This is a genomic window from Methylomonas lenta, assembly GCF_001644015.1.
Lineage (GTDB): Bacteria > Pseudomonadota > Gammaproteobacteria > Methylococcales > Methylomonadaceae > Methylomonas > Methylomonas lenta.
Map to the genome: position 1 here is coordinate 1 of NZ_LUUI01000028.1, position 44,990 is coordinate 44,990.

Annotated in this window: 35 protein-coding genes; 16 read left to right on the forward strand and 19 right to left on the reverse strand. The window is 45.0% G+C overall.

What is annotated here, in order from left to right; all coding sequences use genetic code 11:
* Positions 1 to 302: 302 nt before the first annotated feature.
* Positions 303 to 536, forward strand: a complete 234-nt coding sequence (locus A1359_RS02000) for a hypothetical protein (protein ID WP_066977249.1) — start codon at positions 303 to 305, stop codon at positions 534 to 536.
* Between the two features lie 219 nt (positions 537 to 755).
* Here the strand turns inward: A1359_RS02000 and A1359_RS02005 are convergent, their stop codons facing one another.
* From A1359_RS02005 to A1359_RS02035, 7 genes are all read right to left on the reverse strand, one after another.
* A complete protein-coding gene (locus tag A1359_RS02005) occupies positions 756 to 1,025 on the reverse strand; it encodes a hypothetical protein (protein ID WP_066977252.1) in 270 nt (89 codons plus the stop codon).
* A 226-nt stretch (positions 1,026 to 1,251) separates the two neighbouring features.
* Positions 1,252 to 3,048, reverse strand: a complete 1,797-nt coding sequence (locus tag A1359_RS02010; RefSeq protein WP_066977255.1) for a GmrSD restriction endonuclease domain-containing protein — start codon at positions 3,046 to 3,048, stop codon at positions 1,252 to 1,254.
* A 26-nt stretch (positions 3,049 to 3,074) separates the two neighbouring features.
* A complete protein-coding gene (locus tag A1359_RS02015) occupies positions 3,075 to 4,838 on the reverse strand; it encodes a restriction endonuclease subunit S (RefSeq protein WP_066977258.1) in 1,764 nt (587 codons plus the stop codon).
* Positions 4,839 to 6,311, reverse strand: coding sequence for a type I restriction-modification system subunit M (locus tag A1359_RS02020; protein ID WP_066977261.1), 1,473 nt, complete (start codon positions 6,309 to 6,311; stop codon positions 4,839 to 4,841). It lies immediately after the preceding gene.
* Positions 6,312 to 6,326: 15 nt separating this feature from the next.
* Positions 6,327 to 8,723: an EcoAI/FtnUII family type I restriction enzme subunit R gene (gene hsdR / locus A1359_RS02025; protein WP_066977263.1), complete on the reverse strand. Its 2,397-nt coding sequence runs from the start codon at positions 8,721 to 8,723 to the stop codon at positions 6,327 to 6,329.
* An 82-nt stretch (positions 8,724 to 8,805) separates the two neighbouring features.
* A complete protein-coding gene (locus A1359_RS02030; protein WP_066977265.1) occupies positions 8,806 to 9,567 on the reverse strand; it encodes a hypothetical protein in 762 nt (253 codons plus the stop codon).
* Between the two features lie 685 nt (positions 9,568 to 10,252).
* Positions 10,253 to 10,648, reverse strand: a complete 396-nt coding sequence (locus A1359_RS02035; protein ID WP_066977268.1) for a group I intron-associated PD-(D/E)XK endonuclease — start codon at positions 10,646 to 10,648, stop codon at positions 10,253 to 10,255.
* A gap of 704 nt (positions 10,649 to 11,352) precedes the next feature.
* Here A1359_RS02035 and A1359_RS02040 point away from each other — a divergent pair.
* From A1359_RS02040 to A1359_RS21745, 3 genes are all read left to right on the forward strand, one after another.
* Positions 11,353 to 12,675: a tyrosine-type recombinase/integrase gene (locus tag A1359_RS02040; protein ID WP_066977271.1), complete on the forward strand. Its 1,323-nt coding sequence runs from the start codon at positions 11,353 to 11,355 to the stop codon at positions 12,673 to 12,675.
* 627 nt (positions 12,676 to 13,302) lie between these two features.
* Positions 13,303 to 13,431 (forward strand): hypothetical protein, encoded by a 129-nt coding sequence (locus A1359_RS23400; RefSeq protein ID WP_269747867.1) that lies wholly within the window; start codon positions 13,303 to 13,305, stop codon positions 13,429 to 13,431.
* 245 nt (positions 13,432 to 13,676) lie between these two features.
* Positions 13,677 to 13,793 carry an SEC-C metal-binding domain-containing protein gene (locus A1359_RS21745; protein ID WP_232322078.1) on the forward strand — a complete coding sequence of 39 codons (117 nt, stop codon included), beginning with the start codon at positions 13,677 to 13,679 and terminating at the stop codon, positions 13,791 to 13,793.
* A 124-nt stretch (positions 13,794 to 13,917) separates the two neighbouring features.
* Here A1359_RS21745 and A1359_RS02045 read toward each other — a convergent pair whose 3' ends face one another.
* The 5 genes from A1359_RS02045 to A1359_RS02065 form a co-directional block, all read right to left on the reverse strand.
* Entirely contained in the window at positions 13,918 to 14,097 is a 180-nt protein-coding gene (locus tag A1359_RS02045; RefSeq protein ID WP_066977275.1) for a multicopper oxidase domain-containing protein, read from the reverse strand.
* On the reverse strand, positions 14,075 to 15,877 hold the full coding sequence (locus A1359_RS02050; RefSeq protein WP_066977278.1) for a hypothetical protein: 1,803 nt from the start codon (positions 15,875 to 15,877) through the stop codon (positions 14,075 to 14,077). The genes A1359_RS02045 and A1359_RS02050 overlap by 23 nt, the downstream gene beginning before the upstream one ends.
* A 295-nt stretch (positions 15,878 to 16,172) precedes the next feature.
* The gene (locus A1359_RS02055; protein ID WP_066977281.1) at positions 16,173 to 17,273 is read right to left on the reverse strand and encodes a S8 family serine peptidase; all 1,101 of its coding nucleotides are present in this window, start codon (positions 17,271 to 17,273) and stop codon (positions 16,173 to 16,175) included.
* A gap of 57 nt (positions 17,274 to 17,330) precedes the next feature.
* The gene (locus A1359_RS02060; protein ID WP_066977284.1) at positions 17,331 to 18,182 is read right to left on the reverse strand and encodes a hypothetical protein; all 852 of its coding nucleotides are present in this window, start codon (positions 18,180 to 18,182) and stop codon (positions 17,331 to 17,333) included.
* A 2-nt stretch (positions 18,183 to 18,184) separates the two neighbouring features.
* Positions 18,185 to 18,784, reverse strand: a complete 600-nt coding sequence (locus tag A1359_RS02065) for a hypothetical protein (protein WP_066977287.1) — start codon at positions 18,782 to 18,784, stop codon at positions 18,185 to 18,187.
* A gap of 506 nt (positions 18,785 to 19,290) precedes the next feature.
* Here A1359_RS02065 and A1359_RS02070 point away from each other — a divergent pair.
* The gene (locus A1359_RS02070) at positions 19,291 to 19,965 is read left to right on the forward strand and encodes a response regulator (RefSeq protein WP_066977290.1); all 675 of its coding nucleotides are present in this window, start codon (positions 19,291 to 19,293) and stop codon (positions 19,963 to 19,965) included.
* A 4-nt stretch (positions 19,966 to 19,969) separates the two neighbouring features.
* Here the strand turns inward: A1359_RS02070 and A1359_RS02075 are convergent, their stop codons facing one another.
* The 7 genes from A1359_RS02075 to A1359_RS02105 all read right to left on the reverse strand — a co-directional run bounded on the left by A1359_RS02075 (position 19,970) and on the right by A1359_RS02105 (position 30,388).
* Entirely contained in the window at positions 19,970 to 21,784 is a 1,815-nt protein-coding gene (locus A1359_RS02075) for an ATP-binding response regulator (protein WP_066977293.1), read from the reverse strand.
* A 368-nt stretch (positions 21,785 to 22,152) separates the two neighbouring features.
* The gene (locus A1359_RS02080) at positions 22,153 to 23,841 is read right to left on the reverse strand and encodes a hypothetical protein (protein ID WP_157200436.1); all 1,689 of its coding nucleotides are present in this window, start codon (positions 23,839 to 23,841) and stop codon (positions 22,153 to 22,155) included.
* Between the two features lie 171 nt (positions 23,842 to 24,012).
* Positions 24,013 to 24,885 (reverse strand): hypothetical protein, encoded by an 873-nt coding sequence (locus A1359_RS02085; RefSeq protein ID WP_066977300.1) that lies wholly within the window; start codon positions 24,883 to 24,885, stop codon positions 24,013 to 24,015.
* Positions 24,882 to 27,677 carry a hypothetical protein gene (locus A1359_RS02090; protein ID WP_083960449.1) on the reverse strand — a complete coding sequence of 932 codons (2,796 nt, stop codon included), beginning with the start codon at positions 27,675 to 27,677 and terminating at the stop codon, positions 24,882 to 24,884. Before A1359_RS02090 ends, A1359_RS02085 begins: the two co-directional genes overlap by 4 nt.
* A complete protein-coding gene (locus A1359_RS02095; protein WP_066977304.1) occupies positions 27,674 to 28,276 on the reverse strand; it encodes a condensin complex protein MksE in 603 nt (200 codons plus the stop codon). Before A1359_RS02095 ends, A1359_RS02090 begins: the two co-directional genes overlap by 4 nt.
* Complete coding sequence (locus A1359_RS02100) at positions 28,273 to 29,517, reverse strand: coiled-coil domain-containing protein (RefSeq protein WP_066977307.1); 1,245 nt, start codon at positions 29,515 to 29,517, stop codon at positions 28,273 to 28,275. Before A1359_RS02100 ends, A1359_RS02095 begins: the two co-directional genes overlap by 4 nt.
* The gene (locus A1359_RS02105) at positions 29,510 to 30,388 is read right to left on the reverse strand and encodes a WYL domain-containing protein (RefSeq protein WP_066977311.1); all 879 of its coding nucleotides are present in this window, start codon (positions 30,386 to 30,388) and stop codon (positions 29,510 to 29,512) included. Before A1359_RS02105 ends, A1359_RS02100 begins: the two co-directional genes overlap by 8 nt.
* A gap of 179 nt (positions 30,389 to 30,567) precedes the next feature.
* Between A1359_RS02105 and A1359_RS02110 the strand changes: the two genes are divergently transcribed.
* From A1359_RS02110 to A1359_RS02155, 11 genes are all read left to right on the forward strand, one after another.
* Positions 30,568 to 33,627: a BPTD_3080 family restriction endonuclease gene (locus tag A1359_RS02110; protein ID WP_066977314.1), complete on the forward strand. Its 3,060-nt coding sequence runs from the start codon at positions 30,568 to 30,570 to the stop codon at positions 33,625 to 33,627.
* Between the two features lie 111 nt (positions 33,628 to 33,738).
* Entirely contained in the window at positions 33,739 to 34,017 is a 279-nt protein-coding gene (locus A1359_RS02115; RefSeq protein ID WP_066977317.1) for a hypothetical protein, read from the forward strand.
* Positions 34,014 to 34,295 (forward strand): BrnT family toxin, encoded by a 282-nt coding sequence (locus A1359_RS02120; protein WP_066977320.1) that lies wholly within the window; start codon positions 34,014 to 34,016, stop codon positions 34,293 to 34,295. Before A1359_RS02115 ends, A1359_RS02120 begins: the two co-directional genes overlap by 4 nt.
* On the forward strand, positions 34,292 to 34,492 hold the full coding sequence (locus tag A1359_RS02125; RefSeq protein WP_066977323.1) for a hypothetical protein: 201 nt from the start codon (positions 34,292 to 34,294) through the stop codon (positions 34,490 to 34,492). Before A1359_RS02120 ends, A1359_RS02125 begins: the two co-directional genes overlap by 4 nt.
* A gap of 3 nt (positions 34,493 to 34,495) precedes the next feature.
* A complete protein-coding gene (locus tag A1359_RS22655) occupies positions 34,496 to 35,431 on the forward strand; it encodes a DNA methyltransferase (protein WP_198159239.1) in 936 nt (311 codons plus the stop codon).
* Positions 35,432 to 35,671: 240 nt separating this feature from the next.
* Positions 35,672 to 37,294, forward strand: coding sequence for a DNA methyltransferase (locus A1359_RS22660; RefSeq protein WP_198159240.1), 1,623 nt, complete (start codon positions 35,672 to 35,674; stop codon positions 37,292 to 37,294).
* A gap of 5 nt (positions 37,295 to 37,299) precedes the next feature.
* Positions 37,300 to 38,259, forward strand: a complete 960-nt coding sequence (locus A1359_RS02135; RefSeq protein ID WP_198159241.1) for an HNH endonuclease — start codon at positions 37,300 to 37,302, stop codon at positions 38,257 to 38,259.
* A 12-nt stretch (positions 38,260 to 38,271) separates the two neighbouring features.
* Entirely contained in the window at positions 38,272 to 40,350 is a 2,079-nt protein-coding gene (locus A1359_RS02140; protein ID WP_066977328.1) for a UvrD-helicase domain-containing protein, read from the forward strand.
* A 66-nt stretch (positions 40,351 to 40,416) separates the two neighbouring features.
* On the forward strand, positions 40,417 to 41,181 hold the full coding sequence (locus tag A1359_RS02145; protein ID WP_066977331.1) for a hypothetical protein: 765 nt from the start codon (positions 40,417 to 40,419) through the stop codon (positions 41,179 to 41,181).
* Positions 41,182 to 41,234: 53 nt separating this feature from the next.
* On the forward strand, positions 41,235 to 44,669 hold the full coding sequence (locus A1359_RS02150; RefSeq protein WP_198159242.1) for an STY4851/ECs_5259 family protein: 3,435 nt from the start codon (positions 41,235 to 41,237) through the stop codon (positions 44,667 to 44,669).
* A partial coding sequence (locus A1359_RS02155) for a hypothetical protein (RefSeq protein WP_157200438.1) occupies positions 44,662 to 44,990 on the forward strand: 329 nt, incomplete at its 3' end. The genes A1359_RS02150 and A1359_RS02155, both read left to right, overlap by 8 nt.

The window sequence follows — 44,990 nt, forward strand, 5'->3', positions numbered from 1 at the left end:
GGATTTAAGGGCGCTTACGTAAAAAGGTGGCTGTTCAAACCTCCAGCTATGAAGCCCTTATCAATTTATGTCGTTTCAATGACTTGAAACCTCGTTCGGTGATCGATGCCATGACCGACACTCTATTGTCTGACGACGCCTTCAGTGCAAAGATTATCGAACTGACAAAGCAAAAGGAATTGGACGAAAAAAGATAGCGTCAGATTACCTTTGCAGCCAACGACACACAATATTGACGGGGGTCAATACTCAGTGACGACCCTTGTGATTTACTGCATCCTAATACATATTCAGGAGGTCGGATGGACAACGACATTTTGATCAATCAAGCCCGTCAACTGTATGCTGACTTACAGACCAAGCAACTAAGCTCACTCAGATTAGATCGTTTGTCGATGGCCGCTTATCAACGTTATCAGCGACGCTTAAATCGGTGTGCCATTTGCTATCAAACCCGAAATTACGATTGCATTCGGGAACCCGGCGAAAAGCTCATTCCCTGTCCTCCTCGTCAACCGACTAAAGACGCGGCATAAAAGCCTTGCGAAAGTAGGCTCAGGATGGCCAAACGGACCGAACTTGTTTATTGGCCGTTGGTGTTGAAGCACAGGGGGTTTCGCGAAACTTTTGCCGCGCAAGGCGATGAAATTTATGAAAATCCTCTAGGCACTTGGGTGAGTGGAGGTTCGCCGACCCAAAGTTTTGCATGTCAACGTCTAAAACCTAAGTCACCCGAGAAACGTGTAGTGGTACGACTAAAGTTTTTCTATTAAAGATAACCCTAATTCATTGCAAATTGAGGTAACAAGAACTGCTCTTGGCTCGGTATCAGAGGCCCCAAAGCCTTCAATTGAACTCATAAGATATTCCATGTTTTTCCTGACATCACAACCTGCAACAATTGGATCACCACCATTTTCAATTTTATTTTTTGCTACCTTAATTAGCTCATTGAAGCGCTTATCTAATAAATCGTTTATTTTTTCATGATCTTCAATTTCGAAAAGCTCCCATTTATTACTCATTGTCGCCTCCTAAATATATTAAATATCCATCACCAACTTGCCCAAATCTGTGTGGCGGGAATGCTTACAATCTGATCTATATAAACAATTACCCCTAAAGTTTATCTTTATCCTGAATCCGTGCTCCTTTCGGTTTTGCTGAGTTTCTATGCAGTAAGCTGAAACTTGATCTTTCAGTTATCCGTTTGAATAAATTCAGAGCATCTTCTTAAATGCTTTCGATTTATTATAAAGCGTAATAATAAGCCTTAATCTTCTCGGCCATTGCTTTGCGTCTAGTCACTAAAAACTGTTCGTAATTATCCATTTCATAGTCTTCGATGGCGGTTGGCAAGCAGTTGCGCTTTAGGTTTTCTTTTAGCTGTTCGGTTGAGGTGATTACTCCATATACCGGCTCTTTTGTTTCGCATTGTTGAAATGCAATCTTCATGTATTCAACGGGCGCTTTATCACCAATTTTGATATTGACCTCTTGTTGAAGGTAAACAAAATTAGCGACTTGGTTGTATCGAGTTTGAGTGAGGCCTTGTTTCTTGAGAAAGTTACGCGGAAACACATGATGAATATCGCCATGATGGGTCAACATATCTCTGACCGTGATGTCTTTTGACAAAAAGCCTTGATCAGCCAAACGTGCCTGCGCCGCTAAAAATACTTTAAACACCGGTGAGTTCGTTGAAGAGGTATTAAGTGACTGAATCAGACCTGCTTCCCAAAAACCATCGCCTAAGTCAGCGGCTTCAACATCGGCCAAAAACTCAGCAAAAGGACGGTGAGCGACTTGTTTAATGTCGTAATCAAACCAAGACTCCGGTGAGCCTGAATATCGCCCAGTTAAAATGGACATCACAAACCAACGCCGCACCCATGACTCAATTTTGGCTTCGTTACCTAAGTCGCGTTTCAGCTTCAAATAAAGCGTATAAGCAAAGTTCAAAGCATTTTGTGAGCGAATCAAACCACTATCAACAAAGCCGGCAGATTTGATAATCATGGTGAAGCGCTTAAAGTGGGTTTCGTTGATAAACTCTTTAACACCGTCAGATAAGGTCTGATAGGACGCTTCTTCGATATCCTTTTCGTAAGTGCGTGTTTCAAAATTACGTCCTGAAAGCAAACCAACCAAATCAGCTAAACGACCACGATTAAAGTTGGACGTAAAGGCTACACGCAACAGATCGGAATAGCTGGGGTCATAGAGATCATCATTCTCATTTTTCAGCCAGCTCATTTTCTGGAAAAAATCGGTCTTGGCAAAGGTCGCATCATTCTCAGCCATGTGGGTATAAAACTCAGGCGCAATAGCCAAATGGCAGAAGTAATCGATAGCCTTACGCAGCGTGTTGCCACCAAACTCTTCATTTGCCGCGATCTTAGACATGGCGAAATCGGCTTGGCTCAGTACTACGCCTTTAGAGTTGATACGGATAAAGATTTCAGTCACCGTTTCAATATCTAAATCAGCATCGAGCTCGATCAAGCCAATCTGCTTTTTAATCACATCCGTCAATCGATCCAAGCGTTCAAAAATAAGGTCTTCATTGGTACTTGGATTACTTTCTAAATAGGCTCTGGCAACCCTATGGGTTTGGATGTCACCATTGATAATCGGCGCAATATCCGCTAACCAGGTCTTATCTTTTTCAATCGCGGGGTTAGTGACTTCAAATCGTTCAGTGATGGGATTAAACGCAATCCGAATTTTGACGGTTTTATAATCCTTATTCACCACACTCAAACCCAAGATAGCCGCACGAAGCGCAGTCACTCGTTGTTGGCCGTCAATTAGAATTTTTTTGCCTTCCGCTAACGACCCGTCTTTCAGTTTTACTGTCGGATTGCGCCAAGCGATGATATAGCCCACAGGGTAGCCTTGATAAAGACTATCCATCAAATCCCTGACTTTAGTGGCATCCCATACAAACGGACGTTGAATCTCAGGAATGGCAATATCCCCCGACTTGACCCAACTCAGCAATGTTGAAATTAAGTGTTGGTTTACAGCGTATTTTTGCGTACTCACGTGAGTTTCCTTGTATTAAATCCGGCTTACTGAATCGCTTGTTCAACCAGCGCATGGGCGAGCTGGTGTTGGGTGGTTTGGGCTTGATTGAGGCCTGCCTTGAGCTGGTCGCATAAGGCCATCAATTCATCGACTTTGGCGACGATGCGGTGTTGTTCGGCGAGTGGTGGCATTGGTATAGGACATCGGCTAAGTTGAGTCTTATTAATAGATGCAAGATTGGTCGTTTGTTTAGATGCCCCAGCAAAATAAACTCTTGCAATATATGAGTTTAGATATTTTTCTAACCAATGTTCATTCTGTTCAACCAAAATACAACGCGCTTTAAATATATGATTTTGATGTATACAAAGAGGGATCTCTAAATGCCAAATTGCTGTTCGCCCAACCTTATCCCAATCACCACCTTCTGTAATCAACAGGTCTCTTTCTTTCAATATAAACCTATCAATTTCGTCCTCAGTTATTTCAATATCCTTTATCACTTCTAAGTCAAGATAAGAACGCTGAACGTTTGCAACGCGGAGATAGGGCAAAAGAACAAGATTCTTTCCCGTTAATTTTCGACCTTTGGTGACACCACTGCTAATTTCAACAATGTTTTCAAACCGTGTCCATTCCCAGCCATCAGGCAACCTAAACGGCTTTTCATCTTCAGTAATTTCCGGCAATGGCTTTTGGTTTTTAATCTTGCCGTCTTTAATCAGTTGGGCTTTTTCAGCCGCGATTTTTTCCAGCAACACACTGGCGGGTTCGTCGTTGGGGTCTTGGGGGACGAGTTTGCCCATGACGGCGAGTTGCAGCAGGGTTTGTTTCAGCTGGTCGATGCTGGCTTCGGTGGTGAATAGGGTGTCGAAGTGTGCTGCGAGTTGTGACCAGATGGCTTGGAATTGGGCGTTATCCGTCGCTAGTCTTAAGCTATCGAGCAAGGTGGTGACTAGGGTGTGATGGGTATCGCTTTGCTGCAGCTGTTGTTGTTCCAACTGGTCGCATAAGGCCATCAATTCATCGACTTTGGCGACGATGCGGTGTTGTTCCGCTAATGGTGGCAATGGTAGTAAAAAAGATTTAACTTTGTCTGAATTTAGATTTTGAACTACGGCACCAGCCGCTGAAGCGGTGAAAGCCTGTTTAGCGTATGGCGACGTAAAAAGATTACATAAATATATCTTGTTCATTAGATGCTCAGGTATTCTTAATACTAACCAACCATCGTGGATACAACCACTAATTTTTAAAATATATGGATAACCAAAACTCATAGAGTTGGAAAGGATCAAGTCACCAGGAAATACCTCTCTTGTTTTGGTCAGACCTTCCGGTTTTATTTTTTGTTCTGTACTTATTATGAACCGTGAACCTCTAACTGAATCACCGATTTTGATCCAGTTCAAACCATCTTCATCTTCTGTAATAAAAGATTTTATCGGCCTTGGTGACCCACCTCTTGCTATTGCCGCAATCTCCCCCAAAACGCACCATTTCCAACCAACAGGTATTTCAAAATAAGGTGTCTCTTTGTTGTCAACAAGCTTGTATTCAGAGAACTTGCCATCTTTTGCAATTTTTTTTGTTAAGGGTTTAATCTTCTCTACTAATACGCTGGCCGGCTCATCATTCGGGTCTTGCGGCACTAATAAACCCCGCACGGCGAGCTCTAAAATCAGTTCGCGCAGTTTTTTGATGCCGGTGAGTTCGGTTTTACCATTGCTGCCACGACCGGCAGTGGAGCGGCTGGTTTCGGCACTGGTCCAGAGGTCGATATGGTCGATGATGAGTTGCTGCAACATTTAGTTTTTCTCTGCCGAGAAGGCTTCCGCCAAAATCGTTTTTAGCTGGTCGCGAATGGCTTGAATGGCTTGCTGCTGTTTGGCATAGATGGCCAATAATTCTGCCGGATCGTGAGTTTCCGTTTCAACCACATGCGGGTTTTTAATATCCAGGTTGTAGTTGCGGGCTTTGATGTCGGCGATGCTGACTTGCCAGGCTTGTGTGGTTTCTACCCGGCTGGCAAAGCCGTCGTTTTCGCTGCCCCACCAGTCGATTTCGGTTTGAAATTCGTCAAAGCGCATGGGTTTGGTTTTGTTGTAGCTTTTTATGCCTTCCGGATAGGGGTGTTCGTAAAACCAGATGTTTTCGGTCGGCGTGCCTTTGCTGAAGAACAACAGATTGGTTTTGATGCTGGTGTAGGGGTTAAACACGCCATTCGGCAGGCGCACGATGGTGTGCAGGTTGCATTCTTCTAAAAGCTTTTCTTTCAGGCGGGTTTTCATGCCTTCGCCAAACAGAAAGCCATCCGGCAACACCACCGCAGCGCGACCATTGGCTTTGAGCAGATGTATGATCAAGGTCATAAACAAGTCGGCGGTTTCGCGGGTGCGCAAGGCTTGCGGGAAATTGGTTTCGATGCCGTCTTCTTCCTGGCCGCCGAATGGTGGATTGGTGATGATGGTATCGACGCGTTCTTTAGGGCTCCAACTGATCAGCGGTCTGGCCAAGGTGTTGTCGTGGCGGATTTGGTTGGGCACTTCGATGCCATGCAAAATCATGTTGGTGGTGGCGAGCAGATGAGGTAGCGGTTTCTTTTCTACCCCGTGAATGCTGGCTTGCAAGATTTGTTCGTCGGCCGGTGTTTTAACGTAGTGTTTACGTTTGTGTTCTATGGCGCAGGTTAAAAAGCCACCGGTGCCGCAGGCTGGGTCGAGGGTTTTTTCTTCTAACTTGGGATCGACACGGTTGACCATAAATTCTGTCACCGCACGCGGGGTGTAGAACTCACCGGCATTACCGGCGCTTTGCAGGTCTTTAAGGATCTGTTCGTACATATCGCCAAATAGGTGGCGTTCTTGGGCTTTATTGAAATCGACGCCTTCCTGGATTTTGTTGATGACTTGGCGAATCAGTTGACCCGACTTCATGTAGTTGTAGGCGTCTTCAAACACGCCACGGATGACAAAGGCGCGTTGGTCTTCGTCTTGAATATCGAGGTTTTGCAGGGCGGGGAATAAGCGGTTGTCGATGAAGTCTTTCAGTTCCTCACCGGTGATGCCTTCGGCATTGGCCGCCCAGTGTCTCCAGCGATATTGTTCTGGGATTGGTGAGTGATAGTGGTCGTTAAAGAGTTCCCATTCTTGTTCGCGATCATCAAATATCTTCAAAAATAACATCCAGACTAATTGACCAATACGTTGGGCATCACCATCGACACCGACGTCTTTACGCATGATGTCTTGGATGGATTTTATGGTACTGCTGATGCTCATGCTGTTCCTTGTGTATTAGGCTGTTTGCGCTGTCTGATAGAGTGCATTTTCTAGTGCTTTGAGGGCTTGCTGGTAGCCCGGTTTGCCACCAAAGGCGTTGATGAGTTCTATGGGTGCGCCAATCTCGCTAAACGGGTCGAGGGTGAGTATCTTAACGTCTTCGATCGGCTCGATACCGGTGTCGGCATATTTTTCTAAAAGTGCTTCCAGCACTTGTTTGGCCGCGCCTTGATAGTGACTAAAGTAATCCCGTTTTTTGACATTATCGGCCCGTTCTTTTCGCGATAAGGGCGGTTGGTCATAGACGATGTGGGTAATCAGATCAAAGGCATCCATTTCGTAGCCGAGTTTTTTACACACGTTGTCTCGCAAGTCATCCCAAAATACGCCTTGCTCGCTGAGTTCTTCAATGATGGCGGTTTTGCGCTCGGCGTGTGTCCAGGATTTTAAGAAGTCTTTCAGGGTGGCGAATTGTTTTTTGACACATTGCTTGGTGTAGTCGGTGAGTGATTCGGTAATCAGTTTGCCATCTGCGCCCAGATATTGCACCCGCTCGGCTGCCACATTGACTTCAACGCCTTTAACCACATATTTAATGCGTGGTTCTTTAATTTCGTCACCACCTATACCGGTGTTTTCATCGCCATCAGCGGGCGTTGGATGCTCTTTACCAGCGACGGTTGCAGTATCCGTTTCTTCACCGTCTTCGGGCGGATCGATAGGGCCTTCGGGTTTGGGGATGTAGATTTGTACCGGGTCGCCATCAAAGTCTTTATCGGCAAATAACTCGGTTACCTTTTTGAAATCCATAATGGTGAACCAGTGCTTATCGTAGTCTTCATCTATACGCGTACCACGGCCAATGATTTGTTTGAATTCGGTCATGGATTGAATGCGTTGGTCGAGTACGATCAATTTGCAGGTTTTGGCATCGACACCGGTGGTCATGAGTTTGCTGGTGGTGGCAATCACGGGGTAGCGTGATTCAGGATTGATAAAGTTATCCAATTCCGCCTTGCCTTCGTTTTCATCGCCGGTAATACGCATCACGTATTTGCGATTTTCTTTCACGCGTTCCGGGTTGAGGTTAACCAAGGCTTGTCGCATACGTTCAGCGTGGTCGATGTCGTTACAGAACACGATGGTTTTTTGATATTCACCGGTGCGTTGTAGAAATTCTGTAATCTTCCAGGCGACAAGATAGGTGCGCTCATCAAAAACGATGTTTTTATCGATGTCTTTTTGATTGTAAATGCGATCTTCAATCAGGTTGCCGTATTTATCTTTTTGCCCCTTCGTCGGTCGCCAGCCTTGCAGGTCGATATCGAAATCAACCCGCACCACTTTATAGGGGGCCAGAAAGCCGTCTTCAATGCCTTGCTTGAGCGAATAGGTATAAAGCGGATCGCCAAAGTATTCGATGTTGGAGGTGTCTTTGGTTTCTTTAGGTGTGGCGGTGAGGCCGATATGGGTGGCACTATTGAAATAAGCCAATATTTCACGCCAGGCGGAATCCTCTTTGGCACTGCCGCGATGACACTCATCAATGACGATTAAATCAAAAAAGTCGGGTGAAAATTGTTTGTAGATATTTTGCGCGTCTTCGTTACCCGATACGGCTTGGTACAAGGAAAGATAGATTTCGTAGGATTTATTGATCTGGCGTTTGCTGATCTTAGTCATCGCCTGACCAAAGGGTTTGAAGTCATTGTTTTTGGTTTGATCGACCAAGATGTTGCGGTCTGCCAAAAACAAAATACGTTTCTTTTGCCGCGATTTCCATAAGCGCCAGATAATTTGAAATGCGGTGTAAGTCTTGCCTGTCCCCGTAGCCATCACCAGCAGAATGCGCTGTTGGCCTTTGGCAACCGCTTCAACGGTACGATTGATCGCCACAGTTTGGTAGTAACGGGGGCTGCGACCTGAACCATCATCGTAATAAGGGGCTTGCACAACCGTTTGCGTATGTTGCTCGGCAATGCCTTGATGTTGGCAATACCACTGCCAAAGCGTATCCGGCGAGGGGAAGTTGTCTAGCGATAATTCCGTTTCAACCTGTCCGCTTAGGCCTGTTTTGTCATGGAATAAAAAGCCATCACCATTGGACGAAAACACAAATAGCACGTCTAAGGCATCCGCATAAGCCAAGGCTTGTTGCATGCCGTCGCCTATGGCGTGGTGGTTGTCTTTGGCTTCGATGATTGCAATGGGCTGATTCTTTTGCCGATAAAGCACATAGTCTGCACGGCGTTTAACACCCCGCGTATGCAATCGGCCACGAACGATAATGCGCCCTGCAGTGAAAGTGACTTCTTGACGGATTTGCGAGTGAATATCCCAACCTGCTTGCTCAAGCGCTGGTGTGACGTATTTGGTGCAAATATCTTGTTCGCTGAGTGATTTCTTATTCAATGAGTATCCGTCCCTGATCGATACGATTTGGCAGAATATAGCATTATAAGGTTAAGCAGAGTTCTTATTCACCGTCCGGTTCTTATAATGCGGCGAGTGCAATGCGCATTTGGTTCATGCGCAACCGGCCCTCGGGGTGGGTTCCGTCGTCGGCCTCATCCCCCATGTAAGCATCGACTGCTGAGATCAACTTTTTCCGGTCGCCCGAGTTCAGACCCAGGAATGTCATGGAGAAAGAGTCCGCGTAGTACTCCCAGGAGGTGTGGTCATTCTTGCTCCAGCCAGAGTAGATAGCCTTGAGCACCTCGGGATGTTCGTCGCGAACTGAGAAGTCGGTCTGGTGGCCGAACTCGTGACCAAGTGCAAACATCGTGGGAATAGCACCGTTCTGAATGTCTTTGTAGGATATCCACATCTCAACGCCGCCCGCTGCGGTGTTGTCCTCGAAGTTTGGCACGACCGTAAGTTTGAGGTTGGTTGCCTTTTCGCGCCACACCTTCAACACGGCATCAAGTTTGGACCTTTCGATCGGTTGGAGGCAACGAGCTTTCAGCAGGCTTTCAGTGGTCAGCCGACTGAGCAGAAACTGCTTCCAGTTGTTTACGATATTCAACGCGGCACGAATCGATACGCCTTCGACAGCGTATTTGTTGCGCAACTCCCCTTCAATCTCCGCCTCGTCCATCATGACGATAAGTTCACACCACTCGTTGATCAACTCCTTCTTGCGCGCGCGCAAAACCTTCTCGGGCTCCTTCAGGGCCGGAAGACCGAACATGCTCTTCTTGGCCATGAACTGAAAGTAGAAAATCACGTCATCCCACTCGGTCTCTGTCAGTGCCATCGGAAACTCCAATACGGGGGTAAATATGTCAATATACGGTAGGAAGTCTAACCTACAAAGTCAATGCATTATTTAAATATTTCATAATATTCAGTCAATTAAATGTATTTATAAAGCTAGGTGTGGTGGTTCTGTATCATTCACCCCCCCAACAACAAGATACATCAGAAGTTTCTCACCCAACCCCAACACGTACCCTGCCAAGGTAGTTTTCGTGCTGAGGTGAATACTAAGCCCCTCACTCAAAAATCAAAATGTGCCGAAAGCCCTTGAGTTCCTTTAGCGCCAGCAGTATTGACCAATACAGTAAGCCAGCGAGGGCACTTACTACTGACAATTTCTTGTTGTGAATTTGTATATCAGAACGTTAAGAATTGTGCTTTACTTCCGAACAGGTTTTACGCCTACGAAAGAGACATTAAAGGTTTTTGCAAGGAAGATCCCTGGTATTTAGGACTTAAATATTGGGGATTGAACAACGCCAACCCTGCGACTATCGGAATGATGGTCACCCGACCAGTAACCCTATGATTTATTTCGTGGATTCGACCAATTTATACCGACCCGGAGACTACCATAGTCACCCGTTCAGGCAAAAAAAAAGGCCTTACATTTCTGTAAAGCCCTGTCGTTAGTCCTATCAGTTAAGCTGTTTGTACTCAGTTGAATAGCAACTATGATTGATCTAAATCTTCTTGAAAGCTTTTAAGAAGTTACTTGGATGAGCATGAAATCTAACGTGCCCATCCGCATTCAGTCTCTTATGATTTTCCTGAAAAGCAGGCAAGATGTAGCCCCATTCCCCGGCACGTGAAAAATAAATTACGTAATCGATTTTTGCACCTTTCCACTTATTCTCAACTTTGATGGATTCATCGTTGGATTCAACAGACTTAACTTGGATACGATAAAAGTTGGTGTCATCGGCGGCAACTAAATCAGTCTTTTTGCCATGATCAATAGCTGGAATTAGGACTTCCCAACCGTCACCAAGCAACCAAGCAGCTACAAGGTTTTCATATGAAAGCTGTTTGTGGGCAGCCAGAGTTTTTTCTTTGATGTTTGAATTTTTTACAGGCATAGCATCACCGTTTTTAATGGTTAATGCCGTATGACACCCGTTCTATGCGGTGGCCCTATATGTATACGGTCCGAAGAGGCCAAAAGCCATCCTCCCGGTTAACATCAATATACTGTCCAAAACAGTAATGAAGTAGCAGAGGTTGCCAAACCTTACAAATCAGGACCAAGCCTATCTTTGTATTAAGTCTACTCGCAGCTAGCGCTGACTGAAGATGTGAATGCCAATAGGATAAATGTCTAATGTATTGTTCGTCAAGAGTTTGTAGCAACTGCCCCATAACTGTCCCGCCAATACCAACCCGGTGACTATTGAAATTAGGGTCATTGGAAAACGGTCTGATGTAAGCCAATGAATTTATTGGATTTATATCCAACCAATACCGCCCCAGAGACATCCATAGTCACTCGTTCGGGCAAAAAAAAGGGCCTACATTGCTGTAAGCCCTTGATATATTTGGCTCCCCCGGACGGGCTCGAACCGCCGACCTAGTGATTAACAGTCACAAAACATATCGTATCATAAAGTCTCATATTGCATTATTTATATATATTTTTCAAATACTTAAAACATTTGTTCAACTCAGTTCGCCTCACTTAATATCATCAAATCGCAAGCACAAAGCGACATTAAAAGCGACATTTTATGCTATAGTTTTTTAAACACTTTCAATGCATATTGTTGTTTTGAGGAAGGCACTCATCATGATAAAAACGGGCTTAACTGACAGATTAATCAAAAACGCTAAGGCGGGTACAAACACAATCAGATTAAGGGATAATTCGTCCGATCCTGCTTTAAAAGGCTTTATGCTGCAAATTTTACCTAGCGGCCTTAAAACTTTTGTCATTTCATACACCAGCCCTGAATCAGGTAAAAGACGATTTATAAAGTTAGGGACCTACCCCGCCATATCTCTAAAAGAAGGCCGAGAAGCAGCTCGACAAACCCGTCAGATACTAGATAAAGGCTTAGACCCCATATCTTATGCCGAACAATTAAAATTTGACGCGTTAACTCAAAAAGAACGACTTGAAAAACTAGGCACTGTCGATGATTTATTTAAATTTTACTTGATTGACCTGGAAATGGATCTCAAGCGCTCTGCCAAACAGGTTAAATCAATTTATTTCAGAGACATTGAGCCTTGCATTGGTCATCTTAAATGCAGCGAAGTAACCACCGCTCACGTTATTGATATTATCGCCACCATCGAAAACAGAGGCGCACCAACACTTGCCAACCGGACGCGATCCTATCTTAGAGCGGCATTCACCTTTGGCCAGCACTGCAAATCATCACCTCGTTGGAATAAAAACAAGGAACGCCCAGATTTCAACATCAGCATCAATCCAGTTATTGATACTAAAAAGGCACCGGGTGAAAATCGAGTAGCCAATAATTATCTCAGTAAAGTGGACGTTAGCCGACTTTGGGGTGAAATCGGTGTAGATGCGATGAGTCCCGACATGGCACTGGCCATTAAACTGTTAATTTCAACAGGCCAACGAGTCGAGGAAGTGTTAAGTGCAACCTGGTCTGAATTTGATCGGCAAGAATTACTATGGACTATCCCAGCAGAACGACGAAAAAACAGGGGTAAAAATAAGAGCAAGGAACCCCACTTAGTCCCTATTACTGAGTTCCACCTGCGCATATTAGATGAAATCAGGCAATATTCTGGCAATAGTCGGTTTTTATTTCCTCATCATCTCGACAACTCCAAACCTCGCACGAGCGATTCATTATCGCAAGCTGTATACCGGTTCTGTTCGCCGCAGGGAAAAAGCAAGCGAGCGCCCTTTCCAAAATTTGCCCCTAGAGATTTACGTAGAACCTGGAAAACCTTATCAGGCAGCATCGGCATAGGACTAGAAGTTAGAAATAAAATCCAGGGTCATGCTTTTCAAGACATTGGTTCCATCCATTATGACCGTTATGACTATTTAAAAGAAAAACGACTAGGCATCAAACAGTGGACTGACTGGCTGGAAACCATCATTAACAATAAATCCGACGTACTTTGATTGAATACACCGTAACCTGGAGTAAACATCACCGCCGTCAATGTCACCGAATTACGCCAACACTTGCCAGAGTGTCTTAGTCAAGTGCAACTCGGCGAAGAGCTTGTCATCACCCCACATGGCAAAACAATCGCACTCATTGCGCATCACCATGATGAGACGAAACTTGAGGCAGCACTTAAACGTTTGTCCTCATGCAAATGACAATTAAAAATCAAAAGCAGCGTAATCAGCGTTAAGACAATATGCCACGTGGCAATATGCCGCATTTATAATATTAGTTAATACTGATATTCTATAGTCATTGCAGAGATTTTCAGCTCATTGCAATATCATCCTCCTTCAAATCCAGCTTCGTGCTGGATTTTTTTTGCTTGCTGCTCAGGTCTACAAGTGATCGTCATTGTGCTTTTGTTGCTGCTTAAAAAACCAAGAGTAATCACTGCAATCGGTTAAGTTTATCGAAAAACATCCGGCTATATTGTTTCTTTATTGACAACAAACAATACAACTTTCACATGATTGTAAATATTATTCAAAAGACTATAGTTAAGTCGTACTTAATCATGACTGGATACTTTGAAGACGACCACTATGAATACATCCAAAAATTTGCAGAGAGACGTTATGACTGGCTTGTTATTGTTGACCGGTATTCTAAGCTTTGTATCCGGTGAATTTGTGTTTTCATCGCTATTATTCGGTACTGCGTTGCTGACGAGTAAACTCTATTTTGCAAGACCCGCTCATGCTTAAGCTTTATGTGTGACCTCTCCGTTGTACTCGCGGCAACTCCTGGCCGCAACACTCTATAGCCTCTAGCGTTTCTGACGATAGAGGCTTTTTTTGTGCCTGACGAATTCCTACAGGGAACGACTACAAATCCTTGATGACCGGATAATCAAGTCTTGATGCATCTACCTTTTCCGCAACTCTAATCCGTTTTAAAATGAATTGAACGTCTTTCAGGAACGCTGACACACATTCAGTGCGTCAAAAAACTGGGACGTAACGATCCGTGTTCGTGCGGGAGTGGCAAAAAATACAAGAAGTGTTGTGGGGGCAGCGTCAGTTTTGCACTAAGCACATGGATTGAGTGTGTGATGCATTATTGCTAAACCCCCACCACGGCAGGAAATTTAATACACCGACATCATAAACAGCTGAACCAAACTGAAGTGGCCTGATGAGTCAATCAATATATCTGGCTGCGAGAGCGCAGCCAGATATTCCCAAGAATTGTCAGGATACGGAAAAATGCGACATCATGCCCATGTCTTCGTGTTCGACCAAGTGGCAATGATAAACATAATTCCCGGAATAACCAGGCGGAAAATAAACCAATAATTCGAGTAACTCGTTAGCATGCACCCGGATGAAATCGTGCCTGGCAGTGCCATCAAATATACTTTTGTTTTGCAATTCGAAGTGTCCACCCACTTTTTTGCCGCCAGCGCCGGGTAACGATGAAATTGACCAAGTGCACATGGAACGGATGCATATCCGGAACTGCTAATGGGTCGGCACTACCAAGCGGCTGATTAGTTATATTAGCCACATACCATCTTTCGTAGCTTCCGGCTTTGGCTCTAATGGTGGGTTGTGCTAAGGGCGGATAGTGGCCGGGCACGGGCGGCATTGGCATCATGCCTGGGTCGAAAAAGGTGCTTCTGGCAATCTTATATTGTTGACTGGCAACTGGCGAACCGGCGGTTGGATTCGATGAAGTAAGATCAACTGCAAAAGGAAAATCCCAATTACTAGACCCCACGCCATCCGCCATTTCCCACATTTGTACATGGCCCCAATTAATATCGGGCAATACAGGTGGGTCTTGCAAGGCGTTATTCATCAATAATACCAGTCGATTGCGCGCTACTGGCATGCAGGCTTGTAAGGTGTTTAAATTCCTGTTGTAGGTGAAACCATCGCCGCACGCATAGTTCGCCAATACTTCATCAACATCTTCGTATAAATCAGAATGTTTATGGCGATCAAACAGGAAAAGTAGCCTGAATTCCAATACATTGGCTTGAGATAACGCAAAATTTGCGGCAGTTCGTGAGTTTTTAGGCAACACCGAATTACTGCCATCGTCTGGAGAGCCATCACGCGGCAAAGAATAGGTAAAAATACCTTCGACTGAATCGTTTCTGAATAATGACGCAATAGCTAGATTGACCAATCTCAGCGTGGAAATGTTTTTCAAGCCAGTCAGATCTAACAAGATGTCTCGCCGCTCGCTAGGTGCTATTACCAAATAGCCATCTTTAGCCAAGTGCACGGATTTTGTCATGAGTCCGCCGTCGGTACCGATAACAGTTAGCCGATCGGTATGCCAGCTTGAGTCGTCGGGGTTTTGCAATGCCAAAGCATAAGTACGCGCATTAGAACCATTCAATAGGCGCAGTCGGTAAACCCGGCGCTCTAAATGGCAATGCGGATGCACGCGGCCGTTTACAAATATCTTGTCGCCAAGAAATTCGGGGCGTTTAGTTGTCTGATCGGCAGGATCTGAGGCTGGTAAGCCGGCATCATAGTCGAATGCAGTTGCATCGGCTGTCAGAACGTGGTCTTGCAACACCAGTGGGATTTCATACTTGCCCCCCAACAGATCGAAAATATCCGTATCCGATTCGTCTCGGATAAAATATAGCCCGGCCAATCCGGCATGTACGTTCGGCGATGTGTTATCCATTGCATGGTCGTGATACCACAGCATGGTTGCGCGCTGATCGTTGGGGTAAGGTAATTGCCGGTTTTCCGGATAGCCATGCGGATTATTGACAAACCCAATAGGGTCTAAAGGCCAACCATCGGAAAAATGTTTTATCCTGGCGCCATGTAAATGCGTAACCACACCAACCGGCGCATTCATCATCATCCCTTCCATCCCAGGGCGTGATGAAGGACCGTTAATAGGTGGCAATTCCTGCTTATCGCCACTCATGTCGGCAGATAAGGTATTAACCCAATTTATTTTACAGGGTTGCCCTTGTTGTACATTGAGGATAGGTCCCAAGTAATTATTAAGAACCGCGGTTGTTGCCGGGTAGGTACGATAACACCATACATTGGGTTGAGCAGGATCGACTCCCGATTTTAAGCGTGCTCTACATTTTTGAATTTCGATGGTGATGTCTTGATTGTTGGAAAGTTTGATTTTTTTCAAACTTGTTAGAGGCAATTCATCTTCGTACATGAGATTTTCTCCAGCGATTTATTTATTGTCACGACGTTTGACTGATTCCTAAAGGCCGTGTAATTCGTAGGACGTCAATAGGGGATAGCCGTATTGCGCAGTATATTTTCGTTTTCATTCGGCGTATTACGCTGTCGCTAATACGCCCTACGCGGGCTAATCAAATAGTTTTGCAAGTCCCTCAGAAGGCTATTTCATCAATTTACGGTCGAAAATTGCTTTGATTGCAGGTTTGCGCGTTGTCGGTTGCAAGCCACTACATATAGGTGTTGTCTTAGCGTTAGCTCTTGGTTTGTCAATCAGCATTGCCAAGTTGAATTGCTCTATGTAAGGCTAAGAGAGATTCATAGGCATTAACTCGCTGAAATCTTCGCCCAGTGTGCGCAACATTATCGTCTTCATCGTCACCATCAGTTATCCATGCCGATGTTGCTAGTAGCGCATTACGAATCACGGATATAGGTGGGCGAACACCTTTTAGTCGACTGTAATATTGTTGCAGTAGTAATATTACACCCGTGATCGTAGGCGCGGCTTGACTTGTTCCATCTTGTATGGATGTCGCATTATCGTCTGCTGCGCCAGCTGCAGTTGCTAAACCGCCTGGTCCAAATATAACTGTATGGCAGTTTGTTCCGGTGTCTTTTGATAATCGCTGCGAATAAGGCGCGACCTGATCAGAATGCGTAGATCTTGCACTGGCGCCGTTTTTGTAAGAACGCGAACCAATATTTGAATCATATACGGAGCCTACCGAGATCACTTGACGGAATATTGCAGGAATACTCATACCCTCTGTCTGAAAACTGTAATAATCATTGCCAGATGACGCTATTACAGCAACTCGTTTAGAAACAAGCATATTGATGACTTCCATAAGTTCTGGATAGTCATTTTCCGCAGAAACATCGCTGGTTAAATTTACATTTGGAATTCCGAACGAAAAATTCACTGCGGAGATATTAAGGCGATCGGTATTTTCGTAGACCCACAACAAAGCGTTAAAAATCGCATTAACATCGCGACTTGGAATAACTTTTAATGGAACTATATTTGCACCAGGTGCTATTCCACTTCGCTCATCTCCACTAGCGCCTGCAATTATTCCAGCAACGTTAGTTCCGTGACCATTGTTATCGGTAACATCAAGAGAAGTACCATTGTCATTGTCTAAAAAGTTATGCGCTTCAACCACACGCCCTCTAAAACATTGATGTGTAACGCGTAGCCCAGTATCCAAAATAGCTACACACTGGCCTTGTCCATCAACTTTGAAACTTTCTCTCGCTAAAGGGGCACCTATGAGTTGATCAATCTGAATATCAAAAGGGGCAAATAAACCCGGAGCGAGTAACTGAGGTGAATTAGGCTCAGGAAACATGTAAAGTGACTCCATTTAAGTCTCCTTTTGGTTCAAATTAGGTTGGACTACGCGTATTAAACAAGGGATTATTTATGGGTATATAATTTGCCCGCCGGAGAGCCCCTTGCTGGATTCAGAATATTCCATAGGAACTAATTCAACAGTAGGGCCTAATTTGTCAACACTTTGACGAACAGACAGGAACGCTGGGGTATGCACAGGTTTAACCTGTGAATTAGCGGCAGTTGTAACAACTAAGGTAGAGCTAGGTATAAAACCAGCGTTTGCCTCAAGTTTAGCTTTATCATAAGCAGACTCTGTTTCTAGCACTTTTTTTTCCGCCGCCTTAATGTCTTCATTAGTAACAGAATTATCACCGTTTGTTCTTCGATCTTTCAGCTTCGCCAATTCCAATTTGGCGAAATTAATGTCAACTTGCTTTTTACGTAGCGCGTTTTGAATTTGCTCCTGCTTCGTTTTTTCATCATCTGCCTTTTTAACATTAGCAAGGCGAATTTGGTCTATTTGTCCAAGCAAAGCATTCCCTGTTTTATCTGCCGCTGATGTGAATGCCTTCATTGCATCCTCTGGCACTTGATTATTAAGATTCACTGACTGCAACAAACAACTACCCTCGTTGTTAGATGAGATTTCGGTATTACTGCTAGTTACTCCACGATGTGAGACCTCAAAGTCATAATCGGCGAGGAATGTTTCCGCCCGCACTACATATGAGCGTTGCTCATCTGGTATATCATCGATAACCGAGAATTTAACTTCTCCATCTTTGGAATATTCGAAGGTTATTGCCTGAGCTGGCAAACAATACGGAATCCCTTCTGCTCCGGGCGAAGACTTTTCGCTTGTAACAATAGTAGTACAGCCTGAAAGAATTGATAAAATTGCAAACTTAGTAGTGAATGCATTTATTAGGTGGCGCATAATTATTTTCCTCCCGCCTGCTGATTATTCTGAGTAGGCGTAACTGTCGCTGTTGTTAAGTCGACAATTATGTCGTTTCCATTGTACTTTCCTCGCGCGACAAGCACATTTTGATCATTAACAAACACTCTGAATAGCGCTGGAGTAGTCAAATCAAACTGAGTCTGCACAGGTGCATTAATTTCGGTACTTAGAGGCATAAATGCCTTAGTGGCTTTTTCAGCCAACGCAGCTAATATTTGCATAGCTACAGTTGGTAACTTTGTTTCATCGATAACGCTTTTGCTATATTCCATCACTCCCTTAGAGAAATATAGTTTTGTATTATTAGCTGCAATAAAGGCGTACGGACGTGTAGAATAGAGTTTTGTGGTGTCTGGAAGATAAATGAGTGCACTATCGACTCCGCCATCGGTTCTCGGAGTTAGCAATATAAAAGGTACTTTATAACCATAGTGCCTAATCCCACAGGGCTGATCAGACCATATCCCGCAGACATCATTACCTGTAGTAATAGCTTTAGTAGTAACGCCTGCGCATCCAGTCAAAACAAGTGAAATGCCCCCGCAATACAACGTGTAGATAATATTATTGAATTTCATTAATTAAAGCCTCCAAACTTTATCTAAAATCAAATACTTTGAGTAAGCCAATAAAATATCGACCATCTACCATAAAAGTTATCTGCACTAATGTATTTGAAGTATCTATTTTTTCTCTAATTCAAATAGACACTAGAGTCTTACTTCTGCTGTTCACCCTAAAAAATACGAAAACTCCTGAATTTATTTGAACTTTCGTAGAATTTTGAAACGTAATGATACCCAGTACGTCCATGTTAGGATTTATTTATATTTAACTCAACTTCGTATCGATTAAGAGCCAGGATACGGTGAGGAACGAACCGCATCCATCGAGATCGATGAGGTCCACCTTCTACGGGCTATGATGTTCAGTCAACTCTAACGCATTTAGCTTTGGTCGAATTCTCCCGCAACTAACGGCTGTTATCCAGTGACCATTTGTACTGGTACAAACGTACTGGATAATGACTTCGATGTTTAGAGTTACAATTCCGAATCACGTTATCTCGATAGGCTATCTATAGATGAACGTCCTCCTCATCGACGACCATTTCTGCGCCCGCGAAGGCGTGGCGTGTTTGTTGAAACAAATCATCCCTGAGCTACAGGTATTCGAAGCAGATAACTTCGATGATGGCCTGCTGTTGGCTCGTGATACGCCGCTGAATCTGGTGTTGCTGGATGTGCAGTTGCCGGGTAAGGATGGGTTGGCTGGTTTAGCGGAATTGAAAGAAGCCTTTCCGGATTTATGCGTGGTGATGTTTTCCGGGCTGGACGATCGGGAGTTGGTTTTTGAGGCTTTGCGCTTGGGCGCGATGGGTTTTATTGTTAAGACCGTGTCGCGGCAGGCGTTTGTCGAGGCCTTGCGGGATGTGCTGTCAGGTAAGGTGTATCTACCGGCCTCGGCAGTTGGGCCTCAGTCAGTATTGTCACCTGTAAAGGCTGTAAGCGCTGAAATTCGCCCCATCTCTGACCCTGCCAGCCTGGGTTTGACGCCGCGCGAGTTCGAAGTATTGGGTTGGCTGGTGCAGGGTAAATGCAATAAGGTTATTGCGCGAGAACTTGGTATAGAGGAACAAACTGTACGCAATCATCTGCGACCTATATTTCAGAAATTCGGCGTGGCACGACGGGCGGAGTTGCTGGTCAAGGTATTCGAGCAGGGTATTGTGTTTGGCAAGCCGGGGGTAGGAAATTGACGGCTTATTTCGCCATTGCAAGCGCCATGGTCTCCATCAACTTGGCCGCGCTAACCGGTTTGCGTAGTAGCCGCGTATTGGCCGGCAGCTTGGTTTTGTCCTGCTCCGGAATGGCGCGGGCCGAAAGGATTAAACTCGGCACCGGGCCGCAGTCTGCATAGACGACTTCGATAATGTCATAAGCAGTTTCCTGATGCTGTAAGAAAAAATCAGTAATCAAGATATCCGGTGCGCGTATATTCTCCGCCAATGCCACCAACGTTTCCGCTTTGGAAGATGCCGATTGAACCAGACAGCCCCACGCTGTCAGTTGTTTGGTCATCGCATCCAGTACTTCAAAATCGTCATCTATCAGCATGACAAAACTACCGGCAAGACCGTATCCCAAAGGCATGACAGTGCCGATTTTCGGCATGCTAGCGGCAATCGGCAAATAGAGTTGAAAATCGCTACCGTGATCTAATTTGGAATACAGTTGCAAGCTATGCTGCGGCAGGCATTTGGTCGCTGCTGAAACATAGGCCAAGCCTATACCCAAACCTTGAGAATGATGATCAGAATGGCGGCGGTTACTACGGAAAAATTCCTTGAAAATGTCGTCGCGCATGGTTTCGATAATACCGGATCCGCTGTCGACAATATGCAGCTTTAATCGCTCAGGGTCGATTTTGACGGCTGCGACCAAAATCCAGCCTCTATCGGTGTATTTGATGGCGTTATCGATCAAGTTGCCGATGATTTGACTAAGCATACAGGCATCGCTGTAGACGTTGTAAGGCGGCGATTGACGCAAGCAGACTTTTAGTTTTAGTCCGCGTAAGGCGGCTTGGGCGGTGAATTGATTTTCCAATCGCGCTAACAATAGGTTGATATCGACATTCGTCAACAACGGAATTTGCTTGCCGGACTCCAAATTGGCGATATCCAGCACATGATTGACCGCTACGTTGAGTTCGTCTATCACCAGGCCCATTCGACCGACAATGTGTTGTATAGGATGATTGTCTTGCTGGCTGCAAGCGGTATCTAACACAGAGGAATAGCAACTGAGCGCTTGCAACGGTTGGCGTAGATTATGGCTGAGCTGATACAGAAAGCGGGTTTTGTCTTCGGTGCTATTTTCCGCATTGCGTTTTTCGCGGAAGGATCTACGCGAGTAGACTTCCAGCTGGCAACGGGTACATAAGCCAAAAATATTGACGATCAGCAGATTCAATATTGAAGGGATCAGGGCGACGGTTTCAACGCCAATATACGCACCGCTTAACGGCATAGCCACTGCGGTACACCAGCCAAAACCCACGGTGGCTCGCAACGACATGAACATTTGTCCGTAGCTGAAAAAATACATTGGCAGCAACCCGGGCCAGGTGTCCACATAATATCTGGGGTCACCATCGAACAACATCACAACCAATAAATGCGAGGCGGACAGGCCGGCGCCGAGTTTGGCGATGGTATTGATGCGACTTACGGCATGTGGGCTGACCTGTAAATATCTGAAAAAACCCAGTAGCACAAATACAATGGGCAGCCTCAACAAAGCTTCGACAGGCGTAATATTGCCGGTGTAAAGGTCCAAAAGAATGTAAGCCAGGAAAGCGATCGCGCCCAAAACTAATGCGAATTTTAATGGCGTAAGTAAGACTAGATAACGCTCCTGCCAAAATAAATATTCAGTCTCTGTGTCGAAATACGGGATAGCGAATAGATTGCGTAAATTTATGTTGAATAAACCGCGGCCTAGGTCATCTGCAATAGATTGCCGAAAAAACGCTTTAGTAGCGAGGTTATCGAATAAGGGTTTTGGTATACGCATGCCGCTGATCCTTGGCTTTGATGCAGAGTAGTGACAATGCTGTCGCATAATCCGCACCGATAGCCGGAAATTATTATTTTTATAGCATCTATCGCATTCTCGCTGTTATTGAACACTTGAGCAATGTTTGTTCGATAACGCCACGTTATTAGCTATAGCATCTAACATCCGGATTGCAGAATCACTTCGGGGCGCCCCCTTTTTTAGCGTTATATTCATCGGCCGCTGTAAGGCTTTTACCTGCCATTGGCTTGAGCGGCGCGACAGGTGGCCATTGCACAGAAGGGTAATTATTTGCTGTTCAATAAACTACCATGACAAAGACTACTTACCGAGTTACCGAGCAGTTGTGTCGATTATAAATACAATTAGTTTTTTTTGTGTTTAGGCTTGTATTGTTTTAACCAATTAAATCGTATCGGGTCTTTTGCCAGTAAATGAGCAATGATTATTACACACTCTTTTTCACTTTTTTTGTTCAAAATGCTCCTAATTTCAGCATCTTGATCATTCGGTTTAGCGCCGCGCTTAATAGCTTTTTCAAACCATTTATCACCTTCGTCATATTTTCCAAAGTCGTAGCATAGCGCCCCCATCAGCGTATAGGGATTATGGCTGCTTGGAAAAATATCAATTGCTTCCAACGCACACATTTCAGCATCTGCCAACTTATCCAAATCACGTAAAGCTCCTCCACGAGTTGTAAACAACGCAGCTTTTAACTTTGCTTCTTTGATTGAACGTATAGCAGCAAGATTATTGGTCAATTTTAATGCTAGTTTTGGCTCACGGGCTTTGCGCCAATGTGCGCTTGCATTCACCAAATTCCAGTAACCTTTTGTGCGTTTAAATTCATCCTCACAATAGGTAGCTTCGATACGATGATGGGTAATAAATATCTTGGAACGTGAATAAAATAGCTTTTCAGTATTAAGCCACACCACATCATCATCTGATAGCCGCTGATTTGATTGAAGTTTGACCAATATTCCGAACAACGAGGAATCCATTGGATGCTTAGAATCGTAGATTTCAAACTCGTTTTTTAACGATAAAAAAATGATTTCTGGGTAGCCATATCTTGTACACCACTCAATATCATCCGTATTTAAACCCAGCCCTTGCTCAACTTTTTCAATAAGAAGATCTGCTTCTGGTTTGAATGAAATCTTTAATGTGTTGTGTAGTTTGCGCTTCTTTAAATAGTTAACATCGGGATCAGGTAGTGAGGCTCCAATACTAATTTTTTTTAACACTTTAAACAAATGGCTAGATGGCTCTTCATCTGTAATTTCTGTTGCTTGATACTTTTTCTTTAGCTGTATAAACTCCGTTTTCTGTGCAACTGCAAGTGCGAAATCTAGGCCTTTTGTCTTCAAAAATGATTGTTCATCGGCATCAAGAACAATTTCCTCATCTAACTTTTTTAGAATTAAACATAGCAAAAGTTGATGCTGTGGATCTATTTCTATTTTATTAATCTGAAAATTTGTTAGTAATTCTGATAATTGACCAAGCAGAATGTCGCTAATTGAAAATATTTTGTTTTTAAACAACCATTGATATTCTTGGCTTGATAAAACATGTCCTAGCGCAATATTGGAAAATATTCTTGTAGACTCTGTGGAATAAGATACAGTCTCAATGACTCCAATCTTGTTTTTGATCTTATTAAGGCGTATTTGTCGATGATAACTGTCATCAACAAACTTTGCCTCATCTGCGTTAATCTCTTCATGGTTGTGAACCTTATAAAAAACAAAAGCCCGTTCTGAATCAGTTTTTGGTATGGTTAGAATAGAAGAATGCACATAACTGTTACTTGCCAGCTTTCGTATTTCATCCCTAAGTTCATCATTTAATTTATTCTTATAATCCACTTGATAGTTTATAAAATCCAAGGTTTCATTTAGATGTTGATCTATTAACCATTGTCGTTCTGAACTCCCAAGCGCATAACCAAGTTCATCTTTTCTCAAGATAAAGTACAAAGTACCAAGTTGCTCACGTTTCCAGTGACTAGGAATTTTATATTTTTCAAATATTAGATCAATCATCATTTTTGAATAAATCGGTAGAATTTTGCAATTTTTTGCTAGCTTAGCACCCCCAACTCTCATACTTCAAAGGCGCCTGGTTCAACTCATCTATTGGAGAGCTCAATCTATAAGAGCCATAAACCGATCATTGTGATGGCGAAGTCAAAAAGTTTAAATTTAAAAGATTATTTAAAGCCAAATTGACTCCTGCTCCAATGCTTTACCATTAAGCTGAGATAATCTTGCCAATTCGATTAAATTTTCATCTATAACCCCCAAATTATTGAGTTTTTCAAAGGCATTTTCAAATTGAATCCGCGTTTTAAGCCAAATATCCGCGTCACCGTATTGAACCAATTTGCTTTTCCAATTTGGTAACCAGTAAAAACTCAATTTCGTATCGGGATGAACAGCATCAGCTAATCGAGCGTAATTAGACAGCCCTACCCCATCGTAATCCGGAAACAGAATGATTTCTTGGCTCCGTTTGCGTTCGGCAATCCATACCAATAGTAGATCGGGTATTTGACCAGCATAATAGATAAGACAACCATCAAAATCTGCTTCCACCCAATCGCATTGATCAAACAGGGCTTGGTTTTCAACAAATAGTAATGCCCTATTGCATCGCCACTCCTGCCCCTTATTTACCTGTAATACGGCAGCACCAAATTGTTCTGTCGTGAAAGTCACTTGTAAAACGTTTTGTTCATCCTGCCAAATCACCCCGTCAGCCCAAGCTTTCATCAGCAAATAAAACGACTCATGACTGGATTTTCCTTTTTTGCTATTGCGATTGATACCAACATTTCGACTGCGTGCTGGCAAATCCATCGGAAGATCGGTTTCTGACAAAGGATGCAACTGCTGGAAATAACCCAATAATCCTTGTGGATTAAGTACTCGATAAAAAGTAGTCCGGCCAGACTTAACGATTTCTAGTAGCCTTGTACTGCTTGCAAACGCTTCCAATTCTTTACGTTGCAGCGGGGAAAAATCAGATTGTTTGTGTGACTCTGGACTTTCCAGCAAACGTTTGATTGCATCGGATAAAACACTCACGGTATAACCTCTTCAATCGGCTTGATGATTTGCCAATTGAGGCGACTGATAAAATTTTTGCCATTGCTCGTGCCGATGGGGACGCAATATCGGGCGGTAATTTGTGGTTCGGGGGAGGCAAAAATAAGCGAGAAGCCAAATTCTGCGGCCGTTTCAATCAAGCTGCGCTGGTTCAGTTGATCCAATGAAGCAGCTTCATCCAGATAACACGCTGTTTTTATGCTTTTGCGTGGGTCTTGCATTTGATTGAGCATAGCCAAACCGGTAATCAACTTGGCCATCAATACCGTGCCGTTCGATGCAGCACTATCAAGATCTTCAAATTCAGCGGGACTCTGATTTTGTTTACCAATTACAAAGACCAAACGAAATAAATGCTCGACTTTGAGACTACCTAATTTTTCGCCTTGATCGATCAATAAGTCCTTGGCTTTATTCAACTCCTTATCGTCAAGAACTGCATTATGGTCAAACAGATCAAACGAGCTGCCTGAGTCAACTTGCTCGGAGGTTGAAATAAGCGTCCGGATCGCATTGACGATTGCTTCTTCTTCGCGCGGCTCGATTTTGAAAACTTTAAGGTCGGATAACTGGCGTTTATTGATCTTGTTATTAAAGTCTGACATACGTCGCTTCAATGTTTCTAGGCTATTACGCAAATCGCGCAGAATCGCCGCTACCTGAACCACTGCAGAGCGTGCCTTGCGCTCAATTGCTGCTTGTTCCTGTTTCAATTGCGCAGTGTAGTTAAACAATACCTGTAGCTCTTGTTCCTGATCATCCTGTACTTGAAATTTGCTGATGCCATCATGATGCAAATGGATCAGCCCTTCGGCAATAGTTTTGTCCAAATCCCGTAAGTCTTGACAATCCTGGTTATATATTTCGATTTGATCAGCCAATAGGTCAATTTCAAGGAGAGCCGAGTCCATACAGAGCAGATGTGGCAGTTGCTCTAAAAAGTTAAACGGCGCCTCATAATCTTTGCGTTGTTGCCTAGCGATATGAATGCGTTTGTGCCGACTTTTTAAGCGCTCACTTTCGTCTTTCAAATGCTGTTGATCAACTTCAATCCTAGACCTCTTTACTGATAATGTGGCTTCTTCATCCTTAAATGCCTGTAGCCTGTTTTTTGAATCTGTAATCGATTGTTGCCGTTCGGCAGCCATTGTTCGCAAAGTCAGAAGCTCTTCATACAGCTTTATATCCTCCCTCTGTTGCTTGAGTTGGTTATCAAGTTCGGCCTTTCTGGCTTTTTCTAGTTCCAACTTTTCTAGCGTGGCCAGCAATTCTTCCCAGTAATAAAGTTGCTGTTGGGATTCTTCGATTTCGATTCGCAGCTCCGCAGCCGTCTTAATTTGAAGATTGGGTTCTAATGCGGAAAGGTCAATCGACAATCCGGCCGCATCGAAATTAGATCCATTAATACAATCGGCCAGGTCTTGCCCGAAAACACGCAAACGGTTTTCATTCAACAGCTGCACCTTACCATCAGATACTACGGGTAAACTCAATACCTGCACGGCCAATAAGCGGGTAAGTGCGTCGAAACTTTCCGATGACAGGGTTTGCTGCAATTGGAGATATAAATTGTTGTCGAGCGATGCTAATTGTTGTTGTAAAAGGATGATTTCTTTATTACATTTTTCGATATTACGGCGAATAGTGTTGGGATTTTGCTGTGTCTCGGCATTATTTAATCGGGTTACTAAAGCATCGCGTTCTGCTTGAATGGCGTCAAGCTGCTTTGTCAGCTGGTCTATATCTTTAACGAAATGGAATTGAACCGTTAAATCCTCGTAACGTTTTTCCAGTGTCTGGTGTTGTTTGAGTTCAAAATCGGTTTGCGCTTGATCTTTGTAAATGGTCTTTTGCCGCGCTTCGACTTCATCCCATTCTACCTTTTGCTTGACCATATCGGCCTCAATGCTTTGGCTCTTCTGCCTGTAATATGCTTCCCATTTTTCCAAGCTTTGCTCAATCAATGGTCGCCATAGAATGATTTTACCTCGTAACGTTTTCCGATCTTGCTGTTGTTGCTCCATACCGATGATCCGCGCATGATTGCGTGACACTGAATCATATTGCGACTTATCGTAATTCACGTCGGCAAAGGACTTATCCCATTCCTCTTTAAAATTGACGCTGCGGTCATGCAATTCATTCTTGTAGATTTCCAGCAAATACTCTTTCACTTGCCGACTGTCCAAACTATCCAGACGTAAAGTTCGGGTCAAAATACGTTGATAGGTTGACGCCTGTGAAGTGAATTCGAGCGGGAAAATCGTCAAGTCGGGATCATCTGAGCGTTGCTTTTGCCGATTGCCATATAACAGCGCGCGTAAATCGCTCGATTGATAAATTTTCGCTAGTTTCCCCTGCTCCAATAGTCTGTCTATTAATTTGGGCTGGGTGACAAGCTTTGCGTTGTCCAGACGATAATCCTCGACGTCAAGGCTACCCTGATAGGCAAAATATTCGTAATCATGGCTCAAGCCTTTGCCGACGCAACCGATCACCGCCATGCCAGTCGGTAACAGTACTTCTAACAAGATATAGGCGCTGTTGTCTGGAAAATAAAACTTCCGCGAATTGTCGACCGTGTGTGCACCAAAGTCCATCAACCGCCTATCGATGATCAGCAAAAACTGCAAAGCATTGATCAAACTGGTTTTACCGGTATTGTTCGGTGCAATAATCGAGACCGAATCGTCCAATGGCAATTCGGCACGGCTGTAGCCTGCACTATTCAGCAGCACCAATTTCTGAAATCCGTATTGCGCCAAACTCACACTATTTCCTCTTGAATCTCTTCTGCAGCGTCATCGTTTGTTTCTGCAGATACGGGCACTAATTGATCCAGCTCGGGTTTATCGGCTTGTGCCAGTTCCTCGAACAAATCCAAATAACGATGTACCGCAGGTAAAAGCCAAAAACTGCCATCGTCGAATAAAGCAAAACCCACTCGCGCCGCACGCTCTAAGGTTTCTTTCAATGCTTGGGGGTTAGCCATTTCCTCCGCTTCCAGCATAGCGTGATAGTGTTGGCAAAGTTTCTCCAATAAAGGGCCATCAATCCGCCATTGTTGAAACTGAAACAAATGCAAACCCTGATCCGCTTGGTATTCAAACAACAGCATCAGCAGCAAGGCCAGTCGACGTGTCAATTTACCGGTATAGGCACTGGCTTGTTCGGTTTTGAAATAAGCAAATCCACGACCATCCAACACCAATGCAAAACCCAAAGCCGAAAATAAGCTTTCATAGCTCACATAGTGTTTTTCCAGATCAAGCCAAAGTTCGGTCTCTTGTAGCCGGTTGATATGCGCACCGGAACTTAACACCTTAAACAAGGCTTGTAATTGCGATAATTGTTTCAGTTCGATGGTCACACGGACTCCACGACATGGCTATGCAGTTGAATAACAATTTGCTTGAGCGTGACCCGAACCGACTCTTGATTGGGTATGGCGTTAACTTCCGGTAAGCGCATCAACTTGTGATACAGCTTCAGCAGCGTAGCATCTTGGAATGTACCGTAATGCTCGACCAACCAATGCATCAAGTCTGGGACCGGTAAGCATCGGAACAAATGCCCCTGGATAACGTCTTCATCGACCTGTTCCAATGCAACCAACAGCTGCTCATCGGTAGATTCCGGAAAGTCAACGGATTTGGCTTGATAGCCACGCACTTGTTCCATCAGGCTCAATAATTCAGGGCCAACAGCGACAGTCAAAGAACGCTCCTTACGCCAAACCGGTAAACACTGACCGGGAAAGGTACGATCCAGTCCTTTTTTTCGTACTGCCCCCAACAACTGCCCAATCGCAGCACTCAAATGATTATGACGACGTACTTCTTCGCGGAGCGGCATTAAGGTATTGGTGCATTGTTTCAATGACTTTAACCCATAGGCGCGTAAATCTTTTACCCGAAATCCGACCTGACGTAACATCTGTTGATGACTATACAATCCTCCTTGAATAGTTAACACTCGATCAAGAGATTCCAGGACAGTCTGGGCCCGTTCCAGAAGAGGATAGAAATTCCCACCAGCGCCGGTATCCATTAATTCTTCCATTGGTTGAACATATTGGTCGTAAGCATCCAACACCTCCCGATACCGATAGTCCAAAGGCATTCGTTCATCGCTGGATTTAGCGCGTTCCGCAATGGCTTGAATCGCGTGACTATCTTGCTCGAGCTGCTGCAGAATTTGCCGCAGCTGTTTATCGATACGAATAGCACCGTTTTGTAAAGCAGCCATATCTCGACTCTCCATGGCCTGCTGCAACTGTTCCAAGCCAGCTTGAATGTCGACTATCCTCGCTTTCAAAATGTCCGATAAGCCCAGTTCATGCTCATGCAATAATCCACTAATAAACTGACTGACATTTTCGTTGAGTTGCAAACTATCGCTGTGGGACATGGCAATCAACAATTCGTTGTTAACCAATTGCTGCAAACGTTCCAGTCGCTGTTCATCGCTTTCTTGCGGATAGACTTTATTAAGCACACCAAGCAATTCGTCCCGCTCAAATGCAATGTGCTCTCGCCCTAAAGCCACCAGGTATTCGATAATATCCCAATGTTTATCAAGCGCCCGAACCAGGCTACGCGGATTAATCATTGATTATTACAGGTGCTTCAATGTCTACTTGCTCACGATTCAGCCAGACGATTTGCTGAATCTTAGGCACTAAAGAGGATTCATCGAGATGCAGCATGCGCAACACATAGAGACGCATTGCACGGCGCACAGTCAGATGTAATTTGCCATCCGTCATACCAAAATCATCGGCGATGACTACTTGTTGTTCCGGACTTAGCTCAGGATGTGGCGCGATCACTAGTGTTTCCACACAATTCCAATCCGCATCGTGTTCGACGAAATACGTCGCGTTTTCCGCTAACTCAGGCTGGGCAATGAATCGAGCTAACACAAAATCCCGGTAATCATTATGTTCGTGGCTATAGGCTCTGATATGCCAGCGAAACCCGTTGAACACTAATGTATGCGGTTCGAGCGTTAACCATTTGGGCTCGCTCGAAAGGGATTGATAATGAACTTTGATTTGGCGCTTTTCCCTGATTGCCTGATGAATCACGCGCAGAACTTGGAAATCCAGTTTGCGCGCTGGTGGATAAAACAGCTCAACACCGACTCCGGTTGGAATGATCGGTAAAACCACGGATTGCCCCAAGCAACTGCCTGCTTCAATCAAACGCAGATATTCTTCCGCAGTACCGCGCATAAAGATCGGAACAAAATGTTCACTTGGGAAATAAGCCTTTTGATTTAAGTCGTACAGTAGATTGCCTTCCGCTAACTGGTGATACAGCGAAAAATCCTTAGAAGCCTGACCGCGAGAGATGCCAAATAATTGAATCAGACTGCCCGTCGTCACCCGTCCTTCCCACATAACGGTAGCCTCCAACAAGGCTAAGCGTTGTCGGATATCCCACTTCAATTGGATGTCTGGATGATTGAATGAAATCATGCTATCGATTATATGTCATTTTTTTTGACATACCATAGCGCACACTTTATAGTTTTGCCATTAGTCTGCGCGTTAAACTTTTGGCGCTTGCAATGAAGCTTAGAATGACACTTGAAGATCGAACAATTTCAAGCCCAAATCCGAGCCTTCCAAACCAGTGATTGGAAAAAAATTACAACATGGAAAACGAATTTTTCAGCAAGCCCATCCTCAATTCGCCTTATGAATATCCTGTGAAGCACTGGGAATTGGATGACAAAGGCCAGCCAACACAAAAAATCCTCGAGCAACGCCGGCGGGCTGAATTTATTACCCCCATTCCAAAACCCAAGAAGCGTAAAGATATCCCTGAACAGGCTCAACTATTTGACTTTGAAGAGACTGATGCTATTTCCTCCAGCGATCAGCGTTACGATCCGACCCCGATCATCAACGAATTGCGCAAATGTGTCGACGATTGGCGCAAGCTTCCAGACCCAAAGGATTGGCTAGTCACCCCCGAAACTGCACGTTTACTACAGCATTGGCGTCATCATCCCTTCAATGGTGTTAGGCCTTTTTTCTGTCAGGTAGAAGCGGCTGAAACTGCGATATGGCTAACTGAAGTGGCCCCTAAGCGCGGCACACAAGGTAAAAGATTCATCCAGCATTTGGAAACAGCCAATCAAAACGCTAACCCAGATCTGATGCGTTTGGCCTTAAAATTGGCTACGGGTGCAGGCAAAACCACTGTGATGGCTATGATCATCGCTTGGCAATCGGTCAACGCCGTTCGCCGACCTAAAAGCAAAAACTTCTCTCGTGGCTTTCTTATCGTCACTCCAGGCTTAACCATTCGCGATCGCCTGCGGGTACTACAACCCAACGACCCTGACAGCTATTACCAAAGCCGGGAAATAGTTCCGAGCGACATGCTAGGCGACATCGAACGCGCAAAAATCGTTATCACCAATTACCACGCTTTTAAATTACGTGAGCGCCTGGAGTTATCCAAGGGTGGTCGTTTGTTATTACAAGGTCGTGGCGGTGATGCGCTAAGTACCCTGGAAACCGAAGGGCAAATGTTGCAGCGGGTTATGCCGGAATTGATGGGTATGAAAAATATCATGGTACTCAACGACGAGGCGCATCACTGCTATCGTGAGAAACCGTCTCAAGATAACGAAGACCTTAAAGGCGACGAAAAAAAAGAAGCTGAAAAAAACCGCGAAGCGGCTAGGCTTTGGATCACCGGCCTGGAAACGGCCAATCGTAAATTGGGCGTACAGCGCGTAATAGACTTATCCGCGACCCCATTCTTTCTCAGCGGATCGGGTTATGTTGAAGGAACCTTGTTCCCTTGGGCAATGAGCGATTTTTCTTTGATGGACGCCATTGAATGCGGCATCGTCAAACTCCCGCGTGTGCCTGTCGCAGATAATATTCCTGGCGAAGTGATGCCCAAGTTCCGCAATCTTTGGGAACACATTGGTAAAAAGATGCCGAAAAAAGGTCGTGGCCAAGGCAAAGCACTCGATCCTTTAAGCATTCCAGTCGAGTTGCAAACCGCTTTGGAAGCCCTCTACGGACATTACGAAAAAACTTACGCACTTTGGCAAGAAAATGGCATCAAAGTACCACCGTGTTTTATCGTGGTCTGTAACAACACCAGCACATCTAAACTGGTATACGACTATATTTCTGGTTTTCAACGTGAAAATGAAGACGGTTCCAGCGCACTGGAAAATGGCCGTCTACCGCTGTTCCGCAATTTCGATGACTTCGGTAATCAGCTGGCACGTCCAAACACCCTGTTAATCGATAGCGAACAACTCGAATCCGGCGAAGCGCTCGACAGTAATTTTCGCAACATGGCAAGCGACGAAATCGAACGCTTCCGACGCGAAATCATCGAGCGTACCGGAGATCTGCGCCAAGCCGACAACTTGACCGACCAAGAACTACTACGCGAAGTCATGAACACCGTTGGCAAAGAAGGCCGTCTGGGCGAATCGATCCGTTGCGTGGTATCGGTCTCCATGTTGACCGAAGGCTGGGATACCAACACCGTTACCCACGTCCTTGGCGTACGGGCTTTCGGCACCCAATTGCTCTGCGAGCAAGTCATTGGCCGCGCCCTTCGGCGTCAATCCTACGAACTTAACGAAGACAATTTGTTTAACGTCGAATATGCCGACGTACTGGGCATACCGTTTGATTTCACCGCCAAGCCTGTCATCGCTCCACCGCAACCGCCTCGGCAAACCGTTCACGTCAAAGCCGTCAGGCCTGAACGCGATCACTTGGAAATTCAGTTCCCCCGAGTGCAAGGCTATCGGGTCGAACTACCAGAAGAACGCCTCACCGCAGAATTCAATACCGATTCCATCCTGGAATTGACACCGGATTTAGTCGGCCCGTCAGTCACTCAAAACGCCGGTATCATTGGTGAATCTGTGGACCTTAACTTGGTGCATACCGGCGACATGCGACTATCGACGCTGTTGTTTCACCTGACCCAACGCTTGCTGTACACCAAATGGCGCGATCCTGGTGACGAAGCCAAACTGCACCTATTTGGTCAACTCAAACGGATTACCAAACAATGGCTGGATACCTGTTTGGTTTGCAAAGGCGGTACCTATCCCGCGCAATTGATGTATCAAGAATTGGCGGACATGGCCTGCGAACGCATCACCGCCGCCATCACCCGTTCTTTGGTCGGTACTCGCCCCATCAAAGCGGTTCTCGACCCTTACAACCCCACCAGCTCAACCAGTCAGGTCAGTTTTAACACCTCCAAAACCGATCGCTGGGAAACCGCCGCCGACCGTTGCCACATCAATTGGGTGGTACTCGATAGTGATTGGGAAGCAGAATTTTGCCGCGTCGCGGAAAAACACCCCAAAGTCAAAGCCTATGTCAAAAACCACAGCCTCGGTTTGGAAGTGCCTTATCGCTATGGCTCGGAAACCCGCAAATACCTGCCGGATTTTATTGTCCGCATTGACGATGGCCAAGGCGAGGATGACTTGCTAAACCTGGTCGTTGAAATCAAGGGCTATCGCCGCGAGGATGCCAAAGACAAAAAAGCCACCATGGATACCTACTGGGTACCTGGTGTCAATAATTTAAAAACCTATGGCCGTTGGGCCTTTGCGGAATTCACCGAGGTTTATCAAATCGAGACCGACTTTGAGGAAAAGGTAGAAGCCGAATTTGCCAAGCTGCTGGACGTAGTTAGTCAGGGTCAAAATTGATATGTATAGATTTTGCTACTTTGCTATACATGTCCCGGTCGATAGACATAGAAATCAGCGCTTTTTTAAGTGTTCAGGATTGGTTCTCAACTCAAATTTCAAGCAAAGATCATGAAAAGCGATTTAGTTCACAGCCTCACCGAAAACTTTGAAGCCCACGCGCAACAAGCCGACAACGGCGTAGAGTTTTGGTTGGCTCGAGATTTACAGTTTCTGCTGGGCTATACAAAATGGGATAACTTTGTAAAAGTTATATCGAAAGCAAAAACCGCCTGCGAGATTTCGGATCATCAAGTCAGCGACCATTTTGCCGACGTCGGGAAAATGGTCGACCTCGGCTCTGGCAGCAAACGGAAAATCACTGACATTCAACATCGGGAAGCTCAATGAAATTTGAATGGGATGACAACAAAAACAAGGCTAATATCCAAAAACACGGCATCGATTTCCGCGATGCCGTTTATGTGTTCTCCGATCATTTGGCATTAAGCATGCCCGATGAGTTTGCCGAAAACGAAGAACGTTGGCTGCTGTTGGGTATGAATCTAAAACAACAGGTGCTGATGGTGGTTCATACCTTTCGCACGGATGATGTGATCCGCATCATCTCCGCCAGAAAAGCTACGCAAAGAGAAAAATCGACCTACCTACAGAGGGCAACACGATGAAAGATGAATACGACTTTACCAATGCCGAACAAGGTAAATTTTACGTGCCTATCGAAGAAATTCAGATGCCGATTTACTTGGATCAAGACGTATTGCAGTACGTCAATCAGAAATGCGATTTTGACGCCGACCGTATTCGGAACTTGATCAATGACTGGTTGCGTAAAGATATCGAAATAGCGAAGCGGATTAGTTAGGACATGGCAAAAAACTCGGACAAACTCAGCGTCGAAACCCTGACTCACGACGACGCCACCCGCAAAAACATTCCTACCGCCGAATACCAATCGGTGATGGCCAAGGACGAGCAAAACCCCATTCGCTTGGCCTATGAGCGCCGTAACCGCGACCTCGATCCGCAGCTGGTTTGGCGCGGTAAAGACGAACAGGACTGGTCGGATTTGGTCGTGCATGCGCCGCCGCTGTATATCCAGGAAAAAGTCCATCCCAAGGTGTTGATCGACGATTTGTTGCGCCGCACCGAAGCGGATAAACCTGCCGAGCCGGATCAAATTGACCTGTTCAACGACTTTAATGGCCTACCGGACAACAACGCCAAAACCGAGTTTTACCGCCACGATGCTCACTGGACCAACCGCATGATCCTGGGTGACAGCCTGCAAGTGATGGCCAGCTTGGCGGAACGCGAAGGCTTGCGCGGCAAGGTGCAGTGTATTTATTTCGATCCACCGTATGGGATCAAATTTAATTCCAACTTTCAGTGGTCCACCACCAGCCGCGATGTCAAAGACGGCAACACCGACCACATCACCCGTGAGCCGGAACAGGTCAAAGCCTTTCGCGACACCTGGCGCGACGGCATTCATTCCTATCTGACCTATTTACGCGATCGGCTGACGGTGGCAAGGGATTTGTTGACTGATTCGGGATCGATTTTTTTACAGATTAGTGATGAGAACCTCCATCACGTGAGAGAGATTCTGGACGAAGTGTTTGGCTCCGAGAATTTTGTGAGCCAAATTACTTTTTCTAAAACAGCAGCTCAATCTTCAAATTTGCTTCCTGGGGTTTGTGATTACATTTTATGGTTTGCAAAAAATAAGGGAACAATTAAATTTCGCCAACCATACAAAGCCAAAATGGACATGGCTACAGCACGTGACGCATATTCATAGCTTTTATTTCCAGATGGTTTATCGAGGAAAGCAACAGATGCGGAAATAGATTCGCCTCCTCAAGGTTCTAAGCTGTTTCGGTTCAGTCCGCTTGTCTCCCAGAATCCCGGTTCAAGGTATGGCGTCAGTGTATTTGGAAAAGTATTCAGACCTGAGCCAGGATATTGGAAAACAGATGAAGCACGAATGAAAAATCTTGTCAGGGCAAACAAGGTTCATCCATCAGGAAAAACATTGTTCATGCGTCTCTTTTTGGATGATTTTCCCTGTGTGACTTACAGCAATATTTGGACTGATACCCAAGCAAGCTTTGGAAACAAAGTTTATGTTGTCCAAACGAATGAAAAAGTTGTTCAGCGCTGCCTACTCATGGCCTCAGATCCCGGCGACTTAGTCCTTGACCCCACTTGCGGTTCTGGCACCACCGCTTATGTCGCCGAACAATGGGGTCGCCGCTGGATTACACTAGACACCTCCAGAGTCGCGTTAGCCCTTGCTCGTGCCCGCATCATGGGTGCTCGCTATCCGTATTATTTATTGGCTGATAGCCCGGAAGGTCAACGCAAAGAAGCCGAAGTCACCCGCAGCATACCATCCAGCCAACGCACCAGTGGCAATATCCGCCATGGCTTTGTCTATGAGCGCGTACCGCATATCACGCTGAAAGCCGTCGCCAACAACGCCGAAATCGACGTCATTTGGGACAAGTTTCAGCAAAAACTGGAGCCGCTACGCGAACAACTCAATCAAGCCTTGGACAAACACTGGCAAGAATGGGAAATCCCCCGCGACGCCGATGCCAACTGGTCGGATGCCGTCAAGAAACTACATGCCGATTGGTGGCAACAACGCATCGCCCGCCAGCAGGAAATCGACGCCTCGATTGCCGCCAAAGCCGATTCCGAATTCTTGTACGACAAGCCCTACGAAGACAAGAAAAAAGTCCGCGTCGCCGGGCCTTTCACCGTTGAAAGCTTATCGCCGCATCGGGTACTGACCGTCGATGAAAACGACGATTTGATCGATGGCGTGAGCGAGTCCAATGCCGAATATCGCGAAGAACGCGACTTCGTGCAAATGATTCTGGAAAACTTGAAAACCGCCGGCGTGCAGCAAGCGCATAAAACCGACAAAATTGACTTCACCTCGCTATCGCCCTGGCCCGGTGAATTGATCTGCGCCGAAGGCCGCTATATGACTCCCTCGCCCCTTGGGGGAGAGGGCTGGGGTGAGGGGGAAATAGAAAAGCGTGCAGCTATTTTCATCGGCCCGGAATTTGGCACGGTATCACGCCCTGATTTAGTCGCAGCTGCGCGCGAAGCCGGCGATGCCGGTTTCGACGTACTGATCGCCTGCGCCTTTAACTACGACGCCCATTCTTCGGAATTCGACAAACTCGGTCGCATCCCGGTGTTAAAAGCCCGCATGAACGCCGACCTGCACATGGCCGACGACCTGAAAAACACCGGCAAAGGCAATTTGTTCGTCATTTTCGGCGAACCGGACATCGACATCCTGGATGCCGCAGACGGCAAAATTCAAGTCAAAGTCAACGGTGTGGATGTGTTCCACCCCAACACCGGCGAAGTCCGCAGCGACGGCGCCGAAGGCATCGCCTGCTGGTTCATCGACACCGACTACAACGAAGAAAGCTTCTTCGTCCGCCACGCCTACTTCCTCGGCGCCAACGATCCCTACAAAGCCCTGAAAACCACCCTCAAAGCCGAAATCAACGAAGAAGCCTGGGCAACCTTGAACAGCGATACCTCAAGACCCTTCGATAAGCCCAAATCCGGGCGGATTGCGGTGAAGGTGATTAATCATCTCGGGGACGAGGTGATGAAGGTGTTTAGGGTGGGATGATTAGAATGGAGGATAAAGATTTACTGGAATCGCTTCGACCAACCAGTCATGATCGTATAATCGATTTGGTCGAACGATCTGGAATTAACGTTTCTGATTGGGGCATCACTAAAAATGGAAAGAAAGTAAAGGAACCAGCTTCTAACCCAGCATATTGTTCGGAGTGGTCGTTTGGAGGAGATAAGGAACCCATTTTGTTATGTGTTTGGCACAAAAACCTTCAAGTTATTCGCGGACAAGTAATATTTGAAGATAATTTGAGGCAAAGGGCATTAGACATCCAGCAAGCGGCGGAGAATAAGGATTCAAGTACCAAAGCGACCGCAACACTCCAGGCTGGCAGAGCTGCTAACTTTAATAAATTAATATTAGCTGCCTTTAATAAAACTGAGCCTGTTAGAGTTGTATTGCTTCGGGCAAACTCTGAAATTGAGAGCAACGATGAACCTCCAAAATATCGAGAATTAGATTCCGAGAATTGGTATGTGCACGATTATCAATTTGCAACAGGGGTATTTCGACTAGTCCGTTCCGTTCCACCCAAATCTAAAGATCATTCAGTAACCAACGATTCCCCACTAGAAAAATTCGTCGATCAATTTTCAATTCCTGATCTCCCTGAGAAACGAACAGCTACTGGAACTGTTTATATTCGTAGCCCAGAAGTACGCAAATCTGTGCTTATACGAGCATCAGGAGTTTGCGAATTTTGTGGTCAACCAGGTTTTAAAACCGCTGCAGGTACGATTTATCTGGAAACCCATCATGTCATTGCACTGGCAGAGGATGGACCAGATGTTGAGTGGAATGTCGTTGCGATTTGCCCCAACGATCATCGTCGAGCACATCATGCAGAAAATCGTGAGGAAGTCAGAACACAGCTCCTAGCCATCCTTGCAAAGCAGTATCCCAATCAGCCCTTTTGCAAGGCTGATTTTTCAGATAGTGCGCAATCAAGTAGCTAAGGATTTCAAGATATGGACTTTCGAATTGCCGACACCTTCACCGATAGCCTCGCCAAACTCACCGGCGAAGAACAAAAAGCCATTAAAACCACCGCGTTCGATCTGCAACTGAATCCGGAAAATCCCGGATTCAGTTTTCACAAATTGGATAGGGCCAAGGATAAGAACTTCTGGTCAGTCCGGGTTAGTACTGACATTCGTATCATCGTCCATAAAACGCAAAGCAGTTTGTTGCTGTGTTACGTCGACCATCACGATAAAGCCTATCACTGGGCGGAACGCCGTAAGCTGGAAACTCACCCGCGAACGGGTGCTGCGCAAATCGTGGAAATTCGGGAACGTGTCGAAGAGGTCATCGTACCGAAATACATTGAGTCTACGATAATCAAACCAGCCAAGCCGCCACTGTTCGCGAAATACACGGATGAGCAACTAATGAGTTATGGCGTCCCGGAAGAATGGCTGGTTGATGTCCGTGCTGCTGATGAAGATTCGATTTTGGAATTGGCGGACCACCTACCTGCCGAAGCCGCTGAAGCTGTTTTGGATCTTGCGGTCGGCAAAATACCATCGATTGTCGAGCATACCGAAGCCGTTACCGATCCATTTCAGCATCCGGATGCTTTACGACGATTCCGGATCATGGCTAATGTCGAAGAATTAGCACAGGCGCTGGATTACCCCTGGGATAAATGGACGGTATTTCTGCATCCTGCGCAACGCCAGTGGGTTGAACGCAGTTATAACGGACCGGCCCGTATTTCAGGTTCGGCTGGCACCGGTAAAACCATTGTCGCGCTACATCGCGCTGTTTTTTTTGCGCGGAATCATTCTGAATCGCGCGTTTTACTCACTACGTTTTCGCCAACATTGGCCAACGCCTTACGCAATAAATTGAAGCGTCTGATTAGTCATGAGCCTCGCTTAGCCGAACGCTTGGAAGTACATGCTTTGGATGTCATTGGCCAACGTTTGTATGAATCCAATTTTGGTAAATGCCAAATTGCGACTTTAGAGCTGATTCGTGAGTTGTTGAACACCGCTTCTAAGCAACTTCAAGGACATAAGTTTAGCTTGCAGTTTTTGGTTTCCGAGTGGGAGCAAGTAGTTGATGCCTGGCAATTATCGTCTTGGGAGGCTTATCGGGATGTGAAACGACTGGGTCGAAAAACCCGTTTGCCCGAGGCTCAGCGGCAGCTGCTGTGGTCGATATTTGCACAGGTTCAATCGGGTTTGGTTGAACGTAGAGTATTAACTTATGCCGCCATTTTTACCCGCTTAGCCGAACATTTTGCGCAACAGTCTCGCTACCCTTTTGATTTTGCTGTGGTGGATGAAGCACAAGATATTGGTATAGCGCAATTGCGCTTCCTGGCTGCGATTGGGGCTGAGCGTCCCAATGCTTTATTTTTTGCCGGCGATCTTGGACAACGAATTTTTCAAATGGCGTTTTCGTGGAAATCGTTAGGCGTGGACATTCGTGGCCGCTCTCGTAGTTTGCATATCAACTATCGCACCTCCCATCAAATTAGGGCGCAAGCTGATCAATTGCTTGGGCCGGATATTTCTGATGTGGATGGTAATGTCGAGGACAGAAACGGCACGATCTCGGTATTTAATGGGCCAGCGCCGTCCATATTAATGTTGGATTCTCCCAACCTGGAAATACGCGCCGTCGCCGATTGGCTATCTCAATTGTCGACTGATGGCATCAAGCCTCATGAAATGGGTGTGTTTGTACGGTCGGAAGCGGAATTGGATAGAGCGATTTCCGTCGTGAAGTTGGCATCGCTGCCTTACATTGTATTAGATGAGCAGGTCGAGACAACGACAGGCTTTATTTCGCTATGCACCATGCATTTGGCCAAGGGATTGGAATTTAGAGCCGTTGTAGTCATGGCTTGTGATGACGAAATCATTCCCTCCCAATCTCGAATTGAATCGGTTGCTGATAACGCCGATTTGGAAGAAGTTTATGAAACAGAGCGTCATTTACTTTATGTCGCCTGTACACGTGCCAGAGATCATTTGTTAGTGACCAGCGGGGATGTGCCCTCTGAGTTTGTTGAGGATTTGATGCTGACCGGGTGAAACTCCCAATTTACTATTTTGATAATCGTTTTTAGCAAAACAACTGGAAATAATTAAAAGGATAAGATGGACTCTTTATTAAACAAATACCGTAATGTTATTCAAAATCTGCCTGATAACTGCATCGATGAGAAACTCATCATGGATAGAGATGGCAAGTTATCTATTTATTATGCTCCATTTGAATATATCAATCCGAATGCAAAAGTCGTCATTGTAGGTATTACGCCTGGTCGAACTCAAATGACCAATGCGTTACGAGAGGCACAAAATCAGTTAAAAGCTGGCGCAGATAGTCATACAGTTCTTCGTCAAGCAAAGTTGACGGGTGCATTCAGCGGCACATTACGCAATAACCTTATCAATTTGTTAGATCACATTGGCATCAACCAATGGTTGAACATTGAGACTACCGGGCTTTTATTTGGAAGCATGGCGCATCTAGCCCAAACGGCTTCAGTCTTGTCATATCCTGTATTTGTTGACGGTAAGGATTACAACGGCACGCCAAATATGCTCAAACAACCATTGCTAAAGCGATATTTGCACGATCACTTTGGAAATCAAGCGCGCGAATTAAATAAAGCCGTTTTCATTCCGTTAGGCGATAAGACTAAAGAAGCATTAAGTTTTTTATCTGCCGAAGGCTTTATCGATAAAGATAGAATTCTTGGCGACTTGCCGCATCCATCAGGCGCAAACGCAGAGCGTATCGCGTACTTTCTTGGCAGGAAGAATAAAGATTCTCTTTCCGCAAAAACTAATCCAGAAAAAATAGATATGGCCAAAAATACGCTTATTAAGCAATTATCCATTATCAAGGGTAACTAAATAGGATTTAAGTCCTATTTGATATTCACAAGAATAATATGAGAGGGATGACAGTGGGCGAGAGTAATTGGTTGACTCAGTTTATTTTTACACGTACTCGAAATACGGCCCCAGATGGCCGGCCACTTTATGCTTATAAGTGTGAAGATAAAAAGTATGAAGAACTCAAAGAACAATTAATTCAACAATTACAAATTGTTGATTACCGAAAGGCTTTTGTAACGAATTTTTCTTATTATTTCTGTCTATACGCCGCTGAAACTTTCTGCCGTGAACATGAGACCGGCTTTTGGACATGGGAGACCGTTTTTAAACCACTTGGTATCAACCAACCCGAACATCAACAAATTAGGGAATGGATCAAACAGGGCTTGGCTTGGTGGAAGCGTCCGCTCATAGAACAGAATGGTCAACGGAGATTTTTAACTACAATCGCATGTGAAGGAGGCTTGCCTCTGAAACTCTTGCAAAAAAACAATGCTGCTATCAATCAATTTTTCAAAGCCACATTAGAGGACTATCACAGCCAAGGATATGGCGGAATTGAAATAGCGGAAAGGATCGGTCGCATACAAGCTCATAGGTTGCCACCTAGTTTACGCCAAGATGTTGTCTTTCATTTGGGTGGCGAATTGATCGCGTCTATTGTCGAGCTACAGGAAGAGATCGGTTATAGCAATAATCCAATCATAACTTTGGATAATAAGGTCCCTGATTGGCGTAAAAGGCTACCTCTGAGGCTTGAGGATCAAACCGCGGAATCGTTATTTAATGGTTTAGTCATACGAACCAATGAACTGACGAAGCTTGCGCAATCCCGCTTACGCTGGATAGGAAAGCTGAAAGAAACGACTCAGGGCTGGCAAGTTCAAAAGTACCTCGAATGTCCCGATGTTATTGCCACTGAACAATTATGTCATTGGGTAGGCAGTGAAACTCACCTACCCCCTAGATTACGAATTTTACTGAAAACGTCGGCATCAACCGAAGTCATTGCCTTGTTAACGTTGGCTCAAGGTAGTGGTAAATCAGCCTCATACCGACGTGAGTGGACTCGACGCAATGGTGCAGTAATTTCAGCCAACCTCGTTCAGGATCAACACTTGTTATTTTTGCATGTTGGTGATTTTGAATATCCATTGGCCGTTGAAAATCAGGAGCCATGGGGAGATTTACCGTGGTTTTTCGTAAACAAAGGAAACAATGGCGATTTGTATTTTATCGGCGAAGGATCACGACAGACACGTGCCGAAAACGCTTATGTTCTATCGCCAAATGGACTTTCAGCTCATCCATTAGTAGGTGAATACCAGAAGATTACCGAGATTCCTCAGCTTAGCAGAAGCCTTTACAAGGTCAGTGGTACGGTCGATTTTTTAACGGAAGAGGATGATCGTTATCGGATAACTTGTCAGGCTGAAATAGATTTTGAAGAAAGCTACTGTATTAACGGACATACGTTATCCGATGCTTTGAATTCGTATCCACTTTATTTGGGCGTCCCTCGAATCGGTAACAAAAGTGGGATTAAATCGGCTAACCTGAAAACACAATGGAAACAATTGAATACTGGTGCCGTATGGAATGACCACACTATCGAATGTGTTGGTCGGATCTGGCTGCGTCTATTCGATACCTATGGAAATATAGAAATTTTTAGGCGCCAAGTCGTAGTGTTACCTAAGTCCTTTTGCATTGAGCGAACCATTGGTCAAGGGGAAGAGGCAGGTAGTTATCGGCTACATGGATTGATGGGGGCTTTGATATCGGATAGTAACAGTGACAAGATTGAACGTACGGAAGATGAAATCGAGATCAGCTATCCGGTTCTTCACACCACAAATTTACCTCCGATAACGCTCAATCTTTCTTGGGGGATGGGTAAAGAAGTTTCGATCAATTTGCCGTATCCTCAACGGGGTGCTGTTTTTCAATTGGCCGGGCAAACATTGTCACGAGATGAAACGGTTTCACTCGAACGACTGGGTGGCTTGCGACTATTTTTACAAGATCACGCTGGCGGGAGGCGTTATTGGCTTGACGTTGAGTTGATTAGCGCAGATGCACTAGATTGCGAATTACCGAGGCTGCGCTTTAGAGATCGACTGGCAATTTTAATCTCTGGAAGATTGGAAACTAGCTTGTTGACTTGGCAAGATCGAATCGCATCGCTATTAAGTAGTAGTCGAAGTTTAGATGCGTTAATTAGATTGGAAGTTTCGACCTCGCAAGGTGAAACTCTAGCACGGCTCAATATTGCTCGTTTTGACTGTTTTCTGGAGCCCAACTTCCCTGCACATCAGGTTCGTTTATCAACTTCTACGTTAGAAAAAATTGGGCAGTCCCACTTACAAAATATCCACTTGGAAATGCTTCCTTTGTGGTCTCCAAAAGATCAGCCAATTCCTCTTGAAATCAATCTGGAGCTGATTGCATGTTGGAATTTGCCTGATCAACTGGCTCCTGGCCCATGGTGGATCGTTGGGCGTGATGGAGATTGGGTGCGATTTAGACCCATTCTATGGTCTATTTCAGAAAGTGATGTATCTCAATCAGAGTCAAAACTTGAATCTGCGATACGAGAATCCAATAGCGTATTACGAGAACAGATACTTGATGAAGTCTTGCGGGAACTTGGCGAGAATCCCGAAGATTCTGATTGGTTTTTGTTATTTGATCTTATTCGATTATCTCGCGAGTTTCCAGCCAGTTCAATGAATGTACTTACTCGGTTGGTGGGGTATCCGCAGACATTAGCATTAGCCTTACTCAAATCGGATGATGAGCTATTTGATTGCGTATGGAATTTGGCAGAACAATTACCATTCTCTTGGAGTTTGCTGTCTGCATATTGCTGGCAGGAAGCTACTTCGTTATATATCCATAGTCTTCAAAATGCACTAGGTGAAATTGATATCAATGGCGATATCGTTTTTGGAATTTTCCAAAAATTTAGAGAAAGAGCTTGTTCCCGAAGACAATATTGGTCTTCGCTCTGTGATTGGCTACAAGAGCGGACGTTTATCGATAAACCAATACAAAGTAGCCCCCTGATAATCTCACGCAGATTACCTTCATTCTTTGACGAACAAATCGCAAATGCAGAACAGGAACTGCAAAGTCGCCACGATGCAGACGAACATTGGCCACCAAGCCAAGAAGTATTCGATCGATTAGAGTTGCTGAACGAATGGAATCTATATCAACATCTTGCCCCTATATATCGATCTGTTCGCTGTGCACCATTTTTAGCTAGTCGACTGAGTATTAAGGGGATTCTTTCTAACGCAGGAACAACAGTTCCTAATATAACCGAGGACAATTGGACCAACCTCCAAAGCCTTCAAGCATATCTAGTAACTGAAAATCTAATCTATGAATTGCGGCTGCTCAGAGCTTTTGACCCCGATTGGTTCGATACGGTGTATGCCATCGCCTTAACCATCGAATTATCTAAACTCCCAGTGGAGACCACTTCTCATGACTAATCTCTTTTACACGGACTTAATCGAGCAACTTAACCGACGTGCAACTAGAGCTGCTTTAGGTTTATTAGGTTTTCGAAATGACGCATTACGAGCCTATTTAACCAGCTACTTTGGTCATGAAGCAGGTTTACCTGGCTCATTTCTTGCCGATCCAGTATTTGAGGCTACTTTCAGTTGGCAAGCTTCTGAATTTTCTTTAGGAGAACTCAGCGGAAAGTTGTTGCATAAGGATCTGGTCAATGCATTATCGAACCCGCAAATAGAACAACTTACAGAAAACTATACGTTTGACCTTGAACAGTATGCGTATTCCAGTGAAAT

Bases quoted from the DNA above. Each gene is read 5' to 3' on its own strand.
- A1359_RS02000 (WP_066977249.1), top strand. From the start codon at position 303: ATGGACAACGACATTTTGATCAATCAAGCCCGTCAACTGTATGCTGAC.
- A1359_RS02005 (WP_066977252.1), bottom strand. From the start codon at position 1,025: ATGAGTAATAAATGGGAGCTTTTCGAAATTGAAGATCATGAAAAAATA.
- A1359_RS02015 (WP_066977258.1), bottom strand. From the start codon at position 4,838: ATGTTGCAGCAACTCATCATCGACCATATCGACCTCTGGACCAGTGCC.
- A1359_RS02020 (WP_066977261.1), bottom strand. From the start codon at position 6,311: ATGAGCATCAGCAGTACCATAAAATCCATCCAAGACATCATGCGTAAA.
- A1359_RS02030 (WP_066977265.1), bottom strand. From the start codon at position 9,567: ATGGCACTGACAGAGACCGAGTGGGATGACGTGATTTTCTACTTTCAG.
- A1359_RS02035 (WP_066977268.1), bottom strand. From the start codon at position 10,648: ATGCCTGTAAAAAATTCAAACATCAAAGAAAAAACTCTGGCTGCCCAC.
- A1359_RS02040 (WP_066977271.1), top strand. From the start codon at position 11,353: ATGATAAAAACGGGCTTAACTGACAGATTAATCAAAAACGCTAAGGCG.
- A1359_RS23400 (WP_269747867.1), top strand. From the start codon at position 13,303: ATGACTGGCTTGTTATTGTTGACCGGTATTCTAAGCTTTGTATCCGGT.
- A1359_RS02050 (WP_066977278.1), bottom strand. From the start codon at position 15,877: ATGTACGAAGATGAATTGCCTCTAACAAGTTTGAAAAAAATCAAACTT.
- A1359_RS02055 (WP_066977281.1), bottom strand. From the start codon at position 17,273: ATGGAGTCACTTTACATGTTTCCTGAGCCTAATTCACCTCAGTTACTC.
- A1359_RS02060 (WP_066977284.1), bottom strand. From the start codon at position 18,182: ATGCGCCACCTAATAAATGCATTCACTACTAAGTTTGCAATTTTATCA.
- A1359_RS02065 (WP_066977287.1), bottom strand. From the start codon at position 18,784: ATGAAATTCAATAATATTATCTACACGTTGTATTGCGGGGGCATTTCA.
- A1359_RS02070 (WP_066977290.1), top strand. From the start codon at position 19,291: ATGAACGTCCTCCTCATCGACGACCATTTCTGCGCCCGCGAAGGCGTG.
- A1359_RS02075 (WP_066977293.1), bottom strand. From the start codon at position 21,784: ATGCGTATACCAAAACCCTTATTCGATAACCTCGCTACTAAAGCGTTT.
- A1359_RS02080 (WP_157200436.1), bottom strand. From the start codon at position 23,841: ATGATTGATCTAATATTTGAAAAATATAAAATTCCTAGTCACTGGAAA.
- A1359_RS02100 (WP_066977307.1), bottom strand. From the start codon at position 29,517: ATGATTAATCCGCGTAGCCTGGTTCGGGCGCTTGATAAACATTGGGAT.
- A1359_RS02105 (WP_066977311.1), bottom strand. From the start codon at position 30,388: ATGATTTCATTCAATCATCCAGACATCCAATTGAAGTGGGATATCCGA.
- A1359_RS02110 (WP_066977314.1), top strand. From the start codon at position 30,568: ATGGAAAACGAATTTTTCAGCAAGCCCATCCTCAATTCGCCTTATGAA.
- A1359_RS02115 (WP_066977317.1), top strand. From the start codon at position 33,739: ATGAAAAGCGATTTAGTTCACAGCCTCACCGAAAACTTTGAAGCCCAC.
- A1359_RS02120 (WP_066977320.1), top strand. From the start codon at position 34,014: ATGAAATTTGAATGGGATGACAACAAAAACAAGGCTAATATCCAAAAA.
- A1359_RS02125 (WP_066977323.1), top strand. From the start codon at position 34,292: ATGAAAGATGAATACGACTTTACCAATGCCGAACAAGGTAAATTTTAC.
- A1359_RS22655 (WP_198159239.1), top strand. From the start codon at position 34,496: ATGGCAAAAAACTCGGACAAACTCAGCGTCGAAACCCTGACTCACGAC.
- A1359_RS22660 (WP_198159240.1), top strand. From the start codon at position 35,672: ATGCGTCTCTTTTTGGATGATTTTCCCTGTGTGACTTACAGCAATATT.
- A1359_RS02135 (WP_198159241.1), top strand. From the start codon at position 37,300: ATGGAGGATAAAGATTTACTGGAATCGCTTCGACCAACCAGTCATGAT.
- A1359_RS02140 (WP_066977328.1), top strand. From the start codon at position 38,272: ATGGACTTTCGAATTGCCGACACCTTCACCGATAGCCTCGCCAAACTC.
- A1359_RS02145 (WP_066977331.1), top strand. From the start codon at position 40,417: ATGGACTCTTTATTAAACAAATACCGTAATGTTATTCAAAATCTGCCT.